At 70.4% G+C, this 54,236-nt stretch carries 50 protein-coding genes and 1 riboswitch; of the genes, 19 read left to right on the top strand and 31 right to left on the bottom strand.

The genetic code is table 11. From position 1 onward, the window contains the following. Positions 1-1,171: tetratricopeptide repeat protein (locus GXP76_RS09715; RefSeq protein ID WP_242571040.1), on the top strand; the 1,171-nt coding region annotated here is incomplete at its 5' end. Between the two features lie 135 nt (positions 1,172-1,306). Here GXP76_RS09715 and GXP76_RS09710 read toward each other — a convergent pair. The 6 genes from GXP76_RS09710 to GXP76_RS09685 form a co-directional block, all read right to left on the bottom strand. After that, positions 1,307-2,704 carry a dicarboxylate/amino acid:cation symporter gene (locus GXP76_RS09710; protein WP_277993189.1) on the bottom strand — a complete coding sequence of 466 codons (1,398 nt, stop codon included), beginning with the start codon at positions 2,702-2,704 and terminating at the stop codon, positions 1,307-1,309. A 366-nt stretch (positions 2,705-3,070) separates the two neighbouring features. After that, entirely contained in the window at positions 3,071-3,367 is a 297-nt protein-coding gene (locus tag GXP76_RS09705) for a DUF4229 domain-containing protein (RefSeq protein ID WP_242571038.1), read from the bottom strand. A gap of 108 nt (positions 3,368-3,475) precedes the next feature. Then, complete coding sequence (locus GXP76_RS09700) at positions 3,476-4,000, bottom strand: GNAT family N-acetyltransferase (protein ID WP_242571037.1); 525 nt, start codon at positions 3,998-4,000, stop codon at positions 3,476-3,478. Between the two features lie 105 nt (positions 4,001-4,105). Continuing rightward, positions 4,106-5,269: an aminofutalosine synthase MqnE gene (gene mqnE / locus GXP76_RS09695; protein ID WP_242571044.1), complete on the bottom strand. Its 1,164-nt coding sequence runs from the start codon at positions 5,267-5,269 to the stop codon at positions 4,106-4,108. An 85-nt stretch (positions 5,270-5,354) separates the two neighbouring features. Continuing rightward, complete coding sequence (locus tag GXP76_RS09690) at positions 5,355-5,810, bottom strand: Lrp/AsnC family transcriptional regulator (protein WP_242571036.1); 456 nt, start codon at positions 5,808-5,810, stop codon at positions 5,355-5,357. Positions 5,811-5,904: 94 nt separating this feature from the next. After that, positions 5,905-6,594, bottom strand: coding sequence for a UbiX family flavin prenyltransferase (locus tag GXP76_RS09685; protein WP_242571043.1), 690 nt, complete (start codon positions 6,592-6,594; stop codon positions 5,905-5,907). Positions 6,595-6,762: 168 nt separating this feature from the next. Here GXP76_RS09685 and GXP76_RS09680 point away from each other — a divergent pair, with 168 nt between their 5' ends. Continuing rightward, positions 6,763-7,362, top strand: coding sequence for a rhomboid family intramembrane serine protease (locus tag GXP76_RS09680; protein WP_242571035.1), 600 nt, complete (start codon positions 6,763-6,765; stop codon positions 7,360-7,362). Positions 7,363-7,398: 36 nt separating this feature from the next. Here GXP76_RS09680 and mqnP read toward each other — a convergent pair whose 3' ends face one another. After that, positions 7,399-8,346 (bottom strand): menaquinone biosynthesis prenyltransferase MqnP, encoded by a 948-nt coding sequence (gene mqnP, locus GXP76_RS09675; protein WP_308354122.1) that lies wholly within the window; start codon positions 8,344-8,346, stop codon positions 7,399-7,401. Beyond that, positions 8,343-9,800, bottom strand: coding sequence for a menaquinone biosynthesis decarboxylase (locus GXP76_RS09670; protein ID WP_242571034.1), 1,458 nt, complete (start codon positions 9,798-9,800; stop codon positions 8,343-8,345). The genes mqnP and GXP76_RS09670 overlap by 4 nt, the downstream gene beginning before the upstream one ends. Positions 9,801-9,886: 86 nt before the next feature. Between GXP76_RS09670 and GXP76_RS09665 the strand changes: the two genes are divergently transcribed. Next, the gene (locus GXP76_RS09665) at positions 9,887-10,336 is read left to right on the top strand and encodes a PLD nuclease N-terminal domain-containing protein (RefSeq protein ID WP_242571033.1); all 450 of its coding nucleotides are present in this window, start codon (positions 9,887-9,889) and stop codon (positions 10,334-10,336) included. Between the two features lie 93 nt (positions 10,337-10,429). Here the strand turns inward: GXP76_RS09665 and ccsB are convergent, their stop codons facing one another. The 7 genes from ccsB to hemL all read right to left on the bottom strand — a co-directional run bounded on the left by ccsB (position 10,430) and on the right by hemL (position 18,250). Beyond that, positions 10,430-11,521, bottom strand: a complete 1,092-nt coding sequence (gene ccsB / locus GXP76_RS09660; protein WP_242571032.1) for a c-type cytochrome biogenesis protein CcsB — start codon at positions 11,519-11,521, stop codon at positions 10,430-10,432. Continuing rightward, a complete protein-coding gene (locus GXP76_RS09655) occupies positions 11,518-13,335 on the bottom strand; it encodes a cytochrome c biogenesis protein ResB (protein WP_242571031.1) in 1,818 nt (605 codons plus the stop codon). Before GXP76_RS09655 ends, ccsB begins: the two co-directional genes overlap by 4 nt. A gap of 4 nt (positions 13,336-13,339) precedes the next feature. Continuing rightward, positions 13,340-14,077 (bottom strand): cytochrome c biogenesis CcdA family protein, encoded by a 738-nt coding sequence (locus GXP76_RS09650; protein WP_242571030.1) that lies wholly within the window; start codon positions 14,075-14,077, stop codon positions 13,340-13,342. 31 nt (positions 14,078-14,108) lie between these two features. Next, complete coding sequence (locus tag GXP76_RS09645; protein WP_374360371.1) at positions 14,109-14,747, bottom strand: TlpA family protein disulfide reductase; 639 nt, start codon at positions 14,745-14,747, stop codon at positions 14,109-14,111. A gap of 99 nt (positions 14,748-14,846) precedes the next feature. Then, positions 14,847-16,094, bottom strand: coding sequence for a hypothetical protein (locus GXP76_RS09640; protein ID WP_242571029.1), 1,248 nt, complete (start codon positions 16,092-16,094; stop codon positions 14,847-14,849). Positions 16,095-16,253: 159 nt separating this feature from the next. Continuing rightward, positions 16,254-16,931 carry a histidine phosphatase family protein gene (locus tag GXP76_RS09635; RefSeq protein ID WP_242571028.1) on the bottom strand — a complete coding sequence of 226 codons (678 nt, stop codon included), beginning with the start codon at positions 16,929-16,931 and terminating at the stop codon, positions 16,254-16,256. Beyond that, positions 16,928-18,250: a glutamate-1-semialdehyde 2,1-aminomutase gene (gene hemL / locus GXP76_RS09630; RefSeq protein ID WP_242571027.1), complete on the bottom strand. Its 1,323-nt coding sequence runs from the start codon at positions 18,248-18,250 to the stop codon at positions 16,928-16,930. The genes GXP76_RS09635 and hemL overlap by 4 nt, the downstream gene beginning before the upstream one ends. Positions 18,251-18,521: 271 nt before the next feature. Here hemL and GXP76_RS09625 point away from each other — a divergent pair, with 271 nt between their 5' ends. The 3 genes from GXP76_RS09625 (at position 18,522) to GXP76_RS09615 (ending at position 21,382) form a co-directional block, all read left to right on the top strand. Continuing rightward, positions 18,522-19,112 (top strand): hypothetical protein, encoded by a 591-nt coding sequence (locus GXP76_RS09625; protein ID WP_242571026.1) that lies wholly within the window; start codon positions 18,522-18,524, stop codon positions 19,110-19,112. A gap of 203 nt (positions 19,113-19,315) precedes the next feature. Beyond that, positions 19,316-20,116, top strand: a complete 801-nt coding sequence (locus GXP76_RS09620) for a GNAT family N-acetyltransferase (protein WP_242571025.1) — start codon at positions 19,316-19,318, stop codon at positions 20,114-20,116. 147 nt (positions 20,117-20,263) lie between these two features. Continuing rightward, positions 20,264-21,382 carry an NADH:flavin oxidoreductase gene (locus GXP76_RS09615; RefSeq protein WP_242571024.1) on the top strand — a complete coding sequence of 373 codons (1,119 nt, stop codon included), beginning with the start codon at positions 20,264-20,266 and terminating at the stop codon, positions 21,380-21,382. A 35-nt stretch (positions 21,383-21,417) separates the two neighbouring features. Here GXP76_RS09615 and GXP76_RS09610 read toward each other — a convergent pair whose 3' ends face one another. From GXP76_RS09610 to GXP76_RS09580, 7 genes are all read right to left on the bottom strand, one after another. Further along, on the bottom strand, positions 21,418-24,030 hold the full coding sequence (locus GXP76_RS09610; RefSeq protein ID WP_242571023.1) for a DUF6185 family protein: 2,613 nt from the start codon (positions 24,028-24,030) through the stop codon (positions 21,418-21,420). Positions 24,031-24,176: 146 nt separating this feature from the next. After that, a complete protein-coding gene (locus GXP76_RS09605) occupies positions 24,177-24,842 on the bottom strand; it encodes a potassium-transporting ATPase subunit C (protein ID WP_242571022.1) in 666 nt (221 codons plus the stop codon). A 5-nt stretch (positions 24,843-24,847) separates the two neighbouring features. Beyond that, positions 24,848-27,061: a potassium-transporting ATPase subunit KdpB gene (kdpB, locus tag GXP76_RS09600; protein ID WP_242571021.1), complete on the bottom strand. Its 2,214-nt coding sequence runs from the start codon at positions 27,059-27,061 to the stop codon at positions 24,848-24,850. Beyond that, positions 27,058-28,722: a potassium-transporting ATPase subunit KdpA gene (gene kdpA / locus GXP76_RS09595; RefSeq protein WP_242571020.1), complete on the bottom strand. Its 1,665-nt coding sequence runs from the start codon at positions 28,720-28,722 to the stop codon at positions 27,058-27,060. The genes kdpB and kdpA overlap by 4 nt, the downstream gene beginning before the upstream one ends. Positions 28,723-28,728: 6 nt before the next feature. Then, positions 28,729-28,818 carry a K(+)-transporting ATPase subunit F gene (gene kdpF / locus GXP76_RS09590; RefSeq protein WP_078075662.1) on the bottom strand — a complete coding sequence of 30 codons (90 nt, stop codon included), beginning with the start codon at positions 28,816-28,818 and terminating at the stop codon, positions 28,729-28,731. A gap of 275 nt (positions 28,819-29,093) precedes the next feature. Then, positions 29,094-29,924, bottom strand: a complete 831-nt coding sequence (locus GXP76_RS09585) for a CbtA family protein (protein WP_242571019.1) — start codon at positions 29,922-29,924, stop codon at positions 29,094-29,096. A 31-nt stretch (positions 29,925-29,955) separates the two neighbouring features. After that, positions 29,956-30,189 (bottom strand): CbtB domain-containing protein, encoded by a 234-nt coding sequence (locus tag GXP76_RS09580; RefSeq protein ID WP_242571018.1) that lies wholly within the window; start codon positions 30,187-30,189, stop codon positions 29,956-29,958. A gap of 59 nt (positions 30,190-30,248) precedes the next feature. Then, positions 30,249-30,337: riboswitch (cobalamin riboswitch) on the bottom strand. Between the two features lie 126 nt (positions 30,338-30,463). Between GXP76_RS09580 and GXP76_RS09575 the strand changes: the two genes are divergently transcribed. Next, the gene (locus GXP76_RS09575; protein WP_242571017.1) at positions 30,464-31,033 is read left to right on the top strand and encodes a histidine phosphatase family protein; all 570 of its coding nucleotides are present in this window, start codon (positions 30,464-30,466) and stop codon (positions 31,031-31,033) included. Positions 31,034-31,139: 106 nt separating this feature from the next. On the opposite strand, the gene GXP76_RS09570 is transcribed toward GXP76_RS09575, so the two are convergent. The 4 genes from GXP76_RS09570 to GXP76_RS09555 all read right to left on the bottom strand — a co-directional run bounded on the left by GXP76_RS09570 (position 31,140) and on the right by GXP76_RS09555 (position 35,392). Further along, a complete protein-coding gene (locus GXP76_RS09570; protein WP_242571016.1) occupies positions 31,140-32,162 on the bottom strand; it encodes a hemolysin family protein in 1,023 nt (340 codons plus the stop codon). After that, a complete protein-coding gene (locus tag GXP76_RS09565) occupies positions 32,159-33,607 on the bottom strand; it encodes a hemolysin family protein (protein ID WP_242571015.1) in 1,449 nt (482 codons plus the stop codon). Before GXP76_RS09565 ends, GXP76_RS09570 begins: the two co-directional genes overlap by 4 nt. Positions 33,608-33,804: 197 nt before the next feature. Next, the gene (locus tag GXP76_RS09560; protein ID WP_242571014.1) at positions 33,805-34,200 is read right to left on the bottom strand and encodes a DUF1992 domain-containing protein; all 396 of its coding nucleotides are present in this window, start codon (positions 34,198-34,200) and stop codon (positions 33,805-33,807) included. Between the two features lie 97 nt (positions 34,201-34,297). Next, positions 34,298-35,392, bottom strand: a complete 1,095-nt coding sequence (locus tag GXP76_RS09555) for a CdaR family transcriptional regulator (RefSeq protein WP_242571013.1) — start codon at positions 35,390-35,392, stop codon at positions 34,298-34,300. A gap of 272 nt (positions 35,393-35,664) precedes the next feature. On the opposite strand from GXP76_RS09555, the gene GXP76_RS09550 reads away from it, so the two are divergent. The 3 genes from GXP76_RS09550 (at position 35,665) to GXP76_RS09540 (ending at position 43,896) form a co-directional block, all read left to right on the top strand. Next, complete coding sequence (locus GXP76_RS09550; protein ID WP_242571012.1) at positions 35,665-36,309, top strand: hypothetical protein; 645 nt, start codon at positions 35,665-35,667, stop codon at positions 36,307-36,309. A gap of 123 nt (positions 36,310-36,432) precedes the next feature. Beyond that, complete coding sequence (locus tag GXP76_RS09545) at positions 36,433-38,466, top strand: SPFH domain-containing protein (protein WP_242571011.1); 2,034 nt, start codon at positions 36,433-36,435, stop codon at positions 38,464-38,466. A 438-nt stretch (positions 38,467-38,904) separates the two neighbouring features. Continuing rightward, positions 38,905-43,896 carry a DNA repair ATPase gene (locus tag GXP76_RS09540; protein WP_242571010.1) on the top strand — a complete coding sequence of 1,664 codons (4,992 nt, stop codon included), beginning with the start codon at positions 38,905-38,907 and terminating at the stop codon, positions 43,894-43,896. Between the two features lie 32 nt (positions 43,897-43,928). Here GXP76_RS09540 and GXP76_RS09535 read toward each other — a convergent pair whose 3' ends face one another. Further along, positions 43,929-44,507, bottom strand: a complete 579-nt coding sequence (locus GXP76_RS09535; protein ID WP_242571009.1) for a TIGR03086 family metal-binding protein — start codon at positions 44,505-44,507, stop codon at positions 43,929-43,931. Positions 44,508-44,570: 63 nt separating this feature from the next. Between GXP76_RS09535 and GXP76_RS09530 the strand changes: the two genes are divergently transcribed. Then, a complete protein-coding gene (locus tag GXP76_RS09530; RefSeq protein WP_242571008.1) occupies positions 44,571-45,389 on the top strand; it encodes a helix-turn-helix domain-containing protein in 819 nt (272 codons plus the stop codon). Here GXP76_RS09530 and GXP76_RS09525 read toward each other — a convergent pair. After that, positions 45,383-46,024 (bottom strand): hypothetical protein, encoded by a 642-nt coding sequence (locus GXP76_RS09525; protein WP_242571007.1) that lies wholly within the window; start codon positions 46,022-46,024, stop codon positions 45,383-45,385. The two genes, GXP76_RS09530 and GXP76_RS09525, sit on opposite strands and share 7 nt — an antisense overlap. Before the next feature lie 94 nt (positions 46,025-46,118). Here GXP76_RS09525 and GXP76_RS09520 point away from each other — a divergent pair, with 94 nt between their 5' ends. Together GXP76_RS09520 and GXP76_RS09515 are read left to right on the top strand one after the other, a co-directional pair. After that, positions 46,119-46,643, top strand: coding sequence for a GNAT family N-acetyltransferase (locus GXP76_RS09520; protein ID WP_242571006.1), 525 nt, complete (start codon positions 46,119-46,121; stop codon positions 46,641-46,643). A 69-nt stretch (positions 46,644-46,712) separates the two neighbouring features. Continuing rightward, on the top strand, positions 46,713-47,447 hold the full coding sequence (locus GXP76_RS09515; protein WP_242571005.1) for a Mut7-C ubiquitin/RNAse domain-containing protein: 735 nt from the start codon (positions 46,713-46,715) through the stop codon (positions 47,445-47,447). Positions 47,448-47,471: 24 nt separating this feature from the next. On the opposite strand, the gene GXP76_RS09510 is transcribed toward GXP76_RS09515, so the two are convergent. Then, the gene (locus GXP76_RS09510; protein ID WP_242571004.1) at positions 47,472-47,993 is read right to left on the bottom strand and encodes a hypothetical protein; all 522 of its coding nucleotides are present in this window, start codon (positions 47,991-47,993) and stop codon (positions 47,472-47,474) included. Positions 47,994-48,106: 113 nt separating this feature from the next. Here GXP76_RS09510 and GXP76_RS09505 point away from each other — a divergent pair, with 113 nt between their 5' ends. The 3 genes from GXP76_RS09505 to GXP76_RS09495 all read left to right on the top strand — a co-directional run bounded on the left by GXP76_RS09505 (position 48,107) and on the right by GXP76_RS09495 (position 49,531). Further along, on the top strand, positions 48,107-48,442 hold the full coding sequence (locus GXP76_RS09505; protein WP_242571003.1) for a YnfA family protein: 336 nt from the start codon (positions 48,107-48,109) through the stop codon (positions 48,440-48,442). Between the two features lie 64 nt (positions 48,443-48,506). After that, positions 48,507-49,283, top strand: a complete 777-nt coding sequence (locus tag GXP76_RS09500) for an SDR family NAD(P)-dependent oxidoreductase (RefSeq protein ID WP_242571002.1) — start codon at positions 48,507-48,509, stop codon at positions 49,281-49,283. Then, positions 49,280-49,531: a hypothetical protein gene (locus GXP76_RS09495; RefSeq protein ID WP_242571001.1), complete on the top strand. Its 252-nt coding sequence runs from the start codon at positions 49,280-49,282 to the stop codon at positions 49,529-49,531. Before GXP76_RS09500 ends, GXP76_RS09495 begins: the two co-directional genes overlap by 4 nt. 21 nt (positions 49,532-49,552) lie before the next feature. Here GXP76_RS09495 and GXP76_RS09490 read toward each other — a convergent pair whose 3' ends face one another. Beyond that, positions 49,553-50,356, bottom strand: coding sequence for a pentapeptide repeat-containing protein (locus GXP76_RS09490; protein ID WP_242571000.1), 804 nt, complete (start codon positions 50,354-50,356; stop codon positions 49,553-49,555). 137 nt (positions 50,357-50,493) lie between these two features. Here GXP76_RS09490 and GXP76_RS09485 point away from each other — a divergent pair, with 137 nt between their 5' ends. After that, on the top strand, positions 50,494-51,051 hold the full coding sequence (locus GXP76_RS09485; RefSeq protein WP_242570999.1) for a DinB family protein: 558 nt from the start codon (positions 50,494-50,496) through the stop codon (positions 51,049-51,051). 58 nt (positions 51,052-51,109) lie between these two features. On the opposite strand, the gene GXP76_RS09480 is transcribed toward GXP76_RS09485, so the two are convergent. Continuing rightward, complete coding sequence (locus GXP76_RS09480; RefSeq protein WP_242570998.1) at positions 51,110-52,291, bottom strand: RtcB family protein; 1,182 nt, start codon at positions 52,289-52,291, stop codon at positions 51,110-51,112. Between the two features lie 265 nt (positions 52,292-52,556). Here GXP76_RS09480 and GXP76_RS09475 point away from each other — a divergent pair, with 265 nt between their 5' ends. After that, positions 52,557-53,345, top strand: coding sequence for a DUF3558 domain-containing protein (locus GXP76_RS09475; RefSeq protein ID WP_242570997.1), 789 nt, complete (start codon positions 52,557-52,559; stop codon positions 53,343-53,345). Positions 53,346-53,469: 124 nt separating this feature from the next. After that, positions 53,470-54,216 (top strand): DUF3558 domain-containing protein, encoded by a 747-nt coding sequence (locus GXP76_RS09470; protein WP_242570996.1) that lies wholly within the window; start codon positions 53,470-53,472, stop codon positions 54,214-54,216. The last annotated feature ends 20 nt before the right edge of the window (positions 54,217-54,236 follow it).

The following is a 54,236-nucleotide window of genomic DNA, read 5'->3' as shown; positions in this document are numbered from 1 at the left end:
CAACACGCTGCCCAACGACCCAGTCACGAACACCGCCGGATGGCCACGCTGGCGGACCCTGCTCCCCCACATCAGTGCATATCTCGCCCACACCCCTACAGACACTGACACCAACACCCTCATCCTGCACAACACGGCGCTTTTTCTGTTGAGCCAGGGCCAGCTCAGTCAAGCCACCGGTTACGCCGAGCGCTCCACCGCCGTCTCAGCCCGGTTCTTCGGCGAAGACCACCCGGACAGCCTTACCTCCCGCAACAACCTCGCCTACGCCTACGAGTCGGCAGGAGATCTTGAGCGCGCGATCCATCTGTACGAGCGGGTCCTCATCGCCCGCGTGCGGGTCCTGGGCGAGGACCACCCCGACACCTTGGCCTCCCGCAACAACCTCGCCAACGCCTACGAGTCGGCAGGAGACCTGAAACGCGCCATCCGCATGCATGAACGAAACCTCACCGACCGGCAGCACGTACTCGGCGAGGACCACCCCGACACCCTGGCCTCCCGCAACAACCTCGCCAACGCCTACGAGTCGGCAGGAGACCTGAAACGCGCCATCCCTTTGTACGAGAAGAGCCTCATCGACGGCGTGCGGATCCTGGGCCCTGACCACCCCCACACTCTGACGTCTCGCAACAACCTCGCCTACGCTCACCGATCAGCGGGGAATCTTGAACGCGCCATCCCCCTCCACGAGCAGAACCTCACCGACAGCGTCCGTCTCCTCGGCGAGGACAACCCTTTCACCCTGGCCTCCCGCAACAACCTCGCGAGCGCTTACGACGCGGCCGGGGACCTGGCACGCGCCATCCCCCTGTACGAGCAGACGGTCACCAACAGCGTGCGGGTCCTGGGCGAGGACCACCCCCACACCTTGGCCTCCCGCAACAACCTCGCCAACGCCTACGAGTCGGCGGGAGATCCCGAACGCGCCATCCGCATGCATGAGCAGAACCTCACCGACCGGCGGCGCGTACTCGGCGAGGACCACCCTTCCACCCTGACCTCACGCAACAACCTCGCGAGCGCTTACGACGCGGCCGGGGATCTCGAACGCGCCATCCCCCTGTACGAGAAGAGCCTCATCGACAGTGTCCGTCTCCTCGGCGAGGACCACCCGACGACTCACATCGTGCGTGACAACTTGCGGTGGTCGCGTTCACGCGCACGCTGACAACAGCTCGCCTCCGAACCGGAGCGCGGAGCTCGTGGTGACCCGTGGTGGTTTGGTCGAACTGCACGGTGGAACGGCGACAACGCCGCCCGCGCACCGACTCTTTCGGGCGCGGGCGGCGTCAAAGCGTGGCGCTTACACAGCGGCAGGGACAGCAGCCTTGTGCTCCACCTCGCGGGTCTCCGACTCCTCATCAATCGGCGAACCGTGCACCGAGTTGTACTTGTCGTGGTCCAGGATCTTCTCGCGGGCCGCGACGATGACCGGTGCTACAACTTGTCCGGCAACGTTCGTCGCCGTGCGCATCATGTCCAGGATCGGGTCGATGGCGATCAGCAGACCCACGCCCTCCAGCGGCAGACCCAGCGTGGAGAGGGTCAGGGTCAGCATGACCGTCGCGCCGGTGAGGCCCGCCGTGGCCGCCGAGCCGACGACCGAGACGAAGGCGATCAGCAGGTAGTCCTGGATGCCGAGCTGGACGTTGAAGATCTCCGCGATGAAGATCGCCGCCAGCGCCGGGTAGATCGCGGCGCAGCCGTCCATCTTGGTGGTGGCGCCGAACGGGACGGCGAAGCTCGTGTACTCCTTCGGCACGCCGAGGCGCTCGGTCACCCGCACGGTGACGGGCATCGTGCCGACCGAGGAGCGGGAGACGAAGGCGAGCTGGATCGCGGGCCAGGCGCCCTTGAAGAACTGGAGGGGGCTGACCTTGGCGACCGTGGCGAGCAGCAGCGGGTAGACGCCGAAGAGGACCAGGGCGCAGCCGATGTACACGTCGGCGGTGAAGGTCGCGTAGTCGCCGATCAGGTCCCAGCCGTAGTCCGCGATGGCGTAGCCGATGAGGCCGACGGTGCCGATCGGGGCGAGGCGGATGACCCACCACAGCGCCTTCTGGAGCAGTTCGAGCACCGACTCGCTCAGCGCGAGGATCGGCGCGGCGCGGTCGCCGAGCTTGAGCGCGGCGATACCGGCGACGGCGGCCATGAAGACGATCTGGAGGACGTTGAGTTCGGTGAACGGGGTGATCACGTCCGTCGGCACGATGCCGGTGAGGAAGTCGATCCAGGAGCCCGAACCCTCCGGCTTGGCGCCGTCCTTGGGGGTGAGGCCGGTGCCGGAGCCCGGGTTGGTGATCAGGCCGATCGTGATGCCGATGGCGACGGCGATCAGTGACGTGATCATGAACCAGAGCAGGGTGCGCGAGGCGAGCCTGGCGGCGTTGTTGACCTTGCGGAGGTTGGTGATCGACACGAGGATCGCGAAGAAGACCAGCGGGGCGACGGCCAGCTTCAGGAGCTGGATGAAGATGCCGCCTATTTTGTCGAGCGTGGTGTACAGCCAGGTGATGTCCTGGCTGCGGGCGAGCCAGCCGAGCAGGACGCCGAGGACGAGACCGGCGACGATCTGGGCCCAGAACGGGACCTTGGGCAGGGAGAAACCTGGGCCCGAACCGGCCGGCTTGGCGGCCTGGTCGGCCTTGCCGGTGGTGGCGGGCTCGGAATTCGCGGACACGGACACACTCCAGTTGGGCATACGGCGGTACGGGGACGAGGGGGTGGAACTGGGGGGTGCGGCGCCCGTGCGTCAGAAGTGGCGCCGCCGCATGAAGCGGGCTCGGATCAGAGCGAGCCGCTACAGACCGCGGACATGCAGCGGCAGAGGTCGACATGCAGGCGCGCCACGAGCGGCACGCTCGCGGCATGAGGGCGCACTGATGTCTTCATGCCCAGTACATTAACACCGGGACTTATGGATACTCAAAGGCCCGCTTTGAGGTATCGGGTACGCCGACGGCCCCGGAAACACCGATGCCCCAGCCCGGAAGGGGCTGGGGCGTGCTGGTGCGGCGTACGGATGTGACGAAACTTACGCGGCGCTTATACGGGACGGGCCGGCGTCCTACTGGACGGCGCCGTCCTCCTGCGCGCGGTTCGCCTCGAGCCTGGCCTTCGCGCCGTCGACCTTGCCGACGATCTGCGCGGACATCTCGTCACGCTGCTTGCGCAGCAGGACGAAGCTGAGCGGCGCGGAGATGACGAGCGCGAGCAGCAGCACCCAGACGAAGTTGGAGTCGCCGAGTCCCTTGGGCAGCACGCCGAACTGGACCAGGGCGGCGACGACCACGAAGCTGCCGACGAAGATGCCCAGGCGCATCGCGGTGTAGCGGATGGTGGCGCTCGTTCTGGCGGCGGTCACAGCGGCCCTCTCTCCTCGTGCTCCTCGTGGCGGCGTACCCGACCAGTGAAGCACGCCGCCCGGCGTCCCTTATCGGAGGGTTGGCTCAGGCCGCCGCGGCCCGCCGCCTCAGTGCAGCGGCAGCAGCATCGTGATGTCGTCGCGGTCGTCGCCGGGCGCCACCCGTATCGCGTCCGGCACCCGTCCGACCTCCTTGTAGCCGCACGACGCGTAGAAGGCGTCCACGCCCGTGCCGCCCCGGCAGGTGAGCCGTATCGCCTCGATGCCGTCGAAGCCGCGTGCGGCGTCGGCCGCCGCGCGCATCAGATCGCGGCCGTACCCCTTGCCCTGGTGGCGCGGGTGGACCATCACCGTGTACAGCCAGACCCAGTGCCGCATCAGCCGGTGGGTGTTGTACGTGAGGAACGCCGTGGCGGCCACGGCGCCCTCCTCGTCCAGCCCCACGAGCAGCCGGGTCCGGCCCTCGGCCATGGACGCGAGGTGCTTGACGAGTTCGGCGCGTACGTCGTCGGGGTTCACCGGCGGTACGAAACCGACGGCGCCGCCCGCGTCGGAGACGTCCGTCCAGAGCGCGACGACGCCGTCACGGAGGGCCGGGTCGGTGGGCGGGTCCAGGATGAACGTAAGCGGCATTTCCTCACAGTAACCATTACCGAGTCGAACCCTCAACCCTGTCCCGAAACGCGAGAAGCCCCAGCTCAGCGAGCTGGGGCCGCTCAACGGGAATGCGCCGACGGCTCAGAGCCGCATCGGCTGCGGCGTTTCGCGACGGTCCTCGTCGGGGCCCGGGTACTCCCGGATGATCTCGTAGCGCGTGTTGCGCTCGACGGGGCGGAAGCCGGCGTCGCGGATCAGGTCGAGCAGATCCTCACGGCCGAGCTTGTTCGGCGTTCCGTAGTTGTCCGCGTCGTGCGTGATCTTGTACTCGACGACCGAGCCGTCCATGTCGTCCGCCCCGTGCTGGAGCGCGAGTTGGGCGGTCTGCACGCCGTGCATCACCCAGAAGACCTTGACGTGCGGGACGTTGTCGAACAGCAGCCGCGAGACGGCGAACGTCTTCAGCGCCTCGGCGCCGGTCGCCATCGTCGTACGCGCCTGGAGGAGGTTGCGGACCTTGCCGTCCTGCATGTCCACGAAGTCGTGCTGGTAGCGCAGCGGGATGAAGACCTGGAAACCGCCGGTCTCGTCCTGGAGTTCACGCAGCCGCAGCACGTGGTCGACCCGGTGCCTGGGCTCCTCGACGTGGCCGTACAGCATCGTGCACGGGGTCTTGAGACCCTTCTCGTGCGCGAGCCGGTGGATACGCGACCAGTCCTCCCAGTGCGTGCGGTGGTCGACGATGTGCTGCCTGACCTCCCAGTCGAAGATCTCGGCGCCACCGCCCGTCAGCGATTCGAGCCCGGCGTCGATCAGCTCGTCGAGGATCTCACTGGCCGTCAATCCGGAGATGGTCTCGAAGTGATGAATCTCGGTGGCCGTGAACGCCTTCAGCGAGACCTCCGGCAGCGCCTCCTTGAGAGCCCTCAGCGAGCGCGGGTAGTAGCGCCAGGGGAGCGTCGGGTGCAGCCCGTTGACGATGTGCAGCTCGGTCAGGCTCTCGCCGCGCATCTCCGTCGCGAGGCGGACCGCCTCCTCGATGCGCATCGTGTACGCGTCCTTCTCGCCCGGCTTGCGCTGGAACGAGCAGTACGCGCACGACGCGGTGCACACGTTCGTCATGTTGAGGTGACGGTTGACGTTGAAGTGGACGACGTCACCGTTCTTGCGCGTCCGCACCTCGTGCGCGAGACCGCCGAGCCAGGCCAGATCGTCCGACTCGTAGAGGGCGATCCCGTCCTCGCGGGTCAGCCGCTCACCCGCTCTGACCTTCTCCTCCAACTCGCGCTTGAGCCCCACATCCATGACAGATGCAGTCATGCGGCGCCTCCCACTGTGAGTGTCATATGTCCACCGAACGCCCGGTTACCAGACTTCACCAACCGTACGCCTACGTCTCGTCGGGAAGCTCGCCGACCCGGTTCTCCCACTTGGTGGAGAGCACGATGGTCGTCCGGGTCCGCGAGACGCCCTTCGTACTGCCGAGGCGGCGGATCGTCTTCTCCAGACCGTCGACGTCCCCGGCGCGGACCTTGAGCATGTACGAGTCGTCGCCCGCGATGAACCAGCAGTCCTCGATCTCGCCCAGACCGCGCAAGCGGTGCGCGACGTCCTCGTGGTCGGCGGCGTCGGAGAGCGAGATGCCGATCAGCGCGGTGACACCGAGGCCCAGCGACGCCGAGTCGACGGTGGCGCGGTAGCCGATGATGACGCCGGCGGCCTCCAGCCGGTTGATGCGGTCGGTGACGCTGGGCCCGGAGAGCCCGACGAGCCGGCCGAGTTCGGCGTACGAAGCTCTGCCGTTCTCCCTGAGGGCCTGGATGAGCTGTCTATCCACGGCGTCCATATGCCTGAAGCCTTCCATTGTTCAGCAATCTCGCAAGTTGATGTATGCAATCTAAGGCAGTGTGGCGAGTGCGGTGATGCGAAAGGAGGGATCGCTAGCGCGCTTCGGAGTCCGGCGCCGGCTCGGGACCGGTACGGGAAGCGCCCAGTTCCCCTTCCCAGCGGCGGTACAGCCGGTGCGGCACCCCCGCCGCGTCCAGCACCCGCCCGGCGACGAAGTCCACCAGATCCTGGATGTGCGTCGCCCCCGCGTAGAAACCCGGGGACGCGGGCAGCACCACGGCGCCCGCCTCGTCCAGGGTCACCAGATGCTTCAGGGTCTGTCCGCCCAAGGGGGTCTCCCGGACAGCGACCACCAGCCGGCGGCGCTCCTTGAGCGTGACGCTCGCCGCGCGTTGCAGCAGGTCCTTCGAGAGCCCGAGCGCGACGCCGGCCACACAGGCGGTGGAGGCGGGGACGATCAGCATCCCCCTGACCGGGTACGACCCGGAGGACGGGCCGGCCGCCAGATCACCGGCGGCCCAGTGCCGTACGTCCGACACGTCGGGGGCGAAGGTGTCCGGCTTCCCGTCGGCGCCCCGGGCCAGCCACGCCCGCAGATCGTCCGGCCAGTGCGCGTCCCGGAAGGAGATCCCCGTCTCGTCGAGCAGCGTGAGCCGGGACGCGCGGCTGACGATCAGGTCGACGCTCTCGCCGGCGTCGAGCAGCCCGCGCAGCACGGCCGCCGCGTACGGGGTCCCCGACGCGCCGGAGACTCCGACGACCCACGGCCGCCGGGGCCGCACCGCGGGCCGCCCGCCGCTCCGCCCGTGCTCGCGGTCGCGGGCCTCATGGTCCTCGTGGTCCGATCCGGGTTTCACGCCTCCGACCTTATCCGGCGCCCCGAAGCAGGAACCGGGGACGGTACCTCGCGCGTTCCCGGGGTGGGAACGCGAGAACCGTTGGGGGGCGACATGCCGGATTCATCCATCGACAGGACCGCGGTGCGCCGTATCAAGGCGGCGGCCGGTCTCATGCTGGGCTGGGTCGCGCTGCTCTGGGTCCTGGAGGCCGTGGACACCTCGACAGGCGCGCTGGGGACGTACGGACTGAGCCCGCGGGAGCTGGGCGAGCTGCGCGACATCATCCCGATGGCCTTCCTGCACCACGGCTTCGACCATCTTGCGTCGAACGCCGTGCCACTGCTCGTGCTCGGCTTCCTCGCGGCGCTCAGCGGCATAGGCCGCTTCGTGCGCGTGGTCCTCACGATCATGGTCGTCGGCGGTCTGGGCGTCTGGCTCACCGCCGCGGACAACTCGGTGACGGCGGGTGCCTCGGGCGTGGTCTTCGGGCTGCTCGGTTATCTGCTGGTCCGCGGCTTCGTGAACCGCAGCGCGGTGGACATCGTGGTGGGCCTGCTGGTCCTGGTGATGTACGGCTCCGCGCTGTGGGGCGTGCTGCCGACCAATCCGTCCGTGAGCTGGCAGGGCCATCTCTTCGGGCTGGTGGGCGGCGTGCTGGCGGCGTTCATGTTCCGCAGGCCCAAGCGCCCGGCGGGTGCGCTCATATCCTGACCCGCCGGGCGAGCTGTGCCGAGGCCGCTCGGGCCGTCAGACCGTCAGTCCGCGTACGAGCAGGTCGAGCAGCGCGCAGATGAAGAGCGCCATCCCGATGAAGCCGTTCACGGTGAAGAAGGCCCGGTTGAGCCGGGACAGGTCGTTCGGCTTCACGACCTGGTGCTCGTAGAGGAACGCGGCGGCGACGATCAGCAGGCCGATCCAGAAGAACAGCCCCGCGTCGGTGGCCAGCGCGTACCAGACCAGCAGGGCCGTGGTCACGGCGTGGCAGGCCCGCGCGCCGTACAGCGCGGCGGGGATGCCGAAGCGCGCCGGGACGGACTTCACGCCGTGCGCGCGGTCCGCGTCGACGTCCTGGCTGCCGAAGATCAGGTCGAAGCCGCCGATCCAGATGCCGACGGCGAGACCGAGGATCACCGCGTCCCAGGACCACTCGCCGGTGACGGCGATCCAGGCGCCGACCGGGCCCATGGCCTGGGCGAGGCCGAGGATGGCGTGCGGGAAGTTCGTGAAGCGCTTCCCGTACGGGTAGACGACCATCGGGACCACGGCGACGGGGGCGAGCACCAGACAGAGCGGGTTCAGCAGGGCGGCGGCGCCGAGGAAGACCACGAGCGCGACGAGCGCACCGGTCCACGCGGAGCGCACCGACACCGCGCCGGTCACCAACTCCCGGTTCGCGGTGCGGGGGTTACGGGCGTCGATCTCGCGGTCGATGATCCGGTTGCAGGCCATCGCGAAGGTCCGCAGGCCCACCATCGCGACCGTGACGAGCAGCAGCCGGCCCCAGTGGATGTTCCTGTCGAGCTGGAACATGGCCGTCAGTGAGGCGATGTAGGCGAACGGCAGCGCGAAGACCGAGTGCTCGATCATCACGAGCCGCAGGAACGCCCGTGTCCTGCTGCCGGACGGCGCCGGTCCCGGCCTGCCCTGTCGTCCCTGCCCGACGAGTCGGTCGGCTCCCTCGGCGGCACTGCTCACAGGCCGTACTCCCTCCAGCGCTTCGTCACCCGGTCCGCGGTCTCCGGGTCGGACTCGACCATCTCCGGCCAGCCACCGTCCCGCGTGTACCCCTCCTCGGGGAGTTTGCGCGTCGCGTCGATGCCCGCCTTGCCACCCCAGAACTGCTGGTACGAGGAGTGGTCGAGGTGGTCGACCGGGCCCTCCACGACCGTCAGGTCCCGCGCGTAGTCGGTGTTGCCCAGCGCCCGCCAGGACACCTCGTGCAGATCGTGCACGTCGCAGTCGGCGTCCACGACCACGATCAGTTTGGTGAGGGACATCATGTGCGCGCCCCAGATGGCGTGCATCACCTTCTGCGCGTGCTTCGGGTACTTCTTGTCGATCGCGACGATCGCGCAGTTGTGGAAGCCGCCCGACTCGGGCAGGTGGTAGTCCACGATGTCGGGCACGATGATCTTGAGCAGCGGCAGGAAGAACCGTTCCGTCGCACGCCCCAGCGGACCGTCCTCCGTCGGCGGCCGGCCGACCACGATCGACTGGAGCAGCGGACGTTCGCGCATCGTCACGCAGTCGATGGTCAGCGCGGGGAACGGTTCCTGCGGCGTGTAGAAGCCGGTGTGGTCGCCGAACGGGCCCTCGGGCAGCATCTCGCCCGGCTCCAGCCAGCCCTCGATGACGACCTCGGCGTTGGCCGGCACCTGGAGCGGCACCGTACGGCAGTCGACCATCTCGATCCGCTTGCCCTGGACGAACCCCGCGAAGAGGTACTCGTCGATGTCCCCCGGCAGCGGGGCGGTGGAGGCGTACGTCACGGCCGGCGGGCAGCCGAAGGCGATCGCGACGGGCAGCCGTTCACCGCGCCTGGCGGCGACCTGGTAGTGGTTGGCGCTGTCCTTGTGGATCTGCCAGTGCATGCCGATGGTGCGCTTGTCGTGGCGCTGGAGCCGGTACAGCCCGAGGTTACGGATGCCGGTCTCGGGGTGTTTGGTGTGTGTCAGACCGAGGTTGAAGAACGAGCCGCCGTCCTCGGGCCAGGTGAACAGCGCGGGCAGCCGGTCCAGGTCGACGTCGTCACCGGTGAGGACGACCTCCTGCACGGGCGCGCTGCCGGGCTTGACCTTCTTCGGCGGCACGTGCGTCATCGTGCCGAGCTTCCCGAACGCCTCGCGCACGCCCACGAAACCCTGCGGCAGTTCGGGCTTGAGCAGCCCGCCGATCTTGTCGCTGATGTCCGTGTACGACGTGAGCCCGAGCGCCTTGAGCAGCCGGCGGTCCGTCCCGTACACGTTCATCGCCAGGGGCATGTCGGAGCCCTTGACGTTCTCGAAGAGAAGCGCGGGACCGCCGGCCTTGTTCACCCGGTCGACGATCTCACCGACTTCCAGATACGGATCGACCTCGGCCTTGATGCGCTTGAGGTCACCGTCGCGCTCCAGCGCCCGGAGCAGAGAGCGAAGATCGTCGTAAGCCATACGAACCAGTATCTGCTACTCGCTACCCTGGACCTGTAACCGGGGCCACCGCTCCGTACTCGATCTCCATACCCAGGGGGACCGCCATGCTTCGGGTGCTGATGATTCTGGTGCCGCTGGCTCTCAGCATCTACGCGTTCATCGACTGCATCACCACCGACGAGAAGGACGTCCGGCACATTCCCAAGCCCATCTGGGCCATTCTGGTGCTGCTCTTCCCGCTGGTCGGCTCGATCGCCTGGCTGATGGTGGGCAGGAAGCCCACGGCGGCCAAGGGCTCGGCGGGCCGCCGGGGCGGGTGGGTCGCGCCCGACGACAACCCCGACTTCCTCAAGTCCCTTGGGAAGAACGGCAAAAGCGACCGGGGCGGCGAGGACGACACCGGGGAAGCGGCGAAGGACGGGGCGAAGCCGGCCGCGGACGCGGACGCGGTGGCCGAGTTGGAGCGGCGCGAGGCCGATCTGCGGCGCCGTGAGGCCGAGATCGAGCGCCGCGAGAAGGGCGGCAGCGCCGACGACGTCCCGCCGACGGCCTGAGTCGCCTCACGTGCCGAGTCACTCACGTACGACAGCGGCGCGTCCCCGGTTCGACTGATCCGGGGCGCGCCGCTGTTGTCGTTCCCGCGCGTCTCACACGTCCGCGTAGGAGTGCTTTCCGCTGACGAAGATGTTCACGCCGTAGTAGTTGAACAGCCAGCAGCCGAAGGCGATCAGGGCCAGCGTCGCCGCCTTGCGGCCCTTCCAGCCCGCCGTGGCGCGCGCGTGCAGGTAGGCGGCGTAGGCCACCCACGTGATGAAGGACCAGACCTCCTTGGGGTCCCAGCCCCAGTAGCGGCCCCAGGCGTCGCCGGCCCAGATCGCGCCCGCGATGATCGTGAAGGTCCACAGCGGGAAGACGGCGGCGTTGACGCGGTAGGAGAACTTGTCGAGTGTGGCGGCGGCGGGCAGCCGCTCCATGACGGAGGACCACGCGCGGCCGACGGTGACGCCCCGGGCGATCTTGGACTCGTACACGTCACGCAGCAGGTAGAAGACCGTGCCCACGGCGCCGAGGTAGAAGACCGCGCCGCAGAAGATCGCGGTGGAGACGTGGATCCAGAGCCAGTACGAGTGCAGGGCCGGGACGAGTTGGTCGCTGTCGGTGTAGAGCACGGTCGTCGCGACGCCCAGGTTCAGCAGCACCGTGGTGACCAGCGGCAGTCCGATCCAGCGGATGTTCTTCTTCGCGAGGAGGAAGGCGAGGTACGTGCCGACCGCCACCGTGGAGAAGGTGGTGGAGAACTCGTACATGTTGCCCCACGGGGCGCGCTGCACGGCCATCGCGCGGCTGACGACACCCGCCGCCTCGATGAGGAAGCCGAGGGCGGTGAGCGCGACGGCGATGCGCCCGTACAGGTCGCCCTTCTCGGTGCCGCCCGCGGCGCCGGGGCCGTCGGGCACGTCACGCCTTCCGGCCGCCGAGCGCGTGATGACCTTCGGGCGCTCCAGGACGGCGGTGCCGCCGCCCTTCTCCTTCTCCGCCGTGCGTACCTCGACGGTGGCGGAGGCCGTCCGGCGGGCGCCGGTCAGCGCGGCGGCGGTACGGCCCACCTTGCTGCGGCTGCCCGCGACCCACTCGACGATATGGGCGAAGAAGGCCAGGGTGTAGACGGCCATGGACGAATAGACCAGCACGTTGGCGGTGTTCGCCAGGCTCTCGTTGGTGGTGGCGGCGAGGATCACTTCTCAGCCCCTTCGACAGGCTCTCCGGTAGTGGTGGCGGTGGCGGCGACGGATGTGTCTTCCGCGGCGTCTCGCGCTTCTTCTTCGGGCTCGGACTCCGGCTCCGGTTCTTCGGACTCCGGCTCCGGCGCCGTCGGCGCCTCGGCGTTGAGCGTCAGGGCGAGGTCGCCCAGCTCCTCGGGGAGCTTCGCCGACTCGCTGCGTCCGAGGCCGGCCATCTCCACGACGGTGACTCCGTCGGCGCCGCGCACCGCGCGGACCCAGATCCGGCGCCGCTGGATGAAAAGCGAACCGGTGAGTCCGAGGACGGCGCCGATCGCGCCGGCGAGAGCGAGCCCGTTGCCCGGCTGCTGCGAGATCTGGAAGGTCGCCCACTCCTTGATCTCCTTCTCGAAGGTCACCGAGCCCGCGCCGTCCGGCAGCTTCATCGTCTCGCCGGGCAGCAGCCGCTGTGCGAGCTTGTTGCCGTCGGCGTCCTTGAACTGCTTCATCTTGCTGGTGTCGAGCTGGTACACGTTCTGCGGCAGACCGGAGTCGACGCCGAGGCTGCCCCGGTAGCCGGTGAGCGCCAGTACGGGGAAGTCCAGTTCGGGGAACTGGGAGAACATGTTGCCGTTGCCCTTGCCCGCGAACGTCGGCACGAAGAAGGCGTTGAAGCCGAGCTGCTGCTTCTTGCCGTTCTTGTCCCGGTAGCCGTCCATCACCTTGATCGCGCCGGTCGAGGTGATGTTGTTGTCGATCGGCAGGAGCGGGGTCGCGCCCTTGAAGACCACCTTGCCGGCGCCGTCCCGGACGGTGATGACGGGGGCGTAACCGTGGCCGATCAGATAGACCTTCGAACCGTTGACCTCCAGCGGTTCGTTGACCTCGATGACCGCCTTGCGCTCCTTGCCGCCCGCGTCCGTCGAGTAGCTGACGTGGGCCTCGAATTCACGGGCCGTGCCGACCTGTGGTCCGTTGCGCTCGAAGGTCCCGACGAACTTGTCGAGGTTGAAGCTGAACGGCTCCAGGTCGTCCGTGTCGTACATCGAGCCGGACTTGAAGTCGTCGTACTGGGTGAGGGTGTTGGAGAACCCGTCGCCCTCCATGATCAGCTTGCCGCCCTCGGACTTGAAGAGCTGTCCGGTGGCGAAGGCGACCAGCATCACGATCAGCGCGATGTGGAAGAGCAGATTGCCGGTCTCGCGGAGGTAGCCCTTCTCGGCGGCGACCGCGTCCCCGGCGGTGTGCGCGCGGAAGCGCCGCTTCCTGAGCATCGTGAGGGCGGCCTCGCGGGCCTCCTCCGGCTCGGCGGTCGTACGCCATGTCGTGTAGGCGGGGAGCCTGTTGAGCCGCTTGGGGGCGCCGGGCGGACGGCCGCGCAGCTGGCCGGCGAACTGCCAGGTGCGCGGGACGATGCAGCCGATGAGGGAGATGAAGAGCAGAAGGTAGATCGCCGAGAACCACACCGAGCTGTAGACGTCGAACAGCTGGAGCTTCTCGTAGACCGGTGTGAGCGTCTCGTGCTTCTCCTGGAACGTCTGGACCTTGAGTTCGTCCACGGTGTTCTGCGGGATGAGCGAGCCGGGGATCGCGGCGAGCGACAGCATGAAGAGCAGGATCAGCGCGACGCGCATCGAGGTGAGCTGGCGCCAGAACCAGCGGATCCAGCCGGTCGGGCCGAGGCTGGGGCCGCCGATGGCGGACTCCTCGCGGGGGGCCGTGGAGAGCTGGGATCCGGCGGCGCCGAGTTCGCGGGCCTCGCGCGCCTCGGGTGTGCTGTCGGTCTCCGGCCCGTCGGGGGCGGTGTCCGCTGTCGTCTCTGTCTTGCTCATGGAACTAGATCCCCACCGTGAAGCCGTTGGTCCACGTCTGCATGTCTTGCATGATGCTGTCCCACACGCCGGTCACCAGCAGCACCCCGGTCGCGATCATCATCACGCCGCCGATGCGCATCACCCACACGTAGTGGCGCTTGACCCAGCCGAAGAGCCCCAGCGCCTTGCGGAACGCGACGGCGGCGAGGACGAACGGGACTCCGAGCCCGACGCAGTACGCGACGGTCAGTATGGCGCCCCGCCCCGCGCTCGCCTGGTCGAACGCCAGCATGTTCACGGAGGTGAGCGTCGGTCCGATGCACGGCGTCCAGCCGACCCCGAACAGCGCGCCCAGCAGCGGAGCGCCGGCCAGACCCGACACGGGCTTCTTGTGGACGCGGAATTCGCGCTGCGTGAGCCAGGGCAGCAGCCCCATGAAGAACACGCCCATCGCGATCATCAGCACACCGAGGACCCGGGAGATGATCGCCCGGTGGTCCTGGAGGGTGTTGCCGAAGTAGCCGAAGAGCGCGCCGCCGGAGACGAAGACCGCGGTGAAGCCGACGATGAACAGCACCGCGCCGGCGACCATCCGCCCGCGCCGCGCGTCGCCCAGGTCGGTGCCGCTGATGCCGGTGACGTAACTGAGATAGCCGGGTACGAGCGGCAGCACGCACGGCGAGAAGAACGAGACCAGACCGCCCAGCAGAGCGAGCGGCAGCGCGAGCAGCAGCGCCCCGCTGTAGACCGTCTCATTCATGCCGGGAACCGCGGCGAGAACCTCCACGGGATCACTTCTCCGCGATCAGCGGGTCGATCATCTCGCGCAGTTTCTTGTCGTCGAGCGCGGTCAGGGCGCGGGCCGCGATCTTCCCGTCCCGGTCCAGCACGACGGTGGAGGGGATCGCCTGCGGGTTGAGGCTGCCCTTGGGGAAGCCGTTGACGAGGAGCTTGCCCGCCGGGTCGTAGAGACTCGGGTACGTGACGCCGTAGTTCTCCTCGAAGGCGAGGGCCGGGCCCTTGTTGGTGTCGCGGGTGTTGATCCCGACGAACGCGACGCCCTGTGCCTCGGTCTCCTTGGCGACCTTCACGAGGTGCGACGCCTCGGCGCGGCACGGTGCGCACCACGAACCCCAGACGTTCAGCACGACGATCTTGCCCTTGAGGTCGGCGACGTCGAGCCGCTCGCCTTCGAGCGTCTCCCCGGCGATCTTGTTGACCGCTTTGCGCTCGCCCTTGGCGACCGTCTGCACGCCGCCGGTGTTGGTCACGAAGTTGGTGTCACCGCCGCCGCCGGAGGTGGCACCACCGCCGCACGCCGCCAGGGTGAGCATGGCCACCGACGCGGCCACGGCGGCCGTGGCGGCAGCGCGTGGGCGTCGGTTCGAGCGGCTTGGGAGGGCCAAATCCTGTCCGAGGCCAAAGTTCATGTGAAAAGTTTCGCATGGGCCATTCGGGGATCTTCTTCGCCCCCCTCACTCCCGGGGAACTCCCTGTCAGCGGCCTGTCCGGGCCCACGCCGCCGGGCCTCAGGCGGCTTTGAGGAAGGTGTTCCACCCACCGGCGGGGGCCTGGCCGACCTCCAGCGTGCGGAGCTTTTCGAGTACGGCCGGGTCCTGGACGTCGAGCCAGTCCGTGAACTGCCGGAAGGAGACGAGCCGTACGTCCTTCTTGTCCGCCATCCCCTTGATCGCCTCTTCGACCGCATCCATATATATGCCGCCGTTCCACTCCTCGAAGTGATTCCCTATGAAGAAGGGGGCGCGATTCGACTCGTACGCGCGACGGAATCCGGAGAGATACGCCTCGGTGGCCTGTCTGCGCCAGCCCGGATAATGGGCGGGCACGCCCTGCGTCGAATTCTTCGACTGATTGGCGAGCATGTTGTAGTCCATCGACAGCACCTCGAAGGAATGCCCGGGGAACGGCACGGCCTGCAACGGCAGATCCCACACGTCCTGCCGCTTGTCCGGCCACATCTGCCGGCCGCCCGGCGAGCTGGCGTCGTACCGCCAGCCCATTTTGCTCGCCACCGGCAGCAGTCCGTCCTGGCCGAGCAGGCACGGCGTACGGCCCCCGACCAGTTCCTTGCGGTAGTCGAACGGCAGCGGGTCGAGGTCCTTCCAGCCGCTGTTCGTCTTCCACTCGGTGACGAATCCCACGGCCTGGTCGATCTCGTCGCGCCACTGCTTCGGCGACCAGTTGCCGACCGAGCCGGACCCGGCGCAGAAGTGCCCGTTGAAGTGCGTGCCTATCTCGTGCCCTTCGAGCCACGCCCGGCGTATGTACTTCAGCGTGTCCTTGATGTGCGCGTCGGTGAGATAGCCGATGTCGGAGGCGCCGACGGCGTTGCCCGGCGGGCGGTAGAGCGTCTTTTTCGACTCCGGCAGCAGATAGATGCCGGAGAGGAAGAACGTCATCGCCGCGCCGTGGTCCTTGGCGAGGTCGAGGAAGCGGGGGAAGAGGCCGTTGCCCACCTCGCCCGCGCCGTCCCAGGAGAAGATCACGAACTGCGGCGGGGTCTCGCCCGGCTCCAGCGGTACGGGCCTGGGCGGCTGGTGCGGCTGCTTCCCGGTGTCGGCGGTCGAACCGTCACCGATCGGCCGGACGTTCTTCTCGCTGGGCCGGACGCTCGGTTTGCCCTCTCCCCCGTTGCCGCCGCTGTCCTTACCGGCATTGCCGGGCTTGCCCGAGTCGGTACCACAGCCCGCGATTCCGATTGCGGCCGCCGCTCCAATTCCGGCTCCGAGCAGGCCCCTTCGGCTCATGTCGCGCATATCGTCCCCATCCGCGCTCGTGCGTGTAACGTCCGCCGGTCAAGCGGACGACAACACGTTAGATGGCACAGGGAACTCACAGGTTCCAGGAATTGACGAAGCGGCGTACTTGTAACGCCGGATGTGACATTTCCCGCCGAACCGTGGGCGATTGACCGATTACGCTCCGAAGGCTTTTGACGCGCCCTTTACCGGTTTGGCACCGGCGAGCAGATGCGCGGGTACGAGATCGCGCGCCGGCTCCGTATAGGCGACGGAGATCAGCTTCTCCCCCTCGTACGTGAAAGTCGTCAGGGACGCGAGTGTGCACTGCCTGCGGCGCGGGTCGTGCCACAGCCTGCGGCGCTCGAAATGGCTGCGCACGATCCAGATCGGCAGCTGGTGGCTGACGCACACGGCCTCGTGCCCCCGGGCCGCGTCGCGCGCGTCGGCCAGGGCTGCCTTCATACGGGCGACCTGTTCGACGTACGACTCGCCCCAGGAGGGCCGGAACGGGTTGGTGAGGTAGCGCCAGTTGCCGGGGCGGCGCAGGGCGCCGTCGCCGACCCCGAAGGTCTTGCCCTCGAATACGTTCGCGGCCTCGATGAGACGGTCGTCGGTGTGCAGGGTCAGCCCGTGGGACTTGGCCACGGGCATCGCGGTCTCCTGCGCCCGCTCCAGCGGGGAGGCGACGACATGCGTGATGTCGCGGCTCGCGAGGTGCTCGGCGACCCGGTCGGCCATCCGCCGGCCCAGCTCGGAGAGGTGGTAGCCGTCGCGACGCCCGTAGAGGACCCCGTCGGGGTTGTGGACCTCCCCGTGCCGTACGACGTGGACGGCGGTGGTCTCGGCGCTCATGCGTCCACTCCGGTCCCGGTCGCTTCCGCCGCCGCGCGGGCGGCGGCCGGCAGGGCGGCGGCGACGCGCTCGACCGCGCGGTCGTCGTGGGCGGTGGAGACGAACCAGGACTCGAAGGCGGACGGCGGCAGGTACACACCGTCGGCGAGCATCGAGTGGAAGAAGCCGGTGAAGCGGAAAGCTTCCTGCCGCTTGGCGTCCTCGTAGTCCCGTACCTCGTCGGCGGTGAAGAAGACGGAGAACATGTTGCCCGCCGTCTGCACCCGGTGCGCGACACCCTCCTTGCTCAGGGCGTCGGAGACGAGGCCGCGGATCTCCGCCGACACGGCGTCGACCTTCGCGTACGCCGCGTCGTCGAGCAGCCGCAGCTGCGCGAGCCCGGCGGCGGTGGCGACGGGATTGCCGGAGAGCGTGCCCGCCTGGTAGACGGGGCCGGCGGGCGCGAGGTGCGCCATGACGTCGGCGCGACCGCCGAAGGCCGCGGCGGGGAATCCGCCGCCCATGACCTTGCCGAAGGTCATCAGGTCGGGCGCGACGCCGTCGATGCCGTACCAGCCGGCCTTCGACGTACGGAATCCGGTCATCACCTCGTCGGAGATGTACAGGGCGCCGTCGGCGGCGCACAGCTCCTTGAGCCCGGCGTTGAACCCGTCACGCGGCGGCACGACGCCCATGTTCCCGGGCGAGGCCTCGGTGATCACGCAGGCGATCTCACCGGGGTGCGCGGCGAAGGCCGCCCGTACGGCGTCCAGATCGTTGTACGGCAGTACGACGGTGTCCCCGGCCTGCGCGCCGGTCACCCCGGGCGTGTCGGGCAGCCCGAACGTCGCGACGCCGGAACCGGCGGCGGCGAGCAGCGCGTCCACATGACCGTGGTAACAGCCCGCGAACTTCACGATCTTCGCGCGCCCGGTGAACCCGCGGGCGAGCCGGATCGCGGACATGGTGGCCTCGGTGCCGGACGACACGAGCCGGACCTGCTCGACGGGCGCGACCCGGGCGACGATCTCCTCGGCCAGCGCGACCTCGCCCTCACCGGGCGTACCGAAGGACGTACCCCGGGCGACCGCGGCCCGCACGGCCTCGATGACCTCGGGCCGCGAGTGCCCCAGGATCATCGGCCCCCAGGAGCAGACGAGGTCGACGTAGTCGCGCCCGTCGGCGTCGGTGAGGTACGCGCCCTCACCGGACACCATGAACCGGGGCGTACCGCCCACGGCCCGGAAGGCACGGACGGGAGAGTTCACCCCGCCGGGCGTCACGACCGACGCGCGGTCGAAAAGGGCCTGCGAAACGGGGGCTTCGTATGAGTACGACACTTTGGTCCTGATCTGCGATTCGGGGTCGGGTGGCCGGGACGAAGGATCTCGGCCACCGATGAGCGGGTCGCGCGATCTCCTCGTATTACACAAGAGCGTCAGGGCCCCCACGTCTGCGAAACTGGGGCGTCATAGGGGAAGCTCACGCAATCCATGGTGTCAGAGCCTTCGAAGTATCTGCGGACTGGTGTTTCACCGGGCGTTCGTGGGGGAGGTCACTGTCACGATGATCGGGTTGCGCGGCCGGGGCTGCGAGTGGTCGGGTGGAGATATGCATCGCGGTGGCGGACTGGGCGAGGGTACCGATGACCTCGGGCCCGACCCTGCCCGACGGGGAAAACACCGGCGCCGCGAGCGAGAGGCCCGCGCGCAGCCTCCTGTCGGCGGAGCTGAGAACCGGCCTCAGGGAGGCGGGAGCGGCCGGGTGGGGGTGACGTACAAATACTTCGGCGCCCCGGACGGAGCGACGGCGGCCCGTGTCCCCATTTCGATGCGCCCCGAGGAACTGGGCGGCGACGAACTCGGCATGGGCGGCATGTTCACGAAGATCAAGCCCGAGACGATAGCCGCGATGGTCCTCACGGGAATCCAGGGCATGCCCCTGAACAAGGTCCCGCCCCTCGAACTGGTCGTGCTGCACCCGGACTACGCGGTGGTCAAACTCCCGATGACGGTGGTGGACCCACTGCGCGGCATCGGCGAGGAATCGGTGGGCGCGGCGGCCTTCATCTGGTCGACGGTCCCGGACCGCGGCGGCCCGCGGGACGCATTCAACGTCTACCAACTGCTCCACGAATGGCAGGACTTCAGCCACCGGCTGCACGAGGCGGGGCACCAGCCGTACTGCTTGGTGTGGCCGTGAGCTGAGACCGGTCCGGAACCGGCTTCCTTCAGCCCCGCCTTGCGGTGCCTGACGAGCGTTCATGCCGGTCTCCGCGTACGGGAGTCGGGCCGTCGCAGTGCCTCCCGTGGTGCCGGTCCGAGGGAGTTCGCACCACCGATCACCGTGGGGCTCGTTGTCCACCGTGACAGCTCTTTGCGCACTCACCCATGTGAGGGGTTTCGGTGGCGGATCTCGTGGACTCGATCGAATCGGTGGAGCAACTCGCCGTCGTCTGGCGCGCCATGGTGCTCGACCGGGACCCGGAGGCGGACGTACGGGACCTTCCGGGGCTCGCCGTCCGGTGGGCCGACTGCCGGTTCGCGTTCTGGAACTGTGTCGCGCTGACCGGTGTCGGCGCGGACGCCGGGGTGGTCCGGGAGCGGCTGGGGCAGGCGGCGGACCTCATGCGGGCCAAGAGGCGGCCCGGCTTTCTGTGGGTCTTCGAGGATCTCCTCGACGAGGAGGCGCTCGCGGGGCTCGCGGCGGCGGCCGGGCGGGTGGGCCTCGCGTACGCCTTCCCGGGGGTCGGCATGGCGGGGAACCTGCTTCCCCTCCCCGAACCGAGCCACCCCGACCTGACGTTCGTGCGCGTGCGCACGGAGGAGCATCTGCGCGCGTACGCCGACCTCAACTCGCGCGCCTACGGCTTCCCCCCTGCGGACGGCCGCGACGGGCTGCTCGGCTCCACGCTGTGGAAGGAGCGCGTGTACGCCTACCTCGGCATGCGCGACGGCGTCCCCGTGACCTGCGCCGGGAGCGTGGAAGCGGAGGGCCGCCTCTTCGTCGCACTCGTCGCGACGGACCCCGCGTGGGAGCGCAGGGGCTACGGCGAGGCGGTCACCCGTAAGGCGCTGTACGAGGGCGGCCGGGCCACCGGACTGAGCCGCGCCACCCTGCACGCGACGGCCGCCGGGGCGCCGGTGTACCCGCGCATCGGCTTCAGGCCGAACTCGCCGATCCGCTTCTACGGCCTGGCGGACTGAGCCGCCGGCACCGGAGACCTGCGCCACATCGGGCCGGAACCGGGCCGAACCGGAATGTCGAGGCAGCCTCCGTATGTTGGCGACCCCGGGGCACGGCCGTACCCGAAAGCAATCGAACACCCCTGAAACACCTGAACAGGACCAGACGTGACAGACACCACACATCCCCGTAACGCGGACACTCTCGCGCGCCCCTTCACCGTCCGCGGGCTCACCTCGCGCAACCGGATCGCCATGGCGCCCATGACGCGGAGCTTCTCCCCCGGCGGGGTCCCGGGCCGGGACGTCGCGGACTACTACACCCGGCGCGCCGTCGGCGGCGTGGGGCTGATCATCACCGAGGGCACCTACATCGACCACGAGTCGGCCGGCACCAGCGACCGGGTGCCGCGGTTCCACGGGGAGGACGCGCTCGCGGGGTGGGCGGATGTCGCGGACTCCGTGCACGGGGCCGGCGGCGCGATCGTCCCGCAGTTGTGGCACGTGGGTGTCACCCGCACCGAGGGCGCCCCGCCGGTGCCGGAGGCGGAGCCGGTCGGGCCGTCGGGTGTGTCCCTGGCGGGTGAGCCCAAGGGGCGCGCCATGACACGCAAGGACCTCGACGATGTCATCGGCGCGTTCGCAGACGCGGCGGCGGCCGCCGAACGTCTCGGCTTCGACGGCGTCGAACTCCACGGCGCGCACGGCTACTTGATCGACCAGTTCCTGTGGGCCGGCAGCAACCGCCGTACCGACGCCTACGGTGGCGGCATCGCCGCGCGGACCCGGTTCGCGGCCGAGATCGTCGCGGCCTGCCGCGCCGCCGTCTCCGACGCCTTCCCCCTCTTCTTCCGTATGTCCCAGTGGAAGATGAACACCTACGACGCGAAGCTCGCGCGCACGCCCGGTGAACTGGACACCCTGCTCACGCCGTTGACCGAGGCCGGCGTCGACGTCTTCCACGCGTCCACCCGCCGCTACTGGCTGCCCGAGTTCGACGACTCCGACCTGAACCTGGCCGGATGGGTGAGGAAGATCAGCGGCAGGCCGGCGGTCACGGTCGGTTCGGTCGGCCTGGACGGTGAGTTCTCCGGCGCCTTCCGGGGGAACGACTCGGCGGTCACCGGCATCGATGAGCTGCTGGACCGGATGGAGCGCGACGAGTTCGACATGGTGGCCGTCGGCCGCGCGCTGATCGCGGACCCCGAGTGGCCGAGGAAGACCCTGCGCGGAAGCACGGCGGACATCGTGCCGTTCGCCGCGGAGATGCTGAAGACGCTGCGCTGACCACGCGGCACCACACGCCGGACCCGCCCCGTGGCCTACGGCGAGTCGCCCGTCGACGGGCCGCCCTGCGGGCCCGTCGGGATCTGGGGTTCGATGAGGACCATCGGTTCGTTCCCCTTCAGCTGCTGCCAGACGCCCACCAGGGCCACCATCTGCGCCACGAAGAAGGCCAGTTGCACCGATGCCGTACGCAGTTGGTAGATCGACAGCAGCAGGGCCGCCTTCGTCGGCCAGTAGTGGTCCTCCTGGCGGAAGGTGTCGATGTCCATGGCGACCCCGGTCGTGGTGAGGACGAGCAGGGTCAGCGCGAGGTCGAGGCCCCAGGTGCCGAAGGGCTCGTCGACGGCGCGGCTGAGGATCCAGTACAGGCCGACCGGGGCCGCGTACACAAGAGAGAGTCCCAGCGCCTTCGACGGGCCCCGGCGGCCGGGCAGTACGCGCCACAGCGCGCCCAGGACGAACCCGGCCGCCGCCCAGATCACCTCCGAACCGAGCACGGCCTGAAGGAGGTTGACGATCCCGAACTGGTCTCTGGGGATGTCGCCCCAGAGCGGCCCGCGCACCTGGTTCGCCCAGAAGGAGACGGCGGTGGCGGGCAGGCCGATGACCGCGGCGAGGAACGCGGCGCGGCAGGCGTTGCGCCACCAGGTGTCCCTCGGTCCCCAGGCCAGGACCAGTTCTATCGCGTCGACCGAGTCCGGGAGTTTCTCACCGGCGTGCGCGGACGTGGCGTCGCCGGGGTTCCAGCGGTGCAGGTCGTCCAGTTTGGTCTCCAGTTCGGTCCGTTCGCCTTCCTGGTCGCCCTGCTCCCAGCGGCGCAGTTGCAGGTGGAGGTCGCGGTATCTGCGGGCGGACGCGACCAGCCACTGGCGGTCCGGCTCCCGTATCACCTCGCGCAGCGGCGCGCCCGCCGGGAGTTTCTGGGACAGCACCGAGCGGCGGCGCCCCAGGGAGAGGAGGAGCCATCCGGCGAACAGGATCAGTGGTACGTCCAGGACGTACGCTCCCAGGCCCACGTACCAGCCGGGGATCGGCGCGACCGACGTCACGAACAGCACGGTGAGGACGAGGAGTTCCGGGGCGCCCGGTGCGACCGGGTTGGCGCCGGGCGCCTTGGACCGGGCGGCGAGTACGGCGAGGAGCACCGTGATACGGATGAGCCACCCCGTCCAGACGGAGAACCAGTCCGGCCAGTCGGAGGGGAACCACGCGAGCGAGTTGTGGATGTTGGCGAGGTGCCAGCGGTCGTAGAACTCGTCGCCCCCGCCGATCCCGAGCCAGGCCTCCTGCTCCCACACGTTCTGCTTGGCCCATACGGCGAGCGCCACGATCGCGGCCGCGAGGAAGGCGCAGAGAACCAGCACCCACCAGGGGAAACGGCCTCGTTGGGTGGTCCCCGGCACGGTCAGGCCGGGCGCGGCGCGCAGCCGCTCCGCCATCGACACGGCGGCCACCAGCCAGACGAAGGCGACGCAGGCGCAGGCGAGCGCGAGCCAGAGGAACCCGCCGGTCCGCAGCAGTTCCTCGACCTCGGTCACGTTGTGCTCACTGAGCCAGAAGCCGCCCGGCAGCCCGAACCACTGGGGCTCGCTCGCCATGACCACCGGAAACGCGGTGGCCGTCAGGACGGCGATCCACGCGTCGATCCGGGGCCTGCCGAACAGACAGAGCGCGGCGCCGCCGACCGCGGTGATCGCCAGGTGAACGGCGATCCGGTTCTCCGGCCACCACGGGAGGATCCCGTAGTCCCCGGCGAGGCTGGGAAGCAGGTCGTCCAGCTCGTAGACCAGCGCCATCGCGAACGACACGTACGTCCACAGGCGGAGGTTGCGCCAGGTCGCCTCCTCGGCGGGCGTCGCCGGGGACGAGGCGGGGGTGGGGCGCAGCCTGCGCACCACGACCAGCAGCAGTACGGGGACGAGTACGACGTCCCAGGACATCCAGGCCAGGGACGGCAGTACGTACCAGGGCTTGCCGCTCCATCTCGTGATCAGCGCCTTGGTCGCCGGCGGCTGTACGACGATCCGCACCTCGGGCGGCTCGCCCCCGGCCTTGTCCCGCAGCCAGGTCAGCCGGGTGGCGGTGCCCTCACCCGGGGTGGGGGAGATGGTGCGGGCCGAGCGCCCGCCGAGATCGACCGAGATCCGTTGCCACCACGCCGAGTCGAGCGCGGGCGGACGCATCAGGGCCAGCGTCCAGAACCGCTTGCCCGCGGTGATGCGCCAGGGTCCGAAGTGCCGCTCGCGCATGTCGTTCACATAGGTGACGGCACGGTGCCGGACGGTGATCCATTTCTCCTGGACCGTCACTTCGGGCGGCCCGGGCCGGGCCTCGGTGTTCCGGTACGGATAGGGGTCGTCCGGGTTGCGCAACACGCAGCGCATGGCCGACCGGTAGGGCTCGGTGTCGCCGTTCAGCAGCAGATTCCCGGCGAGCTTCCAGGACTTCGGCACCTGTACGACGAGATCGGCCCGCGCCTTGGTGTACGTCTCGCCGTCGTGCTTGAGCCGTACGGAGGTGGAGACCCGCGCGGTCTTCAACTGCCCGGACAGACAGCCGTCCTCCGCGGGCGGCGCCGCATGGGCCGTACCGAGCCCCGACAGCAGGAGCAGTCCCGTGAAGACGCACAGCAACAGCCCACGCCGCATCGCCAGCCCCCCGGACGGCAGTTACCTGATCAACGGACATGCAGAGTAACCGCCCGAGCCCCGCACGGCCATCGCACACGGTGACGATATGGAGCACGCTGTGTGGCGAGTGGCCGGCGGGGCGGATGAGGCACAGGAGACAGCCGTCAGCCCTTCTCCAGCGCCTTCAGCGCGATGTTCAGTTCGAGCACGTTCACCCTCGGCTCCCCCACGAACCCCAGGATCCGGCCGTCCGTGTGCTCGTTCACCAGCTTCTCGACCTGTTCGACGCTCAGGCCGTTCAGCTCCGCGACCCGGTGCACCTGGATCCGGGCGTACTCCGGGGAGATCGCCGGGTCCAGGCCCGAGCCGGAGGAGGTGACCGCGTCGGGTGGCACGTCCGAGGGCCTGACCTGGTAGCCGTTCACCGAGTTGTCCTTGATGACGGCCGCCTTCGCGTCCTTCACCCACCGGATCAACTCCTCGTTGTCCCCTGCCCTGTTGGTGGCTCCGGAGAGGATCAGTCGGTACTGCGTGTTGACGGTGTTGGTGCCGAGACCGTTGGACGGGCGGGGCTGGAACCACTTGAGGTCGGGCGCCGGGGTCTCCTCGCCCTTCTTCAGGGGCAGGTCGTAGCGCTGGCCGATGAGTTCGGAGCCGACGACCCTGCCGTCCGAGGTGATCTCGGAGCCGTTGGCCTGGTGGTTGAAGAGGCCCTGTCCGACGCCCATGACGGCGAGCGGGTAGAGCACGCCGCAGACGAGGGTCAGGACGAGCAGGGCGCGCAGCCCGGCTCCGAGGAGCCGTGCGGTGCTTCGGATCGAGGTGTTCATGGACATCAACCGATTCCGGGGATGAGTGAGATGAGGAGATCGATGATCTTGATACCGGCGAACGGGGCGATCAGACCGCCCACGCCGTAGATCCCGATGTTGCGCCGCAGCATCCGGTCCGCGCTCATCGGGCGGTACCGCACACCGCGCAGGGCCAGCGGCACCAGCGCGACGATGATCAGCGCGTTGAAGATCACCGCCGAGAGGATCGCCGACTCGGGCGACGACAGGCTCATGATGTTGAGCTTGTCCAGGCCCGGATAAACGACGGCGAACATGGCCGGGATGATCGCGAAGTACTTCGCGACGTCGTTGGCGATCGAGAACGTCGTCAACGCACCGCGTGTGATGAGCAGTTGCTTGCCGATCTCGACGATCTCGATGAGCTTGGTCGGGTTGGAGTCCAGGTCCACCATGTTCCCGGCCTCCTTGGCGGCCGAGGTACCGGTGTTCATGGCCACGCCGACGTCCGCCTGGGCCAGTGCGGGGGCGTCGTTCGTACCGTCGCCGGTCATCGCGACGAGCTTGCCGCCCGCCTGCTCACGCCTGATGAGCGCCATCTTGTCCTCGGGCGTGGCCTCGGCGAGGAAGTCGTCCACGCCCGCCTCGTCCGCGATGGCCCGCGCCGTCAGCGGGTTGTCGCCCGTGATCATCACGGTCTTGATGCCCATGCGGCGCAGCTCCTCGAACCGCTCCCGCATGCCCTCCTTGACGACGTCCTTGAGGTGGATGACGCCCAGGACCCGCGCCCCGCGCCCGTCGTCGACGGCGACGAGCAGCGGCGTTCCGCCGTCCTCGGAGATGCGGTCGGTGAGGGTGTGCGCGTCCGGCGCGACACGGCCGCCGCGCTGTTCGACCCACGCGGCCACCGAACCGGCCGCGCCCTTGCGGATCCTGCGTACGGCTCCGGCCTCCTCACCCGGCTCCTCACCCGGCTCCCGCGCCGTCAGGTCCACGCCCGACATCCGGGTCTGCGCCGTGAACGGCACCCAGTCGGCCTGGCCCAACTCCCCCTGCCTGCGCTCCCGCAGGCCGTACTTCTCCTTCGCCAGGACCACGACCGAGCGGCCTTCGGGTGTCTCGTCGGCGAGCGACGAGAGCTGCGCGGCGTCCGCGAGTTCGACGGCGGTGACGCCCTCCACCGGGAGGAAGCCCGCGGCCTGCCGGTTGCCGAGCGTGATCGTGCCGGTCTTGTCCAGCAGGAGCGTCGAGACGTCACCGGCCGCCTCCACGGCGCGTCCCGACATGGCCAGGACGTTGCGCTGCACGAGCCGGTCCATGCCGGCGATGCCGATGGCCGAGAGCAGCGCGCCGATGGTGGTGGGGATGAGGCAGACGAGCAGCGCGGTCAGCACGATCACCGACTGCCGCGCGCCCGCGTAGACCGCGAACGGCTGAAGGGTGACGACGGCCAGCAGGAAGACGATGGTGAGGGAGGCGAGAAGGATGTTCAGCGCGATCTCGTTGGGTGTCTTCTGCCGAGCCGCGCCTTCGACCAGGGCGATCATCCGGTCGATGAACGTCTCGCCGGGCCTGGTCGTGATCTTGATGACGACACGGTCGGAGAGGACCTTCGTGCCCCCGGTGACCGCGCTGCGGTCACCGCCCGACTCGCGGATGACGGGGGCCGACTCACCGGTGATGGCGGACTCGTCGACGGAGGCGACTCCCTCCACGACATCGCCGTCACCGGGGATGATGTCGCCGGCCTCGCAGACCACCAGGTCGCCGACGCGCAGTTCGGTGCCGGGCACGCGTTCTTCTTTTACGGGCTCCGCGCCCCGGCCGGTCAGGCGCCGTGCGACGGAGTCGGTCTTCGCCTTGCGGAGGGTGTCGGCCTGCGCCTTGCCCCGGCCCTCGGCGACGGCCTCGGCGAGGTTGGCGAAGATCGTCGTCAGCCAGAGCCAGGCGGCGATCGCCCAGCCGAACCACTCGCCCGGGTTCGTGATCGCCAGCACGGTGGTGAACACCGAGCCGATCTCGACCACGAACATCACGGGTGACTTGACCATCACCCGGGGGTCGAGCTTGCGCAGCGCGTCGGGGAGGGACTTGACGAGCTGCCGGGGGTCGAAGAGGCCGCCGCCGACGCGCCCGTCGCCGTCGGGCCGGTGCGAGGTCGGTACGTCGGAGTGCGGCGCCCGCGAGGGGCCGGGCCCCGTACCGAAGCCGGAACCCGAGCCGGGGTCGGGCGTGGGGGCGGATGTGGCAGTGCTCATGACGCGAGTCCTTCGGCGAGCGGTCCCAGCGCGAGCGCCGGGAAGTAGGTCAGACCGGCGACGATCATGATCGTGCCGACGAGCAGCCCGCTGAAGAGCGGCTTGTCGGTACGCAGGGTGCCCGCGGTCATCGGCACCGGTCTCTGCTCGGCGAGCGAGCCGGCCAGCGCCAGCACGAACACCATGGGGAGGAAGCGGCCGAGCAGCATCGCGATACCGATCGAGGTGTTGAACCACTGGGTGTCGGCATTGAGCCCGGCGAACGCCGAACCGTTGTTGTTGGCGCCCGACGTATAGGCGTACAGAATCTCGGAGAATCCGTGCGCGCCGCTGTTCGTCATCGAATTCGCGGGCGTGTTCATGGCCATCGCCACACCGGTGAAACAGAGCACCAGGGCCGGGGTGATGAGGATGTAGCACGCGGCGAATTTGATCTGGCGGGTGCCGATCTTCTTGCCCAGGTATTCCGGCGTACGGCCGACCATGAGACCCGCGAGGAACACCGCGATGACGGCCATGATGAGGATTCCGTAGAGTCCGGAGCCCACACCGCCGGGCGCGATCTCGCCCAACTGCATACCGAGCATGGCGATTCCGCCGCCGAAACCGGTGTACGAGGAGAGGAACGAATTCACCGCACCGGTTGAGGTAAGTGTCGTCGCGACCGAGAAGATGGACGACGCGCCGATTCCGAACCGTGTCTCCTTGCCCTCCGTCGCACCGCCGGCGATGTCGAACGCCGGGCCGCCGTGGTGGAATTCGGTCCACATCATCAGCGCGGTGAAGACGATCCAGATCGTCACCATCGTGGCGAGGATCGCGTAACCCTGCTTGACGCTGCCGACCATCCGGCCGAACGTCCGGGTGAGCGAGAGGGGAATGAGGAGGATCAGGAAGATCTCAAGGAGATTCGAGAGTCCGTTGGGATTCTCGAAGGGGTGGGCGGAGTTGGCGTTGAAGTAACCGCCGCCGTTGGTGCCCAGCTCCTTGATGGCCTCCTGCGAGGCGACGGCGCCGCCGTTCCACTGCTGGCTGCCGCCCATGAACTGACCGACCGGGTGAATGCCCGCGAAGTTCTGGATCGCCCCGCAGGCGACCAGGAGTACGGCTCCCACCAGCGCGATCGGCAGCAGGATACGGATCGTGCCGCGCACCATGTCGGCCCAGAAGTTGCCGAGTTCACCGGTGCGGGAGCGGGCGAAGCCCCGTACGAGCGCGATCGCGACGGCCATGCCCACGGCGGCCGACAGGAAGTTCTGCACCGCGAGGCCGCCGGTCTGCACGACATGGCCCATGGCCTGTTCGCCGTAGTAGGACTGCCAGTTGGTGTTGGAGACGAACGAGGCGGCTGTGTTGAACGCCTGGTCCGGATCGATCGACGAGAAACCGAGCGAACCGGGGAGCGAACCCTGGATCCGTTGCAGCAGATAGAGAAAGAGAACACTCACCAGAGAGAAGCCGAGAACTCCGCGCAGATAGGCGGGCCAGCGCATCTCGACGGCGGGATTGGCGCCGATGGCACGGTAGATCCATTTCTCGGCCCGCAAATGCTTCGGGGAGGAGTAGACACCGGCCATGTAGTCGCCGAGCGGGCGGTATGCCAGAGCGAGCGCCACCATGAGCGCGAGCAGCTGGAGCACACCGGCGAGGACGGGGCTCATCAGGGCTCAGAACCTCTCCGGGTACAGAAGGGCGAGGACGAGATAGCCCAGCAGGGCGACGGCGACGACGAGACCGACGATGTTCTCCGCGGTCATAGCTTCGCCACCCCCTTGGCAACGAATGCCACCAGCGCGAACAGCGCGATCGTGGTGACGACGAAGGCCACATCGGCCATCGTGAGCTCCTGAATGAGGTCGGAATTACTCGGACCTCTAGAGGAGAACCTCTTTTTTCGGGAACGCGACCGACGTTGACGGGTCCCATACGGACCTGGGGGCGCGTTTGACGGATCTCATACACGGATGGCCCATACACGTCTTGTGCCCGGCAGGGATTCCTGCCGGGCACAAGACGCGGACGACTTCCGGGGTCAGCCGGTACGTGCCGGGGACGCGCCCGTCACGGCTTCCGGGTCCTGCCCGGTTGCCCGGGTGTCCGGGGGACGCAGTACGCGCTCCGCCAGCGCGCCGAAGATCAGCCCGAACGCCGTCCACAGCAGAGCCTGGACAGCCAGCGAGGCCAGTCTGAACTCCCAGAGCAGAGCGGCGGGGAAGGTCTCCTTCACGGCGTCGGTGTTGGCGGGCAGCAGCAGACAGGCCACGGCCATGACCACCACATAGCCGCCGCCGGCCGCGACGGTCGCGTTCCAGTTGCCCAGCTTCGGCGCGAGCCGCCGCCCGGCGATGACGGCGACGACCGCGATCAGCACGCTGAGCACGATCATCAGGAAGAACAGGGTGGTGCGTTTGCCGATGGTGTCGGGATTGCCCACGGCGGGCGGGGTCGCCGGGTATTTGAGGAACGGCACGAGATAGACGGTGGTGAAGGCGGCGCCCGCGACCAGGGCGGCCGTCGCCCGGGGCCGGAGGCGGCCGACCCGGCCCAGACAGAGGGCGAAGGCCAGTGCGGCGATGCCGCCCAGGGCGACTCCGTAGACGAGGACGCCGGTGGCGAGACCGAAGGTCGACTGGATCGGCCGCGTGACCAGCTCCTCCTCTTCGGCGGGCGCGGGCGCCGCGTCGCCGTGCTCATGCGCCGGGGCGGACTGCGACTCCTCCAGCGCGATGGAGGAGTCGATGGACGGCTCCCCCACCACGTAGGCGAGCGCGAAGGCGAGGAGCCCGGCGACGACGCCCGCGAGCATGCCGCGGACCAGAAGGGTTCTCACGGTGGACGTGGATGTGGATGTGGATGTGGACATGGGTGTGCTCGTGGATGTCTGCATGGCGGGATCAGTGGCAGGGGAAGCCGAGCAGATGACGGCCGTCGTGCACCCACTCGTGCACACCCGCCCCGGAGAAGACGGATGTCGCGCCCTGTTCGGCGCCGACGAAGTACAGCAGCACCAGCATCAGCGTGCCCACGAAGACCACCCACGGCAGAACCGCCCGCAGGGGCAGGGGAGTCAGGGGGGATATCGCTGATGCGGTGGGCGAAACGGCCGGGGGCACGATGGACTCAGCCACGGCACAACCTCCTTGGGAACTCGCGTCCCGTTCAGTGGAGCTCGCACGACGACGATCGGGTCTGACTCACCGGGCCGTCTCCGCGCGCGTACGCGGTGACCGCTCGGCATACAGTGGCGCGACCGTGCCGGAATCTCACCGGACTTCCGTCCCGCCGTCGTGATATCGACGTGAACGTACCGCGATCGGGCAGGCGGGCCAAGAGGACGAATCGTCCGGAGCCCCGGTGGTCCCCCGGTACGGGACCGGCCCCGCCGCGACCCTGGAGAGCCCTGTGACCACACGCGTGACGTTGATCTCACCGGCGCTGAACACCGCGTTGCGCGAGGCGCGCTTCGCTGACGGTCCGCTGGACGAGGCGGGGCTGCGGCAGGCGGGGGCGGCACGGGGCGCGGTGGCCGGACAACTGGTGTTCGCTTCCCCGTCGTTGCGCTGCGAGCAGACCGCCGAGGCGCTGGGGCTGGTCGCCGAGCCCCTGCCGGAGCTGCGCACCTGCGCGATGGGCCGCTGGGGCGGGATGCGGCTGGACGAGGTCGCCGCCACGGAGCCGCAGGCGGTCGCCGCCTGGCTGGCGGACCCGGCGGCGGCCCCGCACGGCGGGGAGTCGCTTCAGGAGCTGCACACCCGCGTGGGCCGCTGGCTCGACGCGCTGGCCGACGGCGCGCGCGTCGTCGCGGTGGCCGAGCCCGATGTCGTACGCGCGCTGACGGTGCACGCGATCGGGGCGCCCGCGGGGGTGTTCTGGCGGATCGACGTACTGCCGCTGACGGCGACGGAGCTGAGCGGCCGCGACGCCCGCTGGAACCTCCGGGGCGGCCGCCCGCTGGGGAGCGCTTCCCCCTAGGGGGTTCCGGTTCGTCCTCAATCGCCGGACGGGCTTTTCAAGCCCGTCCGGCGATTGAGGACACCGCCCGCGGGCTCGCGGGCCGCGCGCACCGGCGAACGCGCCGTCACAGCGCAGGCGCCGGGCCCCCCACCAGTTCGCCGAGGACGTCCTCCATCGTCACGAAGCCGAGCACCGTGCCCGCCTCGCCCGTCACCGCCGCCAGGTGGCTGTCCGCCGCGCGCAGCGCGGTGAGCGTGTCGTCCAGCGGGGTGTCGATCCGGACCCGCGTCACCGCGTGGAGCGCCGCGCGCGGGAACGGCTTGGCGCGGTCGGCGACGCCGAGGGTGTCCTTGATGTGCAGGTAACCCAGGACGGCGCCCGCGGGCCCGGTGACCGGGATCCGCGAGAAGCCGGCCGACGACGCGATCCGCTCCAGTTGTTCGGGCGTCACCCGGTGGTCGACGGTGACCATCCGGCGCAGCGGTACGAGGAGTTCGCCGACCGGGCGGGTGCCCAGCTCCAGCGCGTCCCGCAGCCGTTCGCCGTCGGCCGGGGAGAGCAGTCCGGCCTGGCTGGAGACGGCGACCATACGGGCGAGTTCGTCGTCGTTGAAGACGGCGGCGACCTCGTCCTTGGGCTCGACCTTGATCAGCCGGAGCAGGACGTTGGCGAACGCGTTGATGCCGAAGATCAGCGGACGCAGCGCGCGGGTCAGGGCGACCAGCGGCGGGCCGAGCAGCAGCGCCGACTTGGTGGGCGCGGCGAGCGCGATGTTCTTCGGGACCATCTCGCCGAACAGCATGTGCAGATACGTGGCCACGGTCAGCGCGATGACGAACGCGATCGGGTGCACCAGGGCCTCGGGGACCCGCGCCGCCTCGAAGCCGGGCTCCAGCAGGTGCGCGATGGCCGGTTCGGCCACGGCACCGAGGACCAGCGAGGAGACGGTGATGCCGAGCTGGGCCGTCGCCATCATGGCCGACAGGTGCTCCAGCCCGTACAGCACGGTGTGCGCGCGCTTGTCGCCCTTGCGGGCGTGCGGCTCGATCTGGCTGCGGCGGACGGCGATCAGGGCGAATTCGGCGCCGACGAAGAACGCGTTGGTGAGCAGCGTCAGGGCGCCGATGGTGAGTTGCAGGGTGGTCATCGGGCTTCTCCGGCGTACTGGCGCGAGGAATCGTCGGTGTCGGTCACGGTGCCGGGCGCGGCGCCGCGTTCGGCGGGCACCCCGGCGTGGGGCACCCGGCCGGACGCCGCGTACGGCTCCGCGTCGGACTCCTCCGTGGCGACCCGCGCCGGCTCGGTGATGTGCACGCGCTCAGCGACGTGGTGCTCGATGTCCAGGACGTCGAGCCGCCAGCCGTCCAGTTCGACGGTGTCGCCCTGGACGGGGATGCGCGCCAGGCGGGCGGCGACGAGTCCGGCGACGGTCTCGTACGGCCCCTCCGGGGCGACCAGTCCGATCCGTGCCAGCTCGTCGATCCGTACGCTGCCGTCCGCCTCCCAGGTCGCGAGCCCGTCCGCGGTCGGCGGCGCGGGCAGCAGGTCGGGGGTCTCGACGGGGTCGTGCTCGTCGCGTACCTCGCCGACGACCTCCTCGACGATGTCCTCCATGGTGGCCACGCCGGCGGTGCCGCCGTACTCGTCGATGACCACGGCCATCGTGCGCGCGGCGCGCAGCCGGTCCAGCAGCCGGTCGGCGGTCAGGGTGTCCGGCACCAGCAGCGGCTCGCTGGCCAGCTCGGTGACGGACACGCGGGCGCGCCGCTCCGGTTCGAGGGCGAGGACGTCACGGATGTGGACCGTGCCGATCACCTCGTCCAGGCTGTCGCGGTAGACGGGGAAGCGGGAGAGACCGGTGGCGTGCGTCAGATTGGCCGCGTCGGCCGCGGTCGCGCCGGCTTCGAGCGCCTGGACGTCGACGCGGGGCGTCATCACGTTCTCCGCGGTCAGCTCGCCGAGTCGCAGCGTCCGTACGAACAGCTCGGCCGAGTCCTGCTCCAGCGCTCCCTCGGCGGCGGAGTGCCGGGCGAGGGAGATCAGCTCGTCGGGGGTACGGGCGGAGGCCAGCTCGTCGGTGGGCTCCAGGCCCATGCGCCGGACGAAACGATTCGCCGTGCTGTTGAGATGCCTGATGAGCGGGCCGAAGGCGGCGGTGAAGCCGCGCTGCGGGCCCGCGACGACCTTGGCGACCGCCAGGGGCCGCGAGATCGCCCAGTTCTTGGGGACCAGCTCGCCGATGACCATCAGCACGACCGTGGAGATCACGACACCGAGGACGGTGGCGACCACCGAGGCGGCCGAGCCGAGGCCGACGGCCATCAGCGGGCCGCGCAGCAGCACGGCCATGGACGGCTCGGCGAGCATGCCGATGACCAGTGAGGTGACGGTGATGCCCAGCTGGGCGCCGGAGAGCTGGAACGTGAGGCGCCGGACGGCCTTCAGGGCGCCCTCGGCGCCGCGCTCACCGGCCGCGGCGGCGCGCTCCAGGCTGTCGCGCTCGACCGTGGTGAGGGAGAACTCGGCGGCGACGAAAACGGCGCAGGCGAGGGTCAGCCCGAGAGCGATCAGGAGAAGGAAGATCTCGGTCACCGTGCCACCCCCGCTCCGCCGGTCAGATGCTGCGGAGGGTGAATGGCACGGCTGGTACTAGGAGGCTCCATCGTGGAACTGCTGCTTCCTTCTTGGTCGGTCGGGGCGTCCCCGCCGTGGTCGGCCGAAGGGACGGAACATCATGGTAAAGGAATGGCAAACAGAATGGGAGTACCCGGAAGAGTGACTGAGAGTGACTAATGTCGCTCCCGCCACTCGGCGGCGATCTCCTCCGCGTCGAAGGGCCGCTTGTTCAGCGGCGGCCCGGCCGGCGGCCTGGCGGTCGCGGCGCGGATCTTCTCGTTGATGTCGGCGATGATCCGCCGCGCCTGCGCTTCGGACGCCGCCTCGCGGGCGGCGGCGACCGCGTCCTCGACCTCCTTACGGAGTCTGAGCGTCGGCGGCAGGTGAGAGATTCCCTCCCGCTCCATTTTTCCCTTGATCCACCACAGTTCGTCGTACGGGGCGTCCAGAGACGCCAGCGGCCGGCCGGCGCCCGGCAGATTGTCGAAGGCGCCGCGCTCCGCGGCCTCCCGGACCTGTCTGTCCACCCACGTCTCGAAGTCGACGCCTGGTGGCTTGCGCTCGGTCATCGTGCGATCTCCTGTCCGACCTCGGAGGTGGCCGGCGCCGCGACGGGAAGCGGCGGGCCCTCTCCATGGTGCCTGGCGCCGTCGCGTACGGGAACGGTCAGAGTTCCTTCGCCGGCCAGTCCAGCAGCCGCGCGCCGATCACCGCGGTCTGGAGCGTGTAGCGCTGGAACGGCTGCGCCGGGTCCGCCCCGGTGAGCTTGTGTATGCGCTCCAGCCGGTACGTCAGCGCGCGCACGCTCAGATTGAGCCGCCGCGCCGCCTCGGCCGCCACACACCCCGCGTCGAAGTACGCCGAAAGGGTGTCGAGCAGGGGCCCCGCTCCGCCGCGCGCCTCCGTAAGAGGGCCGAGCGCGCTGCGCACGAGATCCGACATCGCCTCCCGGTCCCGGCTGAGCACCGGGTAGACCAGCAGGTCGGCCGCCCGCAGCACCGGCTCATCCAGCGCCATGCGCTCGGCGAGGTCGTGGGCGCTCAGGGCCTCCTCGTACGACTGCACGACACCGCCCGCCCCCGGACGCGCGCGCCCGATGGCCACCCGCCCGCCGTCCGTCGCCGCGTGCGCCTGCTTGGCGAAGTAGGTCAGGACGTCACCCTGGTCGGCGGGCGCCACGCAGATCAGCCGCCCGTCCTTGGTGGTCAGCAGGATGCGGCGGTCGCCGAAGCGCGAGACGAGGGCGAGTTCGACGCCGCGGGTGACCGGGTCGGTCTCCGCGTACGCGGTCTCCCCCACGGCCACCGCCACCGCGTGCGCGTGGGAGAGCTGGAGCCCGAACCGCCCGGCCCGCTCGGCGAGCCGCCCGAGGTCGCTGCGCCCGTGCAGCAGGTCGTCGATGAACTCGCGCCGGGACGCCTCCTCACGGCGTACGGCGAGCCGCTGCGCCCGCTCGTACCCCTCGGCGAACGCGTCGACGGCCTGCTCGACCGCGGCCAGCACGCTGTGGGCGGACACCGTGTCGGCCGAGGAGACGGGCCAGGCGTCGCGGGTGGCGGTCAGATGCCCGCTGACGAGGGCGCGCAAGCCGTGCCCGGCCTCGGCGGCCTGCTCGCCCAGGGCACGGCGTGAGTCGAGTTCGTCACGCGTGAGGCGGCGCCCGGTCGCCGCGACGTCCGAGAGGATCCGGTCGTAGCCGGTCAGATACTCCTGGACCATCGCGGGATCCGTCGTCCGGCCTGTCGTCGTCCGCTCCGTCATCCGAGCCCCCCGGCTTCCTGATCCGTCCTGACGCGTTCTTAACGCCTGTGCCATCCACCCTGTCAGACCACGGCCCGGCGACGGCACCGGCATTAAGGAAGCATAAAGATTGCCGGGATCCGGCAATGCGCCGACAGCCCGTCGGCTGACAGGATCGGACCACGGAAAACGGGGGACGGATTCCGGTGCCGGAGTGCGCGCACTCGCACTCCGGCATCCGGAGCCGGTCCGGTCGGACACGGCGGCGGAGCGTCGGACGAGGGGGAACGAGAATGCGTGAATTCATCGACGCGGCACTCGGATTCCCTACTTTCCTCTTCACCGCCGCACTGATCGTGGTCATCGGATTCTGGCTGCTGGTGCTCACCGGCGTCGCCGAGACCGACAGCTTCGACTCGGACGTCGACCTCGACGCCGCCGGGATCGGCGGAGTGCCGGTCACCGTGGCCTTCTCCCTGCTGACGGCTCTCGCCTGGTTCAGCAGCCTCGCCGGGTCCGTGGCGCTGCACCGCTTCGGTGCCTTCGACACCTCGGGCCTCGTACGGGCGGCGCTGACGCTCACCGTCCTGGCCGGCGCGACACTGCTCGCCTGGTGGGCCACCCGGCTGCTCGTACGGCCACTCCACACGCTCTTCCCCGACGAACCCGGCCCGTCCCGGCTGGACTTCGTGGGACAGACCTGCACCATCCGCACGGGGCGGGTGGACGCCTGGTTCGGCCAGGCCGAGGTCGCCGCGCGGGACGGTTCCACCGCGGTCGTACAGGTCAGGCAGCACCGCGCGGACATGGCGAAGGCCGACGCGCCGCCCCTGGGCAACGGCAGCACGGGGCTGCTGTACGCCTACGACGACGCGGGCGAGTTCTTCTGGGTCGCGCCGTACGACACGGCGCTCGACCCGCGCGCCTCGGCCGCCTGACCGCCGCCGCGCCCTCCCCGGCCTCCTTCACCTCACCTTCCTTCACCTGCCCCACCTTCATCTGCTCTTCCTTCACCTGATCCTCGTCGGTCGGGCCCTCATGCCTCCACGCAAGGACTACTCATGGATGCCATCACCCTGGGCGTCGGCGTGCTCGTCGCCGTCGTCCTGCTCATCACAGTGACCCTGCTCCTGATCATCAGCCGGCTCTTCCGCAAGGTCGAACAGGGCAAGGCGCTGATCGTCTCGAAGATGCGGAAGGTCGATGTCACCTTCACCGGCCAGGTCGTCCTGCCGGTACTCCACAAGGCCGAGACGATGGACATCTCCGTCAAGGCCATCGACATCACCCGCACCGGGCGGGACGGACTGATCTGCCGCGACAACATCCGCGCCGACATCCGGATCTCGTTCTTCGTCCGGGTCAACAAGACCACCGAGGACGTCATCAAGGTCGCCCAGGCCATCGGCACCGCGCGGGCCAGCGACAAGGAGACGCTGCAGGAGCTGTTCAACGCCAAGTTCTCCGAGGCGCTGAAGACGGTCGGCAAGCAGCTCGACTTCACCGATCTCTACACCAAGCGGGACGAGTTCAGGGACCGCATCATCCAGGTCATCGGCACCGACCTCAACGGCTACAGCCTGGAGGACGCGGCGATCGACTACCTGGAGCAGACGCCCCTCGCGCAGCTCGACACCAACAACATCCTGGACGCCCAGGGCATCCGGAAGATCACCGAACTGACGGCCATCGAGCACGTACGCACCAACGAGTTCCGGCGCACCGAGGAGAAGGAGACGACCCGCCAGAACGTCGACGCCCGCGAGGCCATCCTGGAGCTGGAGCGCCGTCAGGCCGACGCCGAGATCAAGCAGAAGCGCGAGATCGACACCGTGCGGGCCCGTGAGGAGGCCGAGACGGCGCGGGTACGTGAGGAGGAGCGGCTGCGGGCGCAGAGCGCCTTCCTCAGTACGGAGGAGCAGCTCGGCGTCCAGCGCGAGAACCAGGCGCGCGAGGTCGCCGTCGCCGAGAAGAACCGCGAGCGGGTCATCGCCATCGAGACCGAGCGCATCGAGAAGGACCGTCTCCTTGAGGTCATCGCGCGCGAGCGGGAGACCGAACTGACCCGTATCTCGGCCGAGAAGGAGGTCGAGACGGAGCGCAGGGAGATCGCCGAGGTGATCCGCGAGCGGATCGCCGTGGACCGTACGGTCGCCGAGCAGGAGGAGTCCATCAAGCGGCTGCGTGCCGTGGAGTCCGCCGAGCGCGACCGTCAGGCGATCGTCATCGCGGCGGAGGCCGAGGCGCAGGAGAAGCTGGTCAAGGACATCAAGGGAGCCGAGGCGGCCGAGCAGGCGGCGGTCCACCGGGCCGCCGAGCAGATCACGCTCGCCGAGGCGCGGGTGAAGGCGGCGGATCTGGAGGCCCAGGCCAAGACGCGCCTCGCGGAGGGCATCCAGGCGGAGACGGCGGCCGTCGGGCTGGCGGCGGTGCAGGTACGGGAGAAGGAGGCCGACGCGGTCGAGAAGGCCGGCCTCGCGGAGGCCGGGGCGACGGAGGCGCGGCTGCGCGCCGAGGCGGCGGGGCTGACCGAGAAGGCGGCGGCGATGGCCGCGCTGGACGAGGCGTCGCGGGGCCACGAGGAGTACCGGCTGCGCCTGGAGGCGGACAAGGAGGTCCGGCTCGCGGGCCTGGAGACGCGGCGGCAGGTCGCCGAAGCGCAGGCCGCGGTGCTGGCGACGGGGCTGGAGAGCGCGGACATCAACATCGTCGGCGGGGACACCGTCTTCTTCGACCGGCTGGTCTCGTCGATCTCCTTCGGCAAGGGCCTGGACGGCTTCATGGAGCACTCGGACACCGCGCGGACGCTGGCGGGGCCGTGGCTGGACGGGTCGGCGAGCTTCACGGACGACCTGGCGAAGATGCTCGGCTCGGTGTCGACGGCCGACGTACGGAATCTGACCGTGTCGGCGCTGCTGACGAAACTGATGGCATCGGACGGCGGCACGGGGTCGCGCGGCGGCCAGCTGGGCGAACTGCTGGACAAGGCGAAGCAGCTGGGCCTCGCGGACATGCCGCTCACGGAGCTGAGCGGTACGGGCGGGGCCGCTGCCGACCCGGCGGCGAAGCTGAACGGCACGCTCAACAAGTCCTGACGCCCACGACCCGCCGGGCACGACGCCGATTCGGTCCGCCCGCGTTGGCGGGGCCCGTGACCGCGACGGAGCGGCCGAAGCCCTGGACAGGGCGGCGCACGAACCGGCCGCACGGCCGGCTTCGGACCCCGCCCCGAAGGGCGGAACACGGCCGCCACCGAACCGCCGAAGCCCGTCGGCGCGGCGCACGGATCGGCCGTACGAGGCCGACTCGGGCGGCGCGCCACCCGCAGGGGCGGCACGTGAGCACCACGGGCCGGCCGGAACGCGGACCAAGCGCCGACTCCGGCCCTGGCAGCGCGCCGCCCGCGCAGGGGCCGAAGCCCGTCCGACCGGCGCACGGGGCGCGGGCGGCGGGCCATGACCGGTCGGGGCCGCCGCCACGGGGGTGTGGCGGCCCCGGCTCCTTTTCGCAGAACCCGCAGGGAGTGACCACAGATGACGACGACGGCCAACGAGGCGGGCGCGCCCGCCGGCAACGGCACCGGCACCGGGACCCGGATCGACGCCGGTGCCTACGAGGTGCTGCGGGACCGGCTCGCCGCCCGGGGCGGCGAGCTCGCCCTCCGTACGGAAGCGCTCAACTCGCGCCGTACCGAGTCCTTCGGCTCCACCGAGCTGCGGCTCACCGGCACCGGACAGGTCCGGACGCCGCACGCGAGCGTGCCCCGCGACATCGTCGCGGTCGGCGACGCGCTGCTCTTCGGGCACGCCGTCGACACCACCACGGCCGGCCGGGGCCCCGAGATCGCGGTCGCCGACGTCTTCGCCCTCCACGACCGCGCGCTCGACCCGCTCCCCGAGGACGCGGTCCCCGGACTGCTCGACGACCCCGCCTTCGTAAGAGAGCTGGGCGCGCTGTTCCGCTACTACCGCGACGCCCGGCTGCTGCGCCTGCGCCATCTCGGCGGCAAGCTGCTGGCCGTCTTCCGTACCGGCGAGAAGGCCGACGACATCCGCGTACTGCGCTGGGCGCTGCGCACCGACGGCACCGCACAGTTCCTGGACGCGCGCGGCGACCGGGACCATGTCTTCCCGCCGTCGCACGACATGGAGTGGACGGCCGCCACCCGCGACGACCACGTACTCGGCCGTCACCCGCACATCCGCGTCGGCGGCGAGGCCTACGTCTCCACGGTGGGCGGCTCCCTCACCCTCAAGGCGGCGGACGACACGGAGACGGCCGAGGGCATCTACTCCGAGCCCGTCACCGAACCCCTCCAGTCCCTCGCCGACGCCGATGTCACCCACGCGCGCGTGGGCCCGCTGCTCCTGCTGCGCGTGCGTCCTTACAAGGAGGACGCGTGGCGGCATCTCGTCCTCAACACCCTCACCGGGAAGGTGACCCGTCTCGACGGCATCGGCCGTTCCTGCCGCCGTCTCCCCGAGGACCAGGGCATCGTCTTCCCGGGCGGCTGCTACCTGGCGGCCACCGACACCGCCAAAACCTTCGACACGGACACCGACGCCGGAGAGGGATCCGCCGGAGACCTGGAGTTCGAGCGGGCGGTGTCCTCGCCGAACGGGGAGGACGTGCTGTACGTCTTCCAGGACCGTGCCGAGGGCCGTGCTCTCCTCCTGCCGTACAACGTCATCCGTAAGGAGGCGGCGGCGCCGCTGACCGGCTCCGGGTACGCCGTCTTCGACGACGGCACCCTCATGACCCTGCGCGCCGCGACGGAGCCCGCGCGGGTGCATCCCCTCCAGCTCTGGCACTCGCCGTACGTCTCCGACACCTACGCCGCCGCCCGCCCCGCCGGCACCGGGCCCCTCGCCCGTGTCGGCAACGCCGATCTCGTGCGCGGCATCGCGGACTGTCTGTCGATCGCCCGCGCGGTCGCCGGGACGACGGCACCCACCGCGACGCCGACGACGGCCGCCTACGCCTCCCTCGTCACGGCCTGCGCCCGCGCCGCCGACCGTCACCACTGGCTGACCGACCCCGAACTGGACGCCCCGCACGAGCTGCTGGCCGAGATCAGGACCACCGCCGAGCAGGTGCTCGGCGAGTTCGAGACCGTTCGGACCCTGACCGAGCGGGCCGCCGAGGCGCTCACCGAGTCCGCCGCCAAGGTCACCGCGCTCGTGCGCCGCGTCCGCGGCGAGGCACCCCGCAGCGCGGCCGACTGGGTGGACCGGCTCACCGAACTCCGGCGCGCGCAGGGTCACTTGGTGACGCTGAAGGAGATGCGGTACGCGGACACCGACCGGATCGACTCCCTCGTCGCGGCGACCGAGGGCGACATCGAGGCCGCCGCGCGCCGCGCCGTCGCCTTCCTCGGACGCGAGGACGCCTTCACCGGCCACCACGCCGAGGTCGAGCGGCTGACGGCCGACGCCGCGGCCATCACCACGGTCGCCGAGGCCGCGCCCGTCGCCGACCGCCTGCGGGAGCACGCCGCCGGGCTGCGGAGCGTCACCGACGTCGTCACGGGACTCGACATCGGCGACACCGTCGTCCGCACCTCCGTCCTGGAGCGCGTCGCGGAGGTGCTCGGCGGCGTCAACCGCGCCCGCGCCACGCTCGAAGCGCGCCGCTCCGAACTCCTCGACCACGAGGGCCGCGCCGAATTCGCCGCCGAGTTCTCCCTGCTGGGGCAGGCGGTGACCGGCGCGCTCGCCGCCGCCGACACCCCGGAGAGCTGCGACGAGCAACTGGCCGCGCTGCTGCTTCAGTTGGAGGACCTGGAGTCCCGGTTCGTCGAGTACGAGGGTTTCCTCGCCGAGCTGGAGGCCAAGCGCACCGAGGTCTACGAGGCGTTCGCCGCCCGCAGGCAGAGCCTTCAGGACGCCCGCGCCCGGCGCGCCGAGCGGCTGGCCGACTCGGCCGTGCGCGTACTCGGCTCGATCACCCGCAGGCTCTCCTCGCTCGCCGACACCGACGCCGTCAACACCTACTTCGCGTCCGACCCGATGGTCGCCAAGGTCCGCCGCACGGCCGGCGAGCTGCGGGAGCTGGGCGACCGGGTGCGGGCGGAGGAGCTGGACGGCCGGCTCACCTCGGCCCGCCAGGAGGCGGCGCGCGCCCTGCGCGACCGCACCGACCTGTACGCGGACGGCGGCGCCACGATCCGGCTCGGCCGCCACACCTTCGCGGTCAACACCCGCACGCCGGAGCTGACCCTCGTCCCGCACGGCGACCGCACGGCGCTCGCGCTCACCGGCACGGACTACCGCGCCCCCGTCACGGACCCGGCGTTCGAGGCCACCCGCCCGTACTGGAACCAACTGCTGCCCTCCGAGTCCCCCGAGGTCTACCGCGCCGAGCATCTGGCCGCCCGTCTGCTGGCCGAACACGGCGCGGCCGGGCTCCGGGACGCCGACGACCTCCCGGCGCTCGTCCGCGCGGCGGCGGAGGCCGCGTACGACGAGGGGCACCAGCGCGGCGTCCACGACCAGGACGCGACGGCGGTCCTCACCGCGCTGCTGCGTCTGCACGACGAGGCGGGTCTGCTGCGCCACCCGCCCGCGGCCCGCGCGGCGGCGCAACTGTTCTGGGCGCACGGCGTGACGGACCGGGCGAGGGAGGACTGGACCCGCCGGGCGGTGTCGCTGGCGCGCGTGCGCGAGACGTTCGGGCCCGCTGTCGGGATCGACGCCTTCCGTACGGAGGTGGCGTCGGCGGTACGGGACTTCGGCGCGCACTGCGCCGACACGGCTGTCGAACCCCGCCACGTGGCCGACTACCTCTTCGAGGAGCTGACGAGCGGCCCGCCCGGTTTCGTCACCGGCGCGGCTGCCCGCGCGCTGCTCGACGGCTTCCACCGCTCCCCCGGCGGCCCCGCCCTCACCGAGGACCTGAAGCAGGCGCGGGACGACGGCCTCGCCGCCCGGCGCCAGCTCGTGGAGGCGTGGCTCACCTCCTACAGCGCCTCGTGCGGCCCCGCGTCCGGCGAGCCGGCCGACGCGGGCGACCTGGCCGAGGCGGTCGCCGTCGCGCTCTGCCCGGAGCTCGACCGGTACGCCTCCACGGCGGACCTCACCACCGAGGTCGACGGTCTGCTCGGCAGCCATCCGCGCGTCACCGGCCGCCGGATGACCGTACGGATCGACGAACTCCTCTTCAGGACGCGGAACTTCCGCGAGCACACCGTGCCCGGTTTCCGCGCCTACCAGCGGCAGCGCACCGCCCTGGTGACCACCGAACGGGCCCGGCTGCGGCTGGACGAGTTCCGTCCCCGCGTCATGTCCTCCTTCGTACGGAACCGGCTCATCGACGAGGTCTATCTGCCGCTCATCGGCGACAACCTCGCCAAGCAGCTCGGCACCTCCGACGACAGCAGGCGCACCGACACCAACGGCCTGCTGCTGCTCGTCTCACCGCCCGGCTACGGCAAGACGACGCTCATGGAGTACGTCGCCGACCGGCTCGGCCTGCTCCTGGTGAAGGTCGACGGTCCCGCGCTCGGCCACTCGGTCACCTCGCTCGACCCGGCCGAGGCGCCGAACGCCACCGCGCGCCAGGAGGTCGAGAAGATCAACTTCGCGCTGGCCGCGGGCAGCAACACCCTTCTGTACCTGGACGACATCCAGCACACGTCACCGGAGCTGCTCCAGAAGTTCATCGCGCTGTGCGACGCGCAACGCCGCATCGAGGGCGTGTGGGAGGGCGAGGCGCGCACGTACGACCTGCGGGGCAAGCGGTTCGCGGTCTGCATGGCCGGCAATCCGTACACCGGCACCGGCGGGCGCTTCCGGGTCCCCGACATGCTCGCGAACCGCGCGGACGTGTGGAACCTCGGCGACGTGCTGACCGGCAAGGAGGACGCGTTCGCGCTGAGCTTCGTGGAGAACGCGCTCACCTCCAACCCGGTGCTCGCGCCCCTCGCGGGCCGCGACCGGCGCGATCTCGACGTGCTGGTGCGCCTCGCGGACGGCGCCCCCGGCGCCACGCCGGAGGCCCTCGTCCACCCGTACGCCCCCGCCGAGCTGGACCGTGTCCTGGCCGTACTGCGGCATCTGCTGACCGCCCGGCGCACGGTCCTCGCGGTGAACGAGGCGTACATCGCGTCGGCGGCGCGGACGGACGAGTCGCGCACCGCACCGCCGTTCCAGCTCCAGGGCTCGTACCGCAACATGAACAAGATCGCGGCACGGATCGACCCGGTGATGAACGACGCCGAGCTGTCGGCCGTCATCGACGACCACTACGCGGGCGAGGCCCAGACCCTCACCACGGGCGCGGAGGCGAATCTGCTGCGGCTGGCCGAGCTGCGGTCGTCGCTGACATCCGAACAGGCCGCCCGCTGGGCGGAGATCAAGGCGGCCTACGTACGGAGGCAGGCACTCGGCGGCCCGGAGGGCGACCCCGTGACACGGGCGGTCGCGGCACTCGGCCTGCTGGCGGACCGCGTGGCGGCGGTGGAGTCGGCGATCACCCGGGCCCGCCCGTCAGGCCCCTCAGGCCCGTCAGAGCCGTCCGACGGCTGAGCGCAGGCGTGGCTCAGGAGGCCGAGCGCGGCTCACCCGCCGGCCGGCGGCCGCCACCCCGGGTCACGCCCGGTCTCGGCCAGCAGGGACTCGAACGGCGTGACGTCCCCGTTCACCGGGAACGGCTCGCCGAAGACGTTCATCGACCGGGCCGTCGGTGCCAGCGCGGCGAACTCGACGCCCAGCATCCTTACGACGGCGGCGTCCGGCTCGTACGGCTGCCCGGTCGCGCGCGCCAGATCCCAGGAGTGCACGGTCAGATCGCCGAGCGCCATCGCGCCGACGGTCCGCGCGGGCATGTTCATGGCCCCGGTGACACCGTCCTCCGCGCCCGGCGCGGCCCACGCCTCGATCAGCCCGCCGATCTCGGCGGCGAACCGCTCGCGCCGGTCGTCCGCCAGTCGCTCGGGCGGCGAGCCGAAGTCCGAGTCGCCCTTGCCAGCGAGCACCTGGAAGTTGGTGATCACCTGGAAGAGGTGGTCGAGCAGGCCGTGCACGTCGTACTCGGCGCAGGGGGTGGGCAGGGTGAGCTGGTCGTCGCGCACACCGCGCAGCACCGGCAGGGCGTCGGACGCGGCCGCTTCGAGGAGGGTGCTGATCTTGTCGTCCATGGCACCCAAGCTAGGGTCGTCGCCCCTCCCGCGTATTGAACAAACGCGACATAGGATCCCGCCATGACAGCAGCTCCGCGGCGCGACACCCGCGGCATCGTCGACGCCCCCGGGCTCTTCGCGCGGGCCGATTTCCGCCGCCGCCTGCCGGCGCCGGAGCTGCGCCGTTACGTGGAGCTGTACTGGCTGATCGACTGGGATCTGTCGGAGCCGTACGCCTCCCACGTCGTCCCGCACCCTTCGGTGAACGTCGTCTTCCAGCGGTTCGGCGCGGCCCCGCCCTGGGGCGAGGTCGCGGGGATCGGGCTCGAACTGTTCACACAGAAGCTGGAGGGACGCGGCCGGGTGTGCGGGGTGAAGTTCCGCGCCGGCGGCTTCCGGCCGTTCGCGCCCGCGTGGCCGGTGTCCGAGTGGTCAGGGCGGCGGGTGCCGATCGCCGAGGTGCTGCCCGCGGACGGCGCGGACGTCGGCGCGGTCCTGGACCCGGCCGCCGAGGACGCGCGGGTCGCCGCGCTCGACGCGTACCTGCTGGGTCTGGGCGCGCGCCCGGATCCGCAGGCCGACGAGGCGATGAGGGTGGTCGGGCTGGTCGGCGAGGACCGTACGATCCGGCGGGCGGCGCAGCTCGCGGCGGCGGCCGGACTGTCGGTGCGTTCGCTGCAACGGCTGTTCGCCACCTATGTGGGAGTCGGGCCGAAGTGGGTCATCCTCCGCCACCGCATCCACGACGCGCTGGAGCGCGCCGAGGCGCACGAAGGGGTCGACTGGGCGGCGCTGGCGGCCGAGCTGGGCTACAGCGACCAGGCGCATCTGGTGCGGGACTTCACGGCGACGGTGGGCGTGCCGCCGACGGCGTACGCGCACGCGCACTCTCTTCAGTAGCTCTCGGTCACGGCGACGACGCCCAGGCCGTGGGCGGCGGCGTACCGGAGCACCCGCAGCGGCCCCGCCAGCAGCCCGGCGGCGTCGAACTCCCCCTCCGGCGCGTCCGTCATCGCGTACGCCCAGGAGTCGATACGGGCGATCACCTCCCGCCGCCGGGGTCCCGTCAGGGCCAGTACGGACTCGGCTCCGGGGAGGACGGCCCGCGCCTCGTCGGCGGTGAGCAGGAAGTCCCCGAACCATCCCGGCAGTCGGGAGGACGCCTCGGCGCCGAGACCGTGGTGGAGCGCGGTGGCGGGCTCGCCCTTGCGTACAGCCACGGCGAACAGCGCGTCCGGATCGCCCCCGTCGGCGGCGGCGCGGTGGAGGAGGCCGGTCGCCGCGTCCTTCATGGCGACCACGGCGGGGGCGGAGGGGCCGCCGCCGCTCGCGAATGCGGCGAAGCGGTGGGCGGCGGCGGTCGGTTCGGGGGTGAAGTACGGTTCGCGGTCGCCGCCGCCCAGCCACCAGCCCAGGTCCTCGGCGCAGCCGTCCGGGACGGTCCAGGTCTCGTCGAGATGCGCGAACCGCCGGGGCAGCGCGGCGACCTCGGCGTCGGGCACGGCGCCGACCGACCAGACACCCGTGTAGCTCACGCGACCGCGCCTCCCCGCTCCGTTGTCATGGCCTCGCTGTCACTGCCTCGCTGTCAGGGCCTCGTTGTCAGTGCCCCGCTCTACTGTCGGTCACATGGAGATGAAAGCACCCCTGGTGCGGCTGGAGCCATGGTCGGAGGGGGACCTCGGCCTGCTGCGCGCCGCCAACGCGCCGGAGCTGATGGAGCATCTCGGCGGCCCCGAGACCGAGGACCAGCTGCTCGTCAGGCACCACCGGTACGTCGCCCTGAGCGCCGACCGCACCGGCAAGGGCCGGATGTTCCGGATCGTGCTGCTGCCGGACGCCGTTCCGGTGGGGAACACCGGCTTCTGGGAGACCACCTGGCAGGGCCAGGGCGTGTACGAGACGGGCTGGGCCGTGCTCGGGGAGTTCCAGGGACGCGGGCTCGCCGTGGCGGCGACGAAGGCGGTCGTGGAGCGGGCACGGGCGGAGCGCGGGCACCGCTATCTGATGGCGTACCCGTCGGTGGGCAACGGGGCGTCGAACGCGGTGTGCCGCAAGGCGGGCTTCGAACTGCTCGGGGAGGGCGAGTTCGAGTATCCGGCCGGGCGTCCGATGCGGTGCAACGAGTGGCGGCTGGATCTGGAGGCGACCTGACACGGGTGGCGGGCCGTAGCGGCGCGGAAAGCCCTGGCCCGCCTCGCGGCCCGGTGACATGCTGACGACGTGAACGGACCGCAGATCCACCTCACCTTCGCCTCTGAGCTGCACGTCTTCGTCCCGGCCGGGCGGCGCGGCGGGCGTACGGCCGTGGTCACGGACGGCTCGTCCACGCTCGGCCATGTCGTCGAGTCCCTCGGCGTCCCGCTCACCGAGGCCGGTCAACTCCTGGTCGACGGACGCCCGGTGGCCACGTCGCACATCCCGTCGGCGGGCGAGTCGGTGGAGGTGCGCGCGGTGGCTCGGCCGCAGCGCGTACCGGGCGCGCCGCTGCGCTTCCTGCTCGACGTCCACCTCGGCACGCTCGCGCGCCGCCTGCGGCTGCTGGGCGTCGACGCGGCGTACGAGAGCGAGGACATCGGCGATCCGGCGCTGGCCGCGCTCTCGGCGAAGGAGCGGCGGGTCATGCTCTCCCGCGACCGGGGTCTGCTGCGGCGCCGGGAGATCTGGGCGGGGGCGTACATCTACAGCGACCGCACGGACGACCAGCTCAGGGACGTTCTGGGGCGGTTCGCGCCCGTGCTCGCCCCGTGGACCCGCTGCACGGCGTGCAACGGCCCGCTCGGATCGGCCGACAAGGACTCGGTCCAGGGCCGGCTGGAGCAGGGCACGCAGCGCACGTACGACGTGTTCGCGCAGTGCACGGCCTGCGGCAGGGTCTACTGGCGCGGCGCGCACCACGCGCGGCTGGCGGCGATCGTCGACGAGGCGCTGCGGGAATTCGGCGGCGCGGCGGCGTAGTCGCCGGGGCCGCCGCGCCGTGCGTCAGTAGATGTACAGATCGCCGGTGGCGGGGACGAGCACATGGTGCTTGTCGTTGTCCGGGTTGCGGTCCTCGGCGCCGCCGTTCCACACGGTGGCGATGTCCACGGACAGCTCGGCGGGATCGCCGGCCGTCCGCAGGTCGAGCAGGAACTCGCTGTCCCGCCCGTCGGCCCGCAACGCGTCCGCCTGGCAGTACACGACCCGGTCCCCGCCCCACAGGCAGCCGGCGGGCAGCTTCTGCCCGGCGGCCAGGGGTTCGGAGAAGACGAGCCCGGCCGTGGCGCCGGCCAGGTCCGATGGGCCGTGGTTGCCGGTCGACAGCCGTACGGTGAGCCGGCCGCCCCACAGGGAGACATGGCCGTGGTGCGCGACGTCGGCCTCGACCGGGCCCCGTTCGGGACCCTGGCCAACGGCCCCCACCCCACCCTCACCCGCGCCGGGGGCCTCCACACCCGATCCCGAACCCGCGCCCATCACCACGGCCATGGCCGCGGCGAACACCACCGTCATCGCTCTGTGCATTACACGCATAATCGGAAGATACGCCCATAACCTTCCGACTCTGACCAGCCGTCAGCGTGTCGAGCCGCCATCCGCCCTGATGGCGGCTTCCGCCCTCGTGACAGGCTGAGCCCATGGTCGTAGCCCGCTCCGTCGCCCTCTTCGCCGTCGCCGCCCTCTTCGAGATCGGCGGCGCCTGGCTCGTCTGGCAGGGCGTACGCGAACACAAGGGCTGGATCTGGATCGGCGCCGGAGTCATCGCGCTCGGCCTGTACGGCTTCGTCGCCACCCTCCAGCCCGACGCCGAGTTCGGCCGCATCCTCGCCGCGTACGGCGGCGTGTTCGTCGCCGGTTCCATCGCCTGGGGCGTCGTCGCCGACGGCTACCGTCCCGACCGCTACGACATCATCGGCGCGCTCATCTGCCTCCTCGGCATGGCCGTGCTGATGTACGCCCCGCGCGACCACTGAGCCGCACCGCCTGCCTATCCTGGCCGGGAGTCGATCAGCCGCCCACACGCGCGAGGAGCACGCCATGACCGTCGCCGGTATCCCCACCGCCGTCGTCACCGGAGCCAGCAGCGGCATCGGAGCCGCCACCGCTCGCCAACTCGCCGCCGCCGGCTGTCACGTCGTCGTGACCGCCCGCCGCAAGGACCGCATCGAGGCGCTGGCCGCCGAGATCAACGCGGCCGGGCACTCGGCCACCGCCCACGTCCTCGACGTCACCGACCGCGCCGCCGTCGACGCCTTCGCCGCCGAACTCGGCCGCCTCCCCTCCGTCGACGTACTGGTCGCCAACGCGGGCGGCGCCCTCGGCGCCGACCCCGTCGCCAGCGGCGACCCGGACGACTGGCGCCGGATGTTCGAGACGAACGTCATCGGCACCCTCCACACCACCCAGGCCCTGCTCCCCGCCCTCACCGCGAGCGGCAACGGCACGGTGGTGATCCTCTCCTCGACCGCCGGCTTCGCCACGTACGAGGGCGGCGGCGGCTACGTCGCGGCCAAGCACGCCGAGCACGTCCTGGCCGAGACCCTCCGCCTGGAGATCGTGGGCACACCCGTCCGCGTGATCGAGGTGGCACCCGGCATGGTCAAGACGGAGGAGTTCGCCTCCACCCGCTTCCGCGGGGACACCGAGCGGGCGGAGAAGGTGTACGAGGGGGTCGCGGAGCCGCTCAGCGCGGAGGACGTGGCCGACACCATCACCTGGGCGGTCACCCGTCCCCACCACGTGAACATCGACCTCCTGGTGGTACGCCCCCGGGCACAGGCGTCCAACACCAAGGTGCACCGGGAACTGGGATGACCGACGACGTCCGCGGTCCCGGCGAAGGCCACGGCCCCGAGGACGCCCGCCGGGACGCCGCCACCCGCCGCGCGAGCGCCGCGCTGGAGACGTACACGCTCTCCGGCGACGGCTGGCGCCGCAGCCCCGGCGAGACGCTCGCCCGCGTCCTGGCGGACCTGATGCACTGGTCCGACGACACCCGGCGCGACTTCACCGACGCGCTGTCACGGGCGCACGACCTGCACGCGGCGGAACGGCGCGGCTGACCCCGTCACCGCACTCCCCGCTCACCAGTGGGAGGGGCGCGCCAGCGAGGCCGGGAGCACGGTCGCGGCGTCGCCCCTCGCCGCGTCGAGCTGCGCCTGCGTGAGGAACAGGGCGCCGGTCAGATCGGCGCCCCGCAGGTCCGCGTCCCGGAAGTCGGCCCCGATCAGATCGGCCGACCGCAGGTCCGCGCCGCGCAGATCGGCGGCGACCAGCAGCGCGCCCCGCAGATTCGCGCCCCGCAGGTCGGCGCCCCTGAGCCCGGCGCCCATCAGATCGGCGCCCCTGCGCTCCTTCCGCTTTCCCCCGGCCCCGGCGCGGACGGCCTCGCTGGTGCGCAGCAGCAGCTCGTTGACGCCCGCCCGGTGGCCGGCGACGTCCAGCTCGACCAGGGTCTCGGGGTCGCTCGCGGTCAGCCGCTCGGTCGCGTCGAGCGCGGCCCGCAGATCCTCGCGCAGCCCGGGAGCGGGCGCCATCGCCAGGGCGTCGGTCAGATACCGCAGCAGCTCGTGCAGCTGCCGCATCACGGGAAACACGGCGAACATCCGCCGCGCCGTCGCCGGGTCCTCGCGCCAGTCCCGCCCGCCGAAGGTGACCTGCGAGACCTGCTGGCCGGCGCCGAAGCAGTCGTACACCGTGCAGCCCCGGAAGCCCTTCTCCCGCAGCCGCGTATGGATGCCGCAGCGCGAGTCGCTCCGCAGGTTCGCGCACGGCTGCCCGGCCTTCTTGTCGACGGCGAAGTCCGTCGACGCGGCGAAGGGCAGCGCGACGCAGCAAAGCCCGAAGCAGTTCCCGCAGTCGGCGAGCAGGTTGGATCGATCGGTCACGAAGGCGGTTCTCCCGGCTCTGTCGGTGGCCGGGCTGTCGGTGGCCCGGCTCCGCCGCCAGTGAACACCAGGACGGGGGTCCGGCGGCAACAACAAATCGTTTGCCCGTCCCCGCCCCCGGTGGAACGCTCGCCGCCATGACCACGACTGTCCCCCGCGTCGACCTGCTGGTCCGCCAACTCGACATGGCCTGGGCGCTGTTCGAGTACTACCTCAAGGACCTGGACGACCGCGCCTGCCTCTGGGAACCGTCCCCCGACTGCTGGACGGTCCGCCCGGACGCCGAGGGCGACTGGGTCGCCGACTGGCAGGTCCCCGAGCCCGATCCGGTCCCCAGCACCTCGATCGGCTGGCTGACCTGGCACATCGGCTACTGGTGGACGACCACCCTCACCCACTGCTTCGGCCCGGGAGCCCCGCCCCGCGAGTCCATCCACTGGCCGGGCACCACGGACGCCACGATCGCCTGGCTGAACTCCCTGAAGGACTCCTGGCGCACGGAACTGCTCAAGCTCACCGACGCGGACCTCGACTCGAAGTCCCGCACGGCGGGCCTGCCCTGGGGCGAGGGAGTGGAGCTGGTCCACGTGGCGAGCTGGCTCAACTTCGAACTGACGAAGAACGTGGCGGAGATCGGCCTGGTCCACCGCGCCTACCGGTCCTCGACCCGTCCCGCCCACCCGCACAAGCCGTGACACGCATGCGGGGGCGCCGCCGTGCGCGGCGCCCCCGCATCCCCCCGTACAGCCACGGTCAGCCCTTCACGCACACCACCTGCTTGAGCTTCGCCACCACCTCGACCAGGTCCCTCTGCTGGTCGATGACCTTCTCGATCGGCTTGTACGCGCCCGGGATCTCGTCCACGACGCCGGAGTCCTTACGGCACTCCACGCCCCGCGTCTGGTCCTCCAGGTCCCGCACCGAGAACTTCCGGCGGGCGGCGTTGCGGCTCATCTTGCGGCCGGCGCCGTGGGAGGCCGAGTTGAAGGACGCCTTGTTGCCGAGGCCCTTCACGATGTACGAGCCCGTGCCCATCGAGCCGGGGATGATCCCGTAGTCACCGCTCCCGGCGCGGATCGCGCCCTTCCGGGTGACCAGCAGGTCCATGCCGTCGTAGCGCTCCTCGGAGACGTAGTTGTGGTGGCAGGAGATGACGGGATCGAAGGTGACCTTCGCCTTCTTGAACTCCTTGCGGACGACGTTCTTGAAGAGGTCCATCATCACGGCGCGGTTGTAGCTCGCGTACTCCTGCGCCCAGAACAGGTCGTTGCGGTACGCCCGCATCTCCGGGGTGTCCGTGACGAAGACCGCGAGGTCGCGGTCGATCAGGTCCTGGTTGTGCGGAAGGCCCTGTGCCACGCCGATGTGGAAGTCCGCCAGCTCGTTGCCGATGTTCCGGGAGCCGGAGTGCAGCATCAGCCAGACAGATCCTGTCGAATCGATACAGAACTCGACAAAGTGATTTCCCCCGCCGAGCGTTCCCATCTGCCTCACGGCCCGCTGCTGACGGAACTTGACCGCTTCGGCGATCCCGTCGAACCGCGCCCAGAAGTCGTCCCAGCCGGCGCCGACCGAGTCGGGCTCCATCAGGTCGTCATGCATCCCCCGGCCCACCGGGATCGCCTGCTCGATCCTGGACCGCAGCCGCGACAGATCGCCCGGCAGGTCGTTCGACGTCAGGGACGTCTTGACCGCCGACATGCCGCAGCCGATGTCCACACCCACCGCGGCCGGGCAGACCGCGCCCTGCATGGCGATGACCGAGCCGACCGTCGCGCCCTTGCCGAAGTGGACGTCCGGCATGACCGCGAGGCCCTTGATCCAGGGCAGCGTCGCCACGTTCCGCAGCTGCTGCATCGCCACGTCCTCGACGGACGCGGGGTCCGTCCACATACGAATGGGGACGTTCTCGCCCGGCACTTCCACGTACGACATAGTTCCTCGATTCCCCCGAAAGTCTTCCCGAAAGTCTGATACAGCAAAAACCGGAACCAGGAACGCCAAATCAGACAGCGAACCGGCATCCACGGCAATGCGTGAGGTACACATTGTCTCCACCGCACGCCATGCGGCGGCAAACGCTTTTCGCGTGAACACGCCAGTTGTGCCGTACGTGGAACCAGCGCGGCACCTGCGTAGTTCTCATCAGTACGACCGTTTAGAACTCATGTCCACATCGCGTAGAAAGGAGCCCGGGACCGTGCAGCGAAAGGCGTACGTACCCGGCCTGGCGGCGCTGCTCGTGACTCTCGTCGCGGGTTGTACTTCCGGCACCGGTGGCGACGGCTCCGACATCGACGCCAAGGCCGGTGTCCCGACCACGACCACCGCGCCCCCGGGCAAGTACCGGACCCTGCGCGAGCCGTGCGGTTCCGTGGAGCCGGCCACGCTGCGGGATCTGCTGCCGGGTGTCGCCCAGCTCCCCGAGGAGCAGCGGGAGAAGGCGTACAAGGGCACGGCGGCCGTGACGTACGACACCGACCGCCGCGTCGGGTGCGCGTGGGCGGCCGACTCCCCGGACGCCTCGCACAACCTGGTGATCGACGTCGAGCGCGTCGTGTCCTACGACCCCGCGGTGAGCGACGCCGACAAGGCGCAGGAGGTCTACGCGAAGAAGGAGGACGGCGCCGCCCTGCCGCCTCCCGCCGCGGCCGGGAGCGAGGACGCCGCCGCCGACGGTGACGACGCGGACCCGTCCGGTTCGCCCTCCCCCGGCAAGACCCCCAACGCCGCGACGACGCCTCCCGGCCTCCAGCCCCGCCTGCTGGACGATCTCGGTGACGCGGCCTTCGTGGACGACGTGTACGCCGCGTCCGGTTCGGCCGCCAAGCGCCGTACGGTCAGCGTGGTCTTTCGCACATCGAACGTGGTCGTGACGGTGCGGTACGCGGAGCAGCCGGCCCACTCCACGACGGTCCCCGACAGCAAGGAACTGCAGGAAAAGGCCCGGGGACTGGCCCGGAAGCTGGCCGACCAGCTCAACGAGTAGGGGGTCCGGGGCCGCGTCCGGGCCGGGCGTCCGCCCGGGACCGAGTCTGCCGCCCGGGCCCGGATCGACGCCCCGGGCGGTTACCGTGGCCGATCGGACCGTACGACTACCGAGTGAAGGAACCATGCAGCGATCAGCCCCGCGACCCAGCCGCTCCCGCACCCGCACCCGTCTGCGCATGCTCGCCTGCGCGGCCGTCCCGGTGATGATCGTCGCCGCGGGCTGCTCCTCCGACTCCGGATCGGACTCCGGCTCGGACTCGGGCAGCGGTAAGGACAAGCCTGCCGCCTCGGCGTCCAAGGAGGCGGCGAAGGTCGCTCCCGCGAAGTTCACGTCCCTGCCCGCCGACCCCTGCAAGTCGATCGCCGCGAAGACGACGGCGGACCTGGTTCCCAAGGCTAAGGACAAGTCGGGCTCGGCGGGCAAGTCCTCGGACATAACGACGCGCGGAAGCTGCTCGTGGAACGGCCTGGACGACAACGGCGTCAAGGGCTCGCAGTACCGCTGGCTGGACATCTCCTTCATGCGGTACGACTCCGACGAAGGCATCGGCTCGGGCCAGGACCGGGCAGCCGAGTACTACAAGAAGGAAGTCGCCAAGGCGCGCGCCACCGAGGGCGCGAAGGGCACGAAGGCGACCCCGGCGGCGGGCGTCGGCACGGAGGCGACGGCGGTCACCTACAGCCTGTCGAAGACGGGCGAGACGTTCGGCTACGCGACGGTCGTGGCACGTTCGGAGAACGTGGTCATCACGCTCACGTACAACGGCGCCGGTTACGCGGGCGCGAAGTCCCCGGCGGCGTCGGACCTGGTGAAGGGTGCGACGAAGGCGACGAAGGAAGCGGTGGCGGCCGTTCCGGCGGCGAAGTAGCCGGCGCCCGGGGCGCCCCG

The organism is Streptomyces sp. NP-1717, from assembly GCF_022695985.1.
Classification (GTDB): domain Bacteria; phylum Actinomycetota; class Actinomycetes; order Streptomycetales; family Streptomycetaceae; genus Streptomyces.
Note: the sequence above shows the minus strand (reverse complement) of the source record. Positions and strands in the feature narration are given on the sequence as shown.

Coding starts and splice junctions, on each gene's coding strand:
- GXP76_RS09710 (WP_277993189.1), bottom strand. CDS start 2,704: ATGCCCAACTGGAGTGTGTCCGTGTCCGCGAATTCCGAGCCCGCCACC.
- GXP76_RS09700 (WP_242571037.1), bottom strand. CDS start 4,000: ATGCCGCTTACGTTCATCCTGGACCCGCCCACCGACCCGGCCCTCCGT.
- mqnE (WP_242571044.1), bottom strand. CDS start 5,269: ATGGATGTGGGGCTCAAGCGCGAGTTGGAGGAGAAGGTCAGAGCGGGT.
- GXP76_RS09690 (WP_242571036.1), bottom strand. CDS start 5,810: ATGGACGCCGTGGATAGACAGCTCATCCAGGCCCTCAGGGAGAACGGC.
- GXP76_RS09680 (WP_242571035.1), top strand. CDS start 6,763: ATGCCGGATTCATCCATCGACAGGACCGCGGTGCGCCGTATCAAGGCG.
- GXP76_RS09670 (WP_242571034.1), bottom strand. CDS start 9,800: ATGGCTTACGACGATCTTCGCTCTCTGCTCCGGGCGCTGGAGCGCGAC.
- GXP76_RS09665 (WP_242571033.1), top strand. CDS start 9,887: ATGCTTCGGGTGCTGATGATTCTGGTGCCGCTGGCTCTCAGCATCTAC.
- GXP76_RS09655 (WP_242571031.1), bottom strand. CDS start 13,335: ATGAGCAAGACAGAGACGACAGCGGACACCGCCCCCGACGGGCCGGAG.
- GXP76_RS09650 (WP_242571030.1), bottom strand. CDS start 14,077: ATGAATGAGACGGTCTACAGCGGGGCGCTGCTGCTCGCGCTGCCGCTC.
- GXP76_RS09645 (WP_374360371.1), bottom strand. CDS start 14,747: ATGAACTTTGGCCTCGGACAGGATTTGGCCCTCCCAAGCCGCTCGAAC.
- GXP76_RS09640 (WP_242571029.1), bottom strand. CDS start 16,094: ATGCGCGACATGAGCCGAAGGGGCCTGCTCGGAGCCGGAATTGGAGCG.
- GXP76_RS09635 (WP_242571028.1), bottom strand. CDS start 16,931: ATGAGCGCCGAGACCACCGCCGTCCACGTCGTACGGCACGGGGAGGTC.
- GXP76_RS09625 (WP_242571026.1), top strand. CDS start 18,522: ATGCATCGCGGTGGCGGACTGGGCGAGGGTACCGATGACCTCGGGCCC.
- GXP76_RS09610 (WP_242571023.1), bottom strand. CDS start 24,030: ATGCGGCGTGGGCTGTTGCTGTGCGTCTTCACGGGACTGCTCCTGCTG.
- GXP76_RS09605 (WP_242571022.1), bottom strand. CDS start 24,842: ATGAACACCTCGATCCGAAGCACCGCACGGCTCCTCGGAGCCGGGCTG.
- kdpB (WP_242571021.1), bottom strand. CDS start 27,061: ATGAGCACTGCCACATCCGCCCCCACGCCCGACCCCGGCTCGGGTTCC.
- kdpA (WP_242571020.1), bottom strand. CDS start 28,722: ATGAGCCCCGTCCTCGCCGGTGTGCTCCAGCTGCTCGCGCTCATGGTG.
- kdpF (WP_078075662.1), bottom strand. CDS start 28,818: ATGACCGCGGAGAACATCGTCGGTCTCGTCGTCGCCGTCGCCCTGCTG.
- GXP76_RS09585 (WP_242571019.1), bottom strand. CDS start 29,924: ATGTCCACATCCACATCCACATCCACGTCCACCGTGAGAACCCTTCTG.
- GXP76_RS09570 (WP_242571016.1), bottom strand. CDS start 32,162: ATGACCACCCTGCAACTCACCATCGGCGCCCTGACGCTGCTCACCAAC.
- GXP76_RS09560 (WP_242571014.1), bottom strand. CDS start 34,200: ATGACCGAGCGCAAGCCACCAGGCGTCGACTTCGAGACGTGGGTGGAC.
- GXP76_RS09555 (WP_242571013.1), bottom strand. CDS start 35,392: ATGACGGAGCGGACGACGACAGGCCGGACGACGGATCCCGCGATGGTC.
- GXP76_RS09550 (WP_242571012.1), top strand. CDS start 35,665: ATGCGTGAATTCATCGACGCGGCACTCGGATTCCCTACTTTCCTCTTC.
- GXP76_RS09545 (WP_242571011.1), top strand. CDS start 36,433: ATGGATGCCATCACCCTGGGCGTCGGCGTGCTCGTCGCCGTCGTCCTG.
- GXP76_RS09540 (WP_242571010.1), top strand. CDS start 38,905: ATGACGACGACGGCCAACGAGGCGGGCGCGCCCGCCGGCAACGGCACC.
- GXP76_RS09535 (WP_242571009.1), bottom strand. CDS start 44,507: ATGGACGACAAGATCAGCACCCTCCTCGAAGCGGCCGCGTCCGACGCC.
- GXP76_RS09530 (WP_242571008.1), top strand. CDS start 44,571: ATGACAGCAGCTCCGCGGCGCGACACCCGCGGCATCGTCGACGCCCCC.
- GXP76_RS09520 (WP_242571006.1), top strand. CDS start 46,119: ATGGAGATGAAAGCACCCCTGGTGCGGCTGGAGCCATGGTCGGAGGGG.
- GXP76_RS09510 (WP_242571004.1), bottom strand. CDS start 47,993: ATGCACAGAGCGATGACGGTGGTGTTCGCCGCGGCCATGGCCGTGGTG.
- GXP76_RS09505 (WP_242571003.1), top strand. CDS start 48,107: ATGGTCGTAGCCCGCTCCGTCGCCCTCTTCGCCGTCGCCGCCCTCTTC.
- GXP76_RS09500 (WP_242571002.1), top strand. CDS start 48,507: ATGACCGTCGCCGGTATCCCCACCGCCGTCGTCACCGGAGCCAGCAGC.
- GXP76_RS09495 (WP_242571001.1), top strand. CDS start 49,280: ATGACCGACGACGTCCGCGGTCCCGGCGAAGGCCACGGCCCCGAGGAC.
- GXP76_RS09485 (WP_242570999.1), top strand. CDS start 50,494: ATGACCACGACTGTCCCCCGCGTCGACCTGCTGGTCCGCCAACTCGAC.
- GXP76_RS09480 (WP_242570998.1), bottom strand. CDS start 52,291: ATGTCGTACGTGGAAGTGCCGGGCGAGAACGTCCCCATTCGTATGTGG.
- GXP76_RS09470 (WP_242570996.1), top strand. CDS start 53,470: ATGCAGCGATCAGCCCCGCGACCCAGCCGCTCCCGCACCCGCACCCGT.